At 52.1% G+C, this 56,920-nt stretch carries 56 protein-coding genes, 1 pseudogene and 1 other annotated feature (2 of these 58 cut by a window edge); of the genes and pseudogenes, 34 read left to right on the forward strand and 23 right to left on the reverse strand.

Features of this window, described 5'->3' with window-relative positions; genetic code table 11:
- The 15 genes in view from AC0IXH_RS05145 to AC0IXH_RS05215 are tightly spaced (at most 55 nt apart) and all read left to right on the forward strand, a layout consistent with a single transcriptional unit that may run on beyond the window.
- Nucleotides 1-189: the final stretch of an HK97 family phage prohead protease gene (locus AC0IXH_RS05145; RefSeq protein ID WP_471720092.1), read on the forward strand. Its footprint begins 492 nt before the window's first position; the window shows 189 of its 681 coding nt (coding positions 493-681); its start codon lies off the left edge, out of view; its stop codon occupies nt 187-189.
- A gap of 1 nt (nt 190) precedes the next feature.
- A complete protein-coding gene (locus AC0IXH_RS05150) occupies nt 191-1,348 on the forward strand; it encodes a phage major capsid protein (protein WP_471720093.1) in 1,158 nt (385 codons plus the stop codon).
- Between the two features lie 34 nt (nt 1,349-1,382).
- Nucleotides 1,383-1,712: a head-tail connector protein gene (locus AC0IXH_RS05155; protein WP_471720094.1), complete on the forward strand. Its 330-nt coding sequence runs from the start codon at nt 1,383-1,385 to the stop codon at nt 1,710-1,712.
- Nucleotides 1,712-2,053, forward strand: coding sequence for a phage head closure protein (locus AC0IXH_RS05160; RefSeq protein WP_471720095.1), 342 nt, complete (start codon nt 1,712-1,714; stop codon nt 2,051-2,053). Before AC0IXH_RS05155 ends, AC0IXH_RS05160 begins: the two co-directional genes overlap by 1 nt.
- Nucleotides 2,050-2,496: an HK97-gp10 family putative phage morphogenesis protein gene (locus AC0IXH_RS05165; RefSeq protein WP_471720096.1), complete on the forward strand. Its 447-nt coding sequence runs from the start codon at nt 2,050-2,052 to the stop codon at nt 2,494-2,496. The genes AC0IXH_RS05160 and AC0IXH_RS05165 overlap by 4 nt, the downstream gene beginning before the upstream one ends.
- A complete protein-coding gene (gene gp17, locus AC0IXH_RS05170) occupies nt 2,493-2,840 on the forward strand; it encodes a tail completion protein gp17 (protein WP_471720097.1) in 348 nt (115 codons plus the stop codon). The genes AC0IXH_RS05165 and gp17 overlap by 4 nt, the downstream gene beginning before the upstream one ends.
- Before the next feature lie 54 nt (nt 2,841-2,894).
- The gene (locus AC0IXH_RS05175; RefSeq protein WP_471720098.1) at nt 2,895-3,365 is read left to right on the forward strand and encodes a phage tail tube protein; all 471 of its coding nucleotides are present in this window, start codon (nt 2,895-2,897) and stop codon (nt 3,363-3,365) included.
- Nucleotides 3,366-3,420: 55 nt separating this feature from the next.
- Entirely contained in the window at nt 3,421-3,810 is a 390-nt protein-coding gene (locus tag AC0IXH_RS05180) for a phage tail assembly chaperone (RefSeq protein WP_471720099.1), read from the forward strand.
- Between the two features lie 23 nt (nt 3,811-3,833).
- The gene (locus AC0IXH_RS05185; RefSeq protein WP_471720100.1) at nt 3,834-4,097 is read left to right on the forward strand and encodes a phage tail assembly protein T; all 264 of its coding nucleotides are present in this window, start codon (nt 3,834-3,836) and stop codon (nt 4,095-4,097) included.
- A 34-nt stretch (nt 4,098-4,131) separates the two neighbouring features.
- Nucleotides 4,132-7,413, forward strand: a complete 3,282-nt coding sequence (locus AC0IXH_RS05190) for a phage tail tape measure protein (protein WP_471720101.1) — start codon at nt 4,132-4,134, stop codon at nt 7,411-7,413.
- Nucleotides 7,414-7,752, forward strand: a complete 339-nt coding sequence (locus AC0IXH_RS05195) for a phage tail protein (RefSeq protein WP_471720102.1) — start codon at nt 7,414-7,416, stop codon at nt 7,750-7,752.
- Between the two features lie 9 nt (nt 7,753-7,761).
- Entirely contained in the window at nt 7,762-8,514 is a 753-nt protein-coding gene (locus AC0IXH_RS05200; RefSeq protein ID WP_471720103.1) for a phage minor tail protein L, read from the forward strand.
- Nucleotide 8,515: 1 nt separating this feature from the next.
- The gene (locus tag AC0IXH_RS05205) at nt 8,516-9,238 is read left to right on the forward strand and encodes a C40 family peptidase (protein WP_471720104.1); all 723 of its coding nucleotides are present in this window, start codon (nt 8,516-8,518) and stop codon (nt 9,236-9,238) included.
- Between the two features lie 30 nt (nt 9,239-9,268).
- A complete protein-coding gene (locus AC0IXH_RS05210) occupies nt 9,269-9,637 on the forward strand; it encodes a hypothetical protein (protein ID WP_471720105.1) in 369 nt (122 codons plus the stop codon).
- A gap of 40 nt (nt 9,638-9,677) precedes the next feature.
- The gene (locus AC0IXH_RS05215; RefSeq protein ID WP_471720106.1) at nt 9,678-10,301 is read left to right on the forward strand and encodes a tail assembly protein; all 624 of its coding nucleotides are present in this window, start codon (nt 9,678-9,680) and stop codon (nt 10,299-10,301) included.
- A gap of 146 nt (nt 10,302-10,447) precedes the next feature.
- Here AC0IXH_RS05215 and AC0IXH_RS05220 read toward each other — a convergent pair whose 3' ends face one another.
- Nucleotides 10,448-10,978 carry a hypothetical protein gene (locus AC0IXH_RS05220; protein WP_471720107.1) on the reverse strand — a complete coding sequence of 177 codons (531 nt, stop codon included), beginning with the start codon at nt 10,976-10,978 and terminating at the stop codon, nt 10,448-10,450.
- A gap of 169 nt (nt 10,979-11,147) precedes the next feature.
- Here AC0IXH_RS05220 and AC0IXH_RS05225 point away from each other — a divergent pair, with 169 nt between their 5' ends.
- The 3 genes from AC0IXH_RS05225 to AC0IXH_RS05235 are packed head-to-tail and all read left to right on the forward strand — an operon-like array spanning nt 11,148 to nt 16,650.
- Complete coding sequence (locus tag AC0IXH_RS05225; RefSeq protein ID WP_471720108.1) at nt 11,148-14,342, forward strand: TipJ family phage tail tip protein; 3,195 nt, start codon at nt 11,148-11,150, stop codon at nt 14,340-14,342.
- Nucleotides 14,342-15,325, forward strand: a complete 984-nt coding sequence (locus AC0IXH_RS05230) for a DUF6453 family protein (protein WP_471720109.1) — start codon at nt 14,342-14,344, stop codon at nt 15,323-15,325. Before AC0IXH_RS05225 ends, AC0IXH_RS05230 begins: the two co-directional genes overlap by 1 nt.
- A 14-nt stretch (nt 15,326-15,339) precedes the next feature.
- Nucleotides 15,340-16,650, forward strand: coding sequence for a tail fiber domain-containing protein (locus tag AC0IXH_RS05235; RefSeq protein WP_471720110.1), 1,311 nt, complete (start codon nt 15,340-15,342; stop codon nt 16,648-16,650).
- Between the two features lie 44 nt (nt 16,651-16,694).
- On the opposite strand, the gene AC0IXH_RS05240 is transcribed toward AC0IXH_RS05235, so the two are convergent.
- The 4 genes from AC0IXH_RS05240 to AC0IXH_RS05255 all read right to left on the reverse strand — a co-directional run bounded on the left by AC0IXH_RS05240 (nt 16,695) and on the right by AC0IXH_RS05255 (nt 18,835).
- Nucleotides 16,695-16,955, reverse strand: coding sequence for a hypothetical protein (locus AC0IXH_RS05240; protein WP_471720111.1), 261 nt, complete (start codon nt 16,953-16,955; stop codon nt 16,695-16,697).
- A gap of 11 nt (nt 16,956-16,966) precedes the next feature.
- Nucleotides 16,967-17,212, reverse strand: coding sequence for a DinI-like family protein (locus tag AC0IXH_RS05245; protein WP_471720112.1), 246 nt, complete (start codon nt 17,210-17,212; stop codon nt 16,967-16,969).
- A gap of 281 nt (nt 17,213-17,493) precedes the next feature.
- Nucleotides 17,494-18,030: a septation protein A gene (locus tag AC0IXH_RS05250; RefSeq protein ID WP_013202405.1), complete on the reverse strand. Its 537-nt coding sequence runs from the start codon at nt 18,028-18,030 to the stop codon at nt 17,494-17,496.
- A 67-nt stretch (nt 18,031-18,097) separates the two neighbouring features.
- Nucleotides 18,098-18,835 carry a YciC family protein gene (locus AC0IXH_RS05255; RefSeq protein ID WP_471720113.1) on the reverse strand — a complete coding sequence of 246 codons (738 nt, stop codon included), beginning with the start codon at nt 18,833-18,835 and terminating at the stop codon, nt 18,098-18,100.
- Between the two features lie 339 nt (nt 18,836-19,174).
- Here AC0IXH_RS05255 and ompW point away from each other — a divergent pair, with 339 nt between their 5' ends.
- Nucleotides 19,175-19,807, forward strand: a complete 633-nt coding sequence (gene ompW / locus AC0IXH_RS05260) for an outer membrane protein OmpW (protein WP_013202403.1) — start codon at nt 19,175-19,177, stop codon at nt 19,805-19,807.
- 60 nt (nt 19,808-19,867) lie between these two features.
- On the opposite strand, the gene AC0IXH_RS05265 is transcribed toward ompW, so the two are convergent.
- The 6 genes and pseudogenes from AC0IXH_RS05265 to AC0IXH_RS05290 form a co-directional block, all read right to left on the reverse strand.
- A complete protein-coding gene (locus AC0IXH_RS05265; protein ID WP_013202402.1) occupies nt 19,868-20,182 on the reverse strand; it encodes a BON domain-containing protein in 315 nt (104 codons plus the stop codon).
- A gap of 157 nt (nt 20,183-20,339) precedes the next feature.
- Nucleotides 20,340-21,146, reverse strand: coding sequence for a tryptophan synthase subunit alpha (trpA, locus tag AC0IXH_RS05270; protein WP_013202401.1), 807 nt, complete (start codon nt 21,144-21,146; stop codon nt 20,340-20,342).
- Nucleotides 21,146-22,336 carry a tryptophan synthase subunit beta gene (trpB, locus tag AC0IXH_RS05275; protein ID WP_013202400.1) on the reverse strand — a complete coding sequence of 397 codons (1,191 nt, stop codon included), beginning with the start codon at nt 22,334-22,336 and terminating at the stop codon, nt 21,146-21,148. The genes trpA and trpB overlap by 1 nt, the downstream gene beginning before the upstream one ends.
- A 50-nt stretch (nt 22,337-22,386) precedes the next feature.
- Nucleotides 22,387-23,748 carry a bifunctional indole-3-glycerol-phosphate synthase TrpC/phosphoribosylanthranilate isomerase TrpF gene (trpCF, locus tag AC0IXH_RS05280; RefSeq protein ID WP_013202399.1) on the reverse strand — a complete coding sequence of 454 codons (1,362 nt, stop codon included), beginning with the start codon at nt 23,746-23,748 and terminating at the stop codon, nt 22,387-22,389.
- A 2-nt stretch (nt 23,749-23,750) separates the two neighbouring features.
- Nucleotides 23,751-25,343, reverse strand: a pseudogene (gene trpD, locus AC0IXH_RS05285) (bifunctional anthranilate synthase glutamate amidotransferase component TrpG/anthranilate phosphoribosyltransferase TrpD).
- A complete protein-coding gene (locus AC0IXH_RS05290) occupies nt 25,343-26,905 on the reverse strand; it encodes an anthranilate synthase component 1 (protein WP_265910628.1) in 1,563 nt (520 codons plus the stop codon). The pseudogene trpD and the gene AC0IXH_RS05290 overlap by 1 nt, the downstream one beginning before the upstream one ends.
- 25 nt (nt 26,906-26,930) lie before the next feature.
- Nucleotides 26,931-27,030: a sequence feature (Trp leader region), on the reverse strand.
- A gap of 122 nt (nt 27,031-27,152) precedes the next feature.
- On the opposite strand from AC0IXH_RS05290, the gene rnm reads away from it, so the two are divergent.
- Together rnm and AC0IXH_RS05300 are read left to right on the forward strand one after the other, a co-directional pair.
- Nucleotides 27,153-28,064 carry an RNase RNM gene (gene rnm, locus AC0IXH_RS05295; RefSeq protein WP_013202394.1) on the forward strand — a complete coding sequence of 304 codons (912 nt, stop codon included), beginning with the start codon at nt 27,153-27,155 and terminating at the stop codon, nt 28,062-28,064.
- 33 nt (nt 28,065-28,097) lie between these two features.
- Complete coding sequence (locus AC0IXH_RS05300) at nt 28,098-28,718, forward strand: L-threonylcarbamoyladenylate synthase (protein WP_013202393.1); 621 nt, start codon at nt 28,098-28,100, stop codon at nt 28,716-28,718.
- Between the two features lie 98 nt (nt 28,719-28,816).
- Here AC0IXH_RS05300 and AC0IXH_RS05305 read toward each other — a convergent pair whose 3' ends face one another.
- Nucleotides 28,817-29,431 (reverse strand): serine protease family protein, encoded by a 615-nt coding sequence (locus AC0IXH_RS05305; RefSeq protein WP_013202392.1) that lies wholly within the window; start codon nt 29,429-29,431, stop codon nt 28,817-28,819.
- A 927-nt stretch (nt 29,432-30,358) separates the two neighbouring features.
- Between AC0IXH_RS05305 and rluB the strand changes: the two genes are divergently transcribed.
- On the forward strand, nt 30,359-31,306 hold the full coding sequence (rluB, locus tag AC0IXH_RS05310; protein WP_013202391.1) for a 23S rRNA pseudouridine(2605) synthase RluB: 948 nt from the start codon (nt 30,359-30,361) through the stop codon (nt 31,304-31,306).
- A gap of 83 nt (nt 31,307-31,389) precedes the next feature.
- Here the strand turns inward: rluB and cobO are convergent, their stop codons facing one another.
- Both cobO and AC0IXH_RS05320 read right to left on the reverse strand, forming a co-directional pair.
- Nucleotides 31,390-31,980 (reverse strand): cob(I)yrinic acid a,c-diamide adenosyltransferase, encoded by a 591-nt coding sequence (gene cobO / locus AC0IXH_RS05315; RefSeq protein WP_346567442.1) that lies wholly within the window; start codon nt 31,978-31,980, stop codon nt 31,390-31,392.
- Nucleotides 31,980-32,741, reverse strand: a complete 762-nt coding sequence (locus AC0IXH_RS05320) for a YciK family oxidoreductase (RefSeq protein WP_346567440.1) — start codon at nt 32,739-32,741, stop codon at nt 31,980-31,982. Before AC0IXH_RS05320 ends, cobO begins: the two co-directional genes overlap by 1 nt.
- Before the next feature lie 217 nt (nt 32,742-32,958).
- On the opposite strand from AC0IXH_RS05320, the gene sohB reads away from it, so the two are divergent.
- Entirely contained in the window at nt 32,959-34,008 is a 1,050-nt protein-coding gene (sohB, locus tag AC0IXH_RS05325) for a protease SohB (protein WP_013202388.1), read from the forward strand.
- A 29-nt stretch (nt 34,009-34,037) separates the two neighbouring features.
- On the opposite strand, the gene AC0IXH_RS05330 is transcribed toward sohB, so the two are convergent.
- A complete protein-coding gene (locus AC0IXH_RS05330) occupies nt 34,038-34,283 on the reverse strand; it encodes a YciN family protein (RefSeq protein ID WP_013202387.1) in 246 nt (81 codons plus the stop codon).
- A gap of 408 nt (nt 34,284-34,691) precedes the next feature.
- Here AC0IXH_RS05330 and topA point away from each other — a divergent pair, with 408 nt between their 5' ends.
- The 4 genes from topA (at nt 34,692) to acnA (ending at nt 42,571) form a co-directional block, all read left to right on the forward strand.
- The gene (gene topA, locus AC0IXH_RS05335; RefSeq protein ID WP_013202386.1) at nt 34,692-37,376 is read left to right on the forward strand and encodes a type I DNA topoisomerase; all 2,685 of its coding nucleotides are present in this window, start codon (nt 34,692-34,694) and stop codon (nt 37,374-37,376) included.
- 209 nt (nt 37,377-37,585) lie between these two features.
- On the forward strand, nt 37,586-38,560 hold the full coding sequence (gene cysB / locus AC0IXH_RS05340) for an HTH-type transcriptional regulator CysB (protein WP_053142852.1): 975 nt from the start codon (nt 37,586-37,588) through the stop codon (nt 38,558-38,560).
- Between the two features lie 504 nt (nt 38,561-39,064).
- Nucleotides 39,065-39,223, forward strand: coding sequence for a YmiA family putative membrane protein (locus AC0IXH_RS05345; RefSeq protein ID WP_013202384.1), 159 nt, complete (start codon nt 39,065-39,067; stop codon nt 39,221-39,223).
- 663 nt (nt 39,224-39,886) lie between these two features.
- Nucleotides 39,887-42,571, forward strand: coding sequence for an aconitate hydratase AcnA (gene acnA, locus AC0IXH_RS05350; protein WP_471720114.1), 2,685 nt, complete (start codon nt 39,887-39,889; stop codon nt 42,569-42,571).
- 68 nt (nt 42,572-42,639) lie between these two features.
- Here the strand turns inward: acnA and ribA are convergent, their stop codons facing one another.
- Nucleotides 42,640-43,233: a GTP cyclohydrolase II gene (ribA, locus tag AC0IXH_RS05355; RefSeq protein ID WP_013202380.1), complete on the reverse strand. Its 594-nt coding sequence runs from the start codon at nt 43,231-43,233 to the stop codon at nt 42,640-42,642.
- Between the two features lie 230 nt (nt 43,234-43,463).
- On the opposite strand from ribA, the gene pgpB reads away from it, so the two are divergent.
- The 5 genes from pgpB to yciH all read left to right on the forward strand — a co-directional run bounded on the left by pgpB (nt 43,464) and on the right by yciH (nt 47,118).
- Nucleotides 43,464-44,225, forward strand: coding sequence for a phosphatidylglycerophosphatase B (pgpB, locus tag AC0IXH_RS05360; protein WP_471720115.1), 762 nt, complete (start codon nt 43,464-43,466; stop codon nt 44,223-44,225).
- A gap of 143 nt (nt 44,226-44,368) precedes the next feature.
- Entirely contained in the window at nt 44,369-44,677 is a 309-nt protein-coding gene (locus AC0IXH_RS05365) for a LapA family protein (protein ID WP_013202378.1), read from the forward strand.
- 6 nt (nt 44,678-44,683) lie between these two features.
- A complete protein-coding gene (lapB, locus tag AC0IXH_RS05370) occupies nt 44,684-45,853 on the forward strand; it encodes a lipopolysaccharide assembly protein LapB (RefSeq protein ID WP_471720116.1) in 1,170 nt (389 codons plus the stop codon).
- Nucleotides 45,854-46,075: 222 nt separating this feature from the next.
- Nucleotides 46,076-46,792 (forward strand): orotidine-5'-phosphate decarboxylase, encoded by a 717-nt coding sequence (gene pyrF / locus AC0IXH_RS05375; RefSeq protein ID WP_346567434.1) that lies wholly within the window; start codon nt 46,076-46,078, stop codon nt 46,790-46,792.
- Complete coding sequence (yciH, locus tag AC0IXH_RS05380; RefSeq protein WP_346567432.1) at nt 46,792-47,118, forward strand: stress response translation initiation inhibitor YciH; 327 nt, start codon at nt 46,792-46,794, stop codon at nt 47,116-47,118. The genes pyrF and yciH overlap by 1 nt, the downstream gene beginning before the upstream one ends.
- Before the next feature lie 117 nt (nt 47,119-47,235).
- Here yciH and osmB read toward each other — a convergent pair whose 3' ends face one another.
- From osmB to AC0IXH_RS05395, 3 genes are all read right to left on the reverse strand, one after another.
- Nucleotides 47,236-47,454, reverse strand: coding sequence for an osmotically-inducible lipoprotein OsmB (osmB, locus tag AC0IXH_RS05385; protein WP_013202374.1), 219 nt, complete (start codon nt 47,452-47,454; stop codon nt 47,236-47,238).
- A gap of 381 nt (nt 47,455-47,835) precedes the next feature.
- Nucleotides 47,836-48,210: a hypothetical protein gene (locus tag AC0IXH_RS05390; protein WP_013202373.1), complete on the reverse strand. Its 375-nt coding sequence runs from the start codon at nt 48,208-48,210 to the stop codon at nt 47,836-47,838.
- 37 nt (nt 48,211-48,247) lie between these two features.
- Nucleotides 48,248-49,225, reverse strand: coding sequence for a hypothetical protein (locus tag AC0IXH_RS05395; RefSeq protein WP_013202372.1), 978 nt, complete (start codon nt 49,223-49,225; stop codon nt 48,248-48,250).
- Nucleotides 49,226-49,704: 479 nt separating this feature from the next.
- Here AC0IXH_RS05395 and araD point away from each other — a divergent pair, with 479 nt between their 5' ends.
- Together araD and AC0IXH_RS05405 are read left to right on the forward strand one after the other, a co-directional pair.
- Nucleotides 49,705-50,406: an L-ribulose-5-phosphate 4-epimerase gene (gene araD, locus AC0IXH_RS05400; protein WP_013202371.1), complete on the forward strand. Its 702-nt coding sequence runs from the start codon at nt 49,705-49,707 to the stop codon at nt 50,404-50,406.
- A 199-nt stretch (nt 50,407-50,605) separates the two neighbouring features.
- Nucleotides 50,606-51,475 carry a crotonase/enoyl-CoA hydratase family protein gene (locus tag AC0IXH_RS05405; RefSeq protein WP_013202370.1) on the forward strand — a complete coding sequence of 290 codons (870 nt, stop codon included), beginning with the start codon at nt 50,606-50,608 and terminating at the stop codon, nt 51,473-51,475.
- Here the strand turns inward: AC0IXH_RS05405 and pdeR are convergent.
- The 4 genes from pdeR to AC0IXH_RS05425 form a co-directional block, all read right to left on the reverse strand.
- Complete coding sequence (gene pdeR, locus AC0IXH_RS05410) at nt 51,472-53,454, reverse strand: cyclic di-GMP phosphodiesterase (RefSeq protein WP_013202369.1); 1,983 nt, start codon at nt 53,452-53,454, stop codon at nt 51,472-51,474. The genes AC0IXH_RS05405 and pdeR overlap by 4 nt on opposite strands.
- A gap of 159 nt (nt 53,455-53,613) precedes the next feature.
- The gene (locus tag AC0IXH_RS05415) at nt 53,614-53,904 is read right to left on the reverse strand and encodes a YbdD/YjiX family protein (protein ID WP_428980695.1); all 291 of its coding nucleotides are present in this window, start codon (nt 53,902-53,904) and stop codon (nt 53,614-53,616) included.
- A complete protein-coding gene (locus AC0IXH_RS05420) occupies nt 53,897-55,963 on the reverse strand; it encodes a carbon starvation CstA family protein (protein ID WP_053142869.1) in 2,067 nt (688 codons plus the stop codon). The genes AC0IXH_RS05415 and AC0IXH_RS05420 overlap by 8 nt, the downstream gene beginning before the upstream one ends.
- Before the next feature lie 177 nt (nt 55,964-56,140).
- Nucleotides 56,141-56,920: the end of an exoribonuclease II gene (locus AC0IXH_RS05425; RefSeq protein WP_471720117.1), read on the reverse strand. 1,161 nt of this gene lie beyond the right edge of the window; only the last 780 of its 1,941 coding nucleotides appear in the window; its start codon lies beyond the right edge, outside the window; it ends in the stop codon at nt 56,141-56,143.

The raw sequence follows: 56,920 nt of genomic DNA on the forward strand, positions 1-56,920 counted from the left end.
GAATCTATTCGTGACATTGAGAACTGGCTGAGGGATTCAGTCGGCTTTTCCAAGTCACAGGCAGTGGGCATGGTTGCCCGGTTTAAGTCAGCAATTCGGAGCGAGTCCGAGGGCGGCGAAAACGAAGTTCAAATTACGGCTCTGTTAGAGAGCATTAAGTCTTTCCCCGCTAATTTAGGAATTAAATAACATGTCAGAACTTGCACAAATTCAGAAAGCCCTCGAAGACTCGCAGAAAACAATGCAGCAGCTCTTTGACGCGCAGAAAAAAGAGATCGAATCCACCGGTGTGATCTCCAAGCAGCTCCAGGAAGACCTGGCGAAAGTGAATGAAGAGATGCAGAAGTCAGGCTCTCGTCTGTTCGATCTCGAGCAAAAACTCTCTGCCGGTGCTGAAGACCCATCCCAGAAAAAGTCATTCTCTGAGCGTGCAGCTGAAGAACTGACCAAATCCTGGAACGGCAGCAAAGGTAGCTTCGATGCTAAAACCTTCAATAAATCGCTCGGCAGCGATGCAGCCTCAGCCGGTTCACTGATCCAGCCAATGCAGGTGCCGGGTATTATCGCTCCCGGCCTACGTCGTCTGACCATCCGTGATCTGCTGGCGCAGGGCCGCATCTCCAGTAATTCACTGGAATATGTCCGTGAAGAGCTGTTCACCAACAACGCGGCATCTGTGGCGGAAAAGGCGCTGAAGCCTGAGTCAGATATCACCTTCAGCAAGCAGACTGCCAACGTTAAGACCGTGGCACACTGGATTCAGGCATCTCGCCAGGTCATGGACGATGCGCCAATGCTCCAGTCCTACGTAAATAACCGCCTGATGTACGGTCTTGCTCTTGCTGAAGAGCGTCAGTTGCTGAACGGCGATGGTACTGGCGACGATTTGGAAGGTCTGAACCACGTGGCTACGGACTATGATGCTGCCCTGAACGCCACGGGTGATACGCGTGCAGATATCATCGCGCACGCTGTATTTCAGGTGACTGAGTCTGAGTTCAGCGCATCGGGCATCATCCTGAACCCGCGTGACTGGCACAGTATTGCACTGCTGAAAGACGGCGAAGGGCGCTACATCTTTGGTGGCCCACAGGCCTTTGCATCTAACGTGATGTGGGGACTGCCTGTAGTACCAACCAAAGCGCAGGCAGCTGGTACGTTTACGGTGGGTGGTTTTGACCTGGCTTCGCAGGTCTGGGATCGCATGGACGCCACGATTGAGGTGAGCCGCGAAGACCGCGACAACTTCGTGAAAAACATGCTGACCATTCTGTGTGAAGAGCGCCTGGCGCTGGCGCATTACCGGCCAACGGCAATCATCAAAGGCACCTTCGAGTCAGGTTCCTGATGAGGCGGGGCGGGGAAACCTGCCCCGATTTACTATGGCGATTGATGTGACAACCGTAGTGCCGATTGAGGAACTTCGCCAGCACATAGAATTTGATGCGACCGATCGTGACGCTGTGATTAAACGTTACGCTCAGGCAGCACTGGATTATTGCCTGATGTGGTGCGATGAACCGCGATGGAAAACAGCCAGCGACATCCCGTCCCCGGTGGTTTCTGCAATGCTTCTCGTTTTTGGTGACCTGTTTGAACACAGAACAAGTCAGACAGAAGTTCAACTCTATTCGAATAAAGCCGCCGAAAATCTGATGTTCAATCACCGGAACTGGCGCGGTACTGTCGATGAAGCTGAGGAAACATCCTGATGGAGCCTGGACGATTCAGACACAGAGTGACGCTGGAGAACTTTACCACCATAAAGCTTCCGTCAGGCCAGCCTAAAGACGAGTGGTTTAAAGTGGACTCGGGCATACCTGCTGAGGTTAAAGCAGTCAGCGGGCGTGAGTTGATGACATCTGGATCTGAAAAAGCAGAGGCAACTGTCAGAATCTGGATGCGATACCGGAGCGATGTCACTGCAGCCTCACGCTTCCTTTGTGAGTCTGGACCTTTCAAAGGCCTTGTCCTTGAAGTCTCGGGGACACCGATGCCAGACGCCCGATTATCGCGCCTTGAAATTCTCTGTAAGCAGGGAGTTAAATTGTGATCGATACAAAAATCGACTTTTCAGGGCTAATGGACCTTTCTGAAGACCTCAACGCCCTGAGCAAGGCAGAAAACCGAAAGGTTTTGCGTGATGCAACCCGCGCCGCAGCAACAATTTTCAAAGATGAGGCAGTAAAAAGGGCACCGGTCCTTACTGGCAAATTGAAAAGGAATATTGTTGTGATGACTCAGCGGGACAGGAACGGTGATATCTCATCCGGTGTTCATATTCGTGGGAGAAACCCCCGGACCGGCAACAGCGACAACAAAATGAAAGCCAGTAACCGTAACAACGCTTTTTACTGGCGTTTCGTCGAAATGGGCACATCAGAGATGCCGGCTATTCCGTTTATTCGTCCAGCATATGATGCTCGACAGGAAGAGGCGGCTAAAGCGGCGTTTGCGAGAGCAAATCTGGCAATTGATGAGGCGCTTTCAAAATGACCGAAGCGGATATTTATTCCCTGATTGGTAATTTATGTGACGGGCAGGTTTATCCGTACGTTGCACCACTGAATGCCGAAGGTGAGCCTGCTGTATCGCCACCATGGATAATCTTCACGATCGTCAGCGAGGTATTTGGAGATACGTTTTGTGGACCAGCGGAAGAGAATGATGCTTTGCAGGTAGATGTTTATGCCACATCAACCGATGAAGCGCGAACCATTCGCAAGCAGGCGCAGGAAGCGCTTAGCCCGCTGCAATTCACACAGCTGAACCGGTCAAATGGTTATGAGTCCGATACCGGGCTTTACCGCGCCACAATGGAAATCCAGAGCCAGCAATAAACCCAATCCTAACAATCACCGCCTGATGGCGGTTTTTTTATGCCCGGAGATCATATGTCGAGTAAATATGAAGTAACCAAGGGGATGACTATTGCCGTCTCCGATGCGCCAGTAACATCTGATGAATTCACGGCACCAGGCTTCCCTGATTCCGGCGTTGCCTGGCTTGAGGCTGCCTGCGCAACCAAAGAGATCACCTTCACCGGCGGTCAGAAAGGCGACATCGATGTCACCACACTTTGCTCCACCGAGCAGGAACAGACTAACGGTCTGGCGGCACCTGCTGAAATGAGCATCAGCCGTAACTGGGTGGGTGATGAAGAGGCACAGGAAGCATTGCAGACTGCCTATGACAATGACGAGCTTCGTGCCTTGCGCGTTAAGTTTGCATCAGGCAATGGCTTCTATGTCCTGGTTGAAGTCCGTCAAAGCTCATGGTCTGCTGCGACATCTTCTGTGGTTGGTGCGACTTATTCGCTCCGTGTTCGCGGTAAGCCGATCCGGATTCGCGAAACCACCTCTTAAGCGGCCCAGGCCGCTTTTTAAATGCCTTAATTTCCTTCCACTTGAGAACAAAACAATGACTAAAGCAGCATCATTGCGTGATCTGGCTCTGGCTCCTCAGGGTGCTTACCGAACTAAAACTGTGGCAGTGCCTGAGTGGGGCGATGTCAAAGTTACCCTTCGTGAACCTTCTGGCGAAGCCTGGGTTGATTTCCGCGCGCTCATTTCCCCTGAGCTACCGGAAGGCGAAGAAGCGCCAAAGTTATCGGCCACTGAGACGTTTATCCGAAACCGTGATGCCGATGTGATCCTCTTCATTGATGTCCTGCTGGATGACGCTGGCAATTCCGTTTTCTCTCAGGAAGACAAAAAGCTTGTGTCAGAAATCTACGGGCCGGTGCATGCCCGCCTGCTTCAGCAGGCATTAAGTCTTGGACTGACTCAGGAAGCCGCTGAAGCAAAGTAAAAGAGCCGCTGACCTTCTTTCTGATGTCTCTTGCGCTCCGTCTGGGGCGCACTGTTCATGAACTCCGACAAAGCCTGACCGCCAGTGAATTAAAACTGTGGATTGCCTATGACCGGCTGAGCCCTATTGGAGACTGGCGGGGTGATGTTCAGTCTGCTCAGGTGGCGACTGCCGTGCTCAATTCGCAGGGCGGGAAGTTTTCTCTCGATGACACGCTTCTCAAGTGGGGCCAGTCAGAAGAAAAAGAAGAAATTAGCGGCCTGGAAGAGTGGATTTCCGGACTTTGATACCCGCGCAGGCGGGGGTGTATATGGGTGAAATATGGCAACGCTGCGCGAACTTATTATCAAAATATCGGCAAACTCGAGCTCGTTTCAGTCTGAGATTGCCCGCGCCTCCCGTATGGGGGCCGATTATTACAAAACCATGGAGCAGGGCGGTAAGAAGGCTGCAGCGGCCACACGGGAAACACAGCGCTCTCTGGGTGAGTTGAACAGCCAGCTGGCTACCGTCAAATCATCAGCAGCTGGCCTTGCCGGTGCATGGGCAGGTGCATTTGCAACGCATCAGCTTATTGAGTTTGCTGACACCTGGAACCAGATGAATGGCCGCCTGAAACTGGCGTCCTCTTCCACTGACGATTACACCGCTTCACAGCGCGTACTGATGGAGATCAGCCAGCGCACCGGCACGTCTCTTCAGGCGAACACAAATCTCTACAGCCGAATTGCGCAATCGATGCGATCTGCTGGCTTTGCATCTGCAGACGTTGCGAAGGTCACTGAGACGGTCGCTACATCACTTAAGCTGTCTGGTGCCAGCACAGAAGAGGCCAGTTCGGTAATCACGCAGTTAAGTCAGGCTCTCGCTTCGGGTGTTCTTCGTGGTGAGGAATTCAACTCCATCATGGAAAATGGTGGCAGGTTAGTTAAGTTGCTGGCTGACGGATTGGGTACGACCGTTGGCGGGTTGCGTAACATGGCTAATAACGGCCAGCTGACCACCGATAAGATTGTTCCACTGCTGACGAATGTGCAGGTTCTGCGCAAAGAGTTTGAGACACTGCCGGCATCTATTAGTGGATCTGCGCAGAAGGTGCAAAATGCTTTCCTTGCCTGGGTAGGTGGGGCCAATGATGCTGTTGGTGCCTCTTCAAGCCTGTCCGGCGTTCTCGATGGCCTCGCAAAAAATATTGATACCGTAGCAAACGTTACGGGCGTTCTGGTTGGGCTGGGGATTGCCCGGTACTTTGGCAATATGGTCGGTAGCGTAGCCAGTTCGACCACTGCGATCATCTCTAACACGGCTGCAGAAGTTGCTCTGGCGCAGGCTCAAGTTCGTGGTGCCCAGGTTAGCGTGGCCGCAGGCCGTGAAGCCGTATATCGTGCCCAACAGGCTAAGGCAGCAGCCACCTCCATCGAAGCCCAAATCATTGCTGAGCGTAAACTTTCAGCAGCGCAGGCCTCACTGAATAACGCCATTAGCGGCCGCTCTGCTGCAATGACTAACCTCACGTCAACCGCTTCCGCAATGTCACGGATTGGTAGCGGGGTGTTGGGGCTCTTGGGCGGCTGGCCGGGTGTGATCATTGCTTCCGGTGTGGCGATGTATGGCCTTTACCAGAATACTCAGCAGGCACATAAAGAGGCCGTTAGTTTTGCCAGCAACCTCGATGAGATTAACGGCAAGCTTCAGACGATGTCTGTTCTGGGGCTCAAATCAACAGCGGCCGACGCCCGCTCATCTCTGGACGCCCAGAAGAAAGACCTGGCCGATCTGGATACTCAGATCGCTAAGGTGCAGGACAGCCTGAAAGGGCTGGACCAGATTCAGAAGGACTATGACGCTCACCCAACGTTGACGCGCATTAATACCTTTATGAATCAGGCGGACATAACCGCCAAAAACATCGATTTAACGGACCAGCTGAACAAACTGGAGTATCAACGTGAGCAGGCTGCTTCAAAAGTCGCAGATACTCAGAAGCTCGTAAATGATGCCAGTGATTTAGCCACCAAAAAGGCCGTAGAGCAGGCTGGAGCCGTTTCAATCCTGAAGGGTGCCTATGACCTTCTGAACCGGTCAATGACGGCTACGGCTGGCGCTACGCCTCCACAATATGCTGGTCCTGTCGTGTCAACTGCGAAAGCCACTCCTCAGCAATCAACCGCTGTGGAAAAGTCTCGCCGTGAAAACGAAATGGCGAGCATGACCGGCCTTCAAAAGCTCCATCAGCAACACGTTTATGAAGCAGAAGACCTCAAGCTAAGCGGCGCTCTGTATACCACCTACATTTATAACAAAGACCAGGCTGCGAAAAAGGATGCGGCTGCAGCTCAGGCCAAAAAGGATGGCACCTCCGCTACCAACGCTCTGAACAAATCGGAGAGAGAGGCGGCGGCCACCGCTGAGCAATACAGCAGGAAAATGGCGGATCTGAGCGTAGCCATTGAGGTGCAGAAGGTACGAGCTACCGAAGGCGAAAAAGCATCAGAGCTTTATGCAGCATCGCATCAGGCGGGAACGAAGTGGACCGACGAGCAGCGCAAGGCAATCAGGGCATCCTCTGAAGAGCTGGCGAAGTGGAATCAGAAAGCCGATGAGAACGTCAGAAAGCAGCGTGAGCAGACTGATGCCCTCAAGGACCTGACTGATGCTGCCCGCAAATATCGCGATGAGGCAACGCTGACCACGGCCACATCCGGGATGAGCGATCGCCAACGGTCACGCTTTGACGACCAGCAGCAGGTTGAGCGCGTATTTGATAAGACGGATAAGGGCTCAGCCGCAGTAGCGCAGAGACAGGAGGCCCTGGATGCACTGGATAAAAAGTATCAGGCTATTTCTGCATCAGAAGCTGACTGGATGTCAGGCGTGTCGCGTGGTTATAACAGCTGGCTTGAGAACTTAAACAATGTCTCAGGGAGTGTTTCACAGGGCGTACAGACGACATTAGACCGCGCATTTTCAAACATGGCCACAATGCTCGTCAGTAGTAAAGCTGACTGGAAATCTTGGGGCATCTCAACGCTGGAGATGATTTCGAAAGTAGCTCTTCAGATGGCGCTGGTTAATACGATCGGAAGTAGCACATCAACGCTTAGCACCGTCTTAGGTGCGGCTGTCAGTGTTGGTGGTGCCGCTGCTGGCGGCGCTTCCTCAGCGAGTACAAACAACTCCTTCTCAAGTGGCTCATACAGCGGATTAGCGCTGAATGCCAAAGGGGGTGTTTACGATTCTTCTGATCTAAGTTCTTACAGCAATAGCGTTGTCCATAGCCCTACCCGGTTTGCCTTTGCTAAGGGGGCTGGTTTGATGGGTGAGGCTGGCCCGGAAGCGATTATGCCTCTTACCAGAGCAGCGGATGGTTCATTAGGCGTCAGGTCAGTATCGGATGGGGCATCGACTATGTCTGGCAGCGGTGTCGCTCCTCAGGTTTATATCCAGATTGATGGCAGTGGCAACTCTAATACTCAGTCGAGTTCAGGATACGAACAGTTTGGAAGTGAGATAGGTCGGATGGTTGAGCAGAAGTACCTTGAGATGAGGAACAAAGACCTCAGGCCCGGCGGGGCGTTCTATAAAACGATGAAGGGAAGATAAATGGCAATAGAAACCTTTTCATGGTGCCCACGAATTAATGCTGAAGGTGAGGTTAATTACAGGACCAGAACCGGGCAGCAGGGTGATGGTTACGAGCAGGTAGTCGGTGATGGTATCAACACGAAACTGATGAGTTTTGATCTTTCATTTGTGGGTGATGAGGCTTATATATCGGCGATCGCCACCTTCCTCGACCTACATGCCGGCACTAAATCTTTCCAGTGGAAGCCGCCTCTCTATCCTCTCGGGCTCTACAGATGCGCCGGTCATAAGCCAGTTGCATTAGGTGGGGGGAAATACTCACTCACCGCCACATTCAAACAGTCGTTCAGCGTGTAAGGAATTGATATGGGCATTAATGCCGACCTGCAGAAGCTTCAGCCAGGAAGCAAAATCAGGTTGTATGAAGTGGACGGGATTAAATTTGGTCTTGATGTCCTTAGATTCCACAATGAGGGCATAGCCTTTACAGAAGCCGAACTGAGGGCTGCCAATGGTGATGAGTCAAAATTACCGGAGAAAGCAATCTGGTGGCAGGGAGCAAAATATACCCCATGGGGGGTCGCAATTGAAGGCCTTGAGGTTTCCAGCGAAGGTGCATCTGCTCAACCTAAGCTGACAGTATCAAACACAGACGGGTCGATCTCCGCGCTGTGTAATTTTTATAAGGATATGCGACAGGCAAAGGTAACGGTGCATGACACCTTTGTGCATTACCTTGATGCTAAAAACTTCCCCGGTGGTAACCCTACCGCTGACCCCGATGAAGAGAAAAAGCATGTCTATTTTATTGACCGCAAGTCGAACGAAGACGATGAAGCCGTTGAGTTTGAGCTTGCCAGCCCGGCAGATTTACGTGGGGTAAAAATACCCACTCGCCAAATTCACTCTATGTGTACGTGGTGTTCGCGTGGTTGGTACCGGACAGGGAAAGGCTGCGACTATGCAGGGACAAACTATTTTGATGAGCGCGGTAATCAGGTAGACGATCCGAGCCGGGATAAATGCGGGGGTCTGGTCAGCGACTGTAAAAAACGGTTTGGCGAGAACGAAGAGCTTTCCTTCGGTGGCTTCCCAGGCTCATCACTTATCAGGGGGTAACATGCGGCAGAAAACGATTAAAGATATTCTGGCTCATGCCGAGGCTGAGTACCCGAAAGAATGTTGCGGTGTAGTTGCTCAGAAGTCTCGCGTAGAGAAATACTTTCCCTGCCTTAATATCGCTGATAACGCGACCGAGCAGTTCAAAATGGACCCAGAAGGATATGCAGCAGCGGAGGATTGGGGGACAGTCACCGCGATTGTTCACAGCCATCCTGATGCGACTACTCAGCCCAGTGAGCTGGATAAAGCTCAGTGTGACATGCTTGAGATTCCATGGCATATCGTGAGCTGGCCGGAGGGTGATTTAAGAACCATTCAGCCAAGAGGTGAGGTTCCCCTTATAGGGCGTCAGTTCGTGCTTGGTCATACTGACTGCTGGGGGCTGGTAATGAGCTATTTCCGGCAGACGCATGGTATCGAACTTATAGATTACAGAGTCGATTACCCGTGGTGGGAAAGTGGCAGTGAAAATTTCTATCAGGATAACTGGTTTGAGTGTGGCTTCAGAGAATTCGACGGTCCACCTGAGCCGGGTGACATGGTGATGATGCAGATATCCGCTAATTGCTGGAATCATGCCGGGATCATACTGGAGGGAAACATGTTACTTCATCATCTATACGGCAAGCTCAGTAACAGAGAGCCATATGGTGGGTGGTGGAGAGACCGGACAATGAAAATCGTGCGGCATAAAGATTTAATTTCAGCTCAGAACCTGTAACATCACCTTACTTTCGAACAGGAGAATGTGATGAAAAGGTTTTTACCATTACTCGTGTGTGCCGTAACTTTGTCTGGCTGTGCTGTAACGCCGACAGAAATGAGAAATTCAAAACCGTATGAAACATTTATCTCTAAAAAATCCCCGGAAGAATTATCGAAATGCGTGGCTAATGGTATTGAAGGGCGAAGCTATTGGGGTGTTTCACCTCGCGTGCTTTTCAGGCCAATTGATGCCGGCGTGAGCATTTCCACCGAGGGTAATATTGAGCTGATTGACTTTGTTAGTGCATCAAATGTCACTAACGTTGATTTCTATTCTGCTTTTACTCATACGTGGATTGGGCCAAACCAAGGCCGACTTGACGATGATGTTAGAGACATAAATAAATGCTTATAAAATGACCCGCCTTGAGCGGGTTTTTTAATGGAGATGATAAATGTCAGATAAGAAAACAATAAAGCTTTATGGTCCATTAAAGAAATTTACCGAAAAAGGTGATGGGATAATTGAGCTTATCGTATCATCTCCAAAAGAGGCAATTAAAGCGCTCACGGTGATCCTCCCTGGATTCGAACGTTTTATGATTGAATCCAAAAGCAGGGGGCTCACATTTGCTATTTTTAAAGGAAAAAAGAATATCGGTAAAGATGATCTCAGCATCCAATCTGGTGATAAAGAGATAAGGATCGTCCCGATGGTAATCGGCAGCAAGCGAGCTGGAATGTTCCAAACCGTGTTGGGCGTTGTGATAATTGCAGTCGCAGCTTACGCATCAGCCGGGACTTCATTGGGAATGGGGGCTGGTTTTGCCGCTTCCGGCGCATGGGGTACAGCCACCCTTGCAGGTGCTTCAATGGTAATCGGCGGCGTAGCCCAGATGATGGCCCCACAGCAAACCGGATTGCGTATGAGAGAGGATGCTGACAATAAGCCCTCCTATGCGTTCGGTGGTCCGGTTAACACCACGGCTCAGGGTAATCCAGTCGGCCTGCTTTACGGGCAGCGTGAGATTGGCGGCGCGGTGATTTCAGCAGGGATTTTCACAGAAGACCAACAGTAAGCCGAAAGCAAAGGTGAGCAACATGATTGATTGGAGTTGCACGAGCGACCAGAGGTTAATGGAGGGAAATGTCGACATCATCCCTCCAGCCGAGTTAGTAGAACCATTAGAGTGCAAATCAGCTAAGAGTAGTGAAATTGGATCTGTTAAATGGGTTTCTCTTTATCAGTCGGTGTGTTTTTCGAATGAAAAATCACGCTTCTCATTATCGCCTCAGCTTCTCGCAGATTGCCAGACTTGAAAGAATCATTCAGACGTGGCGTTAAGTGGGTTAAATGATTTGTGTATCCTTTCTTTGTTGGAATAGAAATGCCAATATCATAACCTTTCGATATCAAGTTAAATGCTTCTGATAAAAATTCTTTACTCCAAAATCGTGAATATCCCGTATTACTTGTTGCCTGAAATATTAGCCTTTTACCGTCAAGACGGATAAGCACTCCTGAGCGGTCTGGTCTCCACGTATCCTGTAGGTGAGGAAGTTCCAACCATCCACAGCTCCAGTTTCGACAACCCTGAGGTCTTTGCTCGTAAATATTACAGCCTCCGCCAACTTTGATATGTTCACATGGCACGTCCGGCATTTTCTTTAAGCCCTCATATTCGATGCGTAGTGATACGCAGCAAACAGAGCATTGGCCGCAGCTTTTAGCTGCAGGCTGAGTAATTTCTGACATTTTTTTCTCACATTGAGGATCAGCCTTCCCTTATTTCGTATACGTCCATGCCCCAAACACGGACGGGCTGAATACTCAACATAACCTTAAGTGTCTATCAGCAACATCCTGATATTCGATCAGTACTAACTGTGGCCGCCATCGTGTGGCCTTTTTTTATGGGCGCAATATGGCAACCAAATCGATTGTAGGCAAGAAAGGCGGCAGCAGCGGCGGCCATACACCCGTTGAATCACCGGACAGTATCCAGTCCATTGCCAAGGCAAAAGTACTGATTGCTCTGGGTGAGGGTGAGTTTCAATGGGGAATTGATGGCCAGTCAGTGTACCTGGATGGCACGCCAGTCGTTGGGCCGGGCGGTGGTTCAAATTTCTCTGGCGTGGTCTATGACTACCGAACCGGCACACAATCGCAGTCATATATCCAGGGCTTACCGAGTGTTGAAAATGAAACATCTATCAGCACTGAGCTGAGAAGTGGCAGCCCATGGACTCGTTCAATTACAAATAACCAGCTTTCAGCTGTCAGGATCCGATTGGGCTGGCCGGCGCTGCAGGAACAAAAAACCAACGGCGATGTTGGCGGTTACAGAATTGAATACGTCATTGAGCTATCCACGAACGGTGGTTCCTATCAGACCGTTGTGAACGGTGTGATTGACGACAAAACCACGTCGTTATATGAGCGTTCCCATCGTATTAACCTGCCAGCAGCAACCTCAGGCTGGACTGTCAGGGTGCGACGCATTACGCCTAATGCAGACAGCTCACGCATTGCAGACACGATGAACGTTGAGGCAATCTCAGAAGTCATTGATGCCAAGCTTCGTTATCCGAACACTGCTCTGCTTTATATCGAGTTTGATGCGAAGCAATTCCCTAATCGAATTCCTCAGATTTCCTGCAAGCCTAAAGGGCGCGTGGTGCGCGTTCCTGACAACTACAACCCTGATACCCGCGCTTATACCGGGACTTGGGTTGGTGGTTTCAAGTGGGCGTGGACCAATAATCCGGCCTGGGTTTTCTACGACATCGTTCTGTCGGATATGTTCGGACTGGGCAATCGCATTGATTCAACTCAAATTGATAAATGGGAATTGTACCGGATTGCCCAGTATTGCGATCAGATGGTCCCTGATGGTCGGGGGGGCTCAGGAACAGAGCCAAGGCACATGTGTGATGTTTATATTCAGTCCCGTGAAGATGCCTGGACCGTGCTGACTGATATCGCCTCTATTTTTCGTGCATCAACATACTGGTGGCAGGGGCAGATGTATTCCTTCGCTGATATGCCACGTGATTTAGGCCTGGTATTCAATCAGGCAAATATCATCGGTAAATTTTCCCGTCAGTCTGGCAGTGAAAGAGACGTCAACACTATTGCGATGGTGGCGTGGTCAGATCCGAGCAATCACTATGGAGATGCAACTGAGCCAGTATTCATTAACGACCTGGTAAACAGGTTTGGTGCTAACCAGATAGACCTTACAGCGATCGGATGCACCCGTCAGTCCGAGGCCCATCGCAAGGGGCTTTGGACTCTCTATACCAACAGCGACGACAATCTTCATGCTTTCAATGTGGGGCTGGAGGGACAAATTCCTCTACCTGGTCACATCATCGGAGTGGCTAACAATTACTTTGCAGGGAGGACTATTGGCGGTCGGGTTAGCGCTGTTAGCGGCAGGAATATCACTCTCGATCGCATCCCCAGCACCAAAGTTAGTGACCGTCTCATTCTTAATCTGCCATCAGGTGAATCTCAGGCCAGGACGATACAGGTGATAAATGGGAGGGTGATCACCGTCACCACGGGCTACAGCGAAGTTCCTCTCGCTGAGACTGCGTGGGCTATTGAAGCCGATGATCTGTTTATCCAGCAGTGCAGAGTTGTTGGCATTAAGGATAACAACGACAACACCTTTTCAATTTCAGCAATCGTCCATGATCCGGATAAGTATGACCGTATCGATACCGGTGCACGCATTGAAGACCGGCCGATTAGTGTTATTCCTCCCAGCGTACAGCCGCCGCCGACCGGTGTTGCTATTGACAGTTTCACACAGGTTAACCAGGGCATTGCGATCACCACTATGCGCGCCAACTGGAACGCAGTCGAAAACGCCATCGCTTATGAGGCTGAATGGCGCAGGGACAGTAGCAACTGGGTGGCCACAGCAAGAACGTCAGCATTAGGCTTTGATGTCCCCAATATTTATGCCGGGCGTTACCTTGTTCGGGTCAGGGCAGTTAATGCCAGCGACGTTTCGTCACAGTGGGCGTATTCAGCTGAAACATATCTGAAAGGTAAGGAGGGAAAACCGCCTATGCCGGTAGGATTCCGGGCTGATCCGGTAGTGTTTGGGATACTGCTTTCATGGGGTTTCCCGGATGGGGCTGAGGACACCCTGAAGACAGAGATTCATTACAGCCTCACCTCCGATGGCGGCAATGAAATGCTTCTGGCTGATGTGCCTTATCCTTCGCGAATGATGCAGCAAATGGGGCTCAGAGCTGGGCAGGAATTCTGGTATCGGGCCCGGCTTGTGGACAAAACGGGTAATGAAGGTGACTGGACAGACTGGATACACGGCGAGTCCAGTACGGATGTGGACGATATCATCGGTGACCTTGAAGATAAAATTAAGGAATCTGCTGCATGGGCCGCTATTGGCGAACGTATTGACACCAACACGGACGCTATCTGGGAAAATGCCGTAGCCAACGATGCTGACATTTACCGTCGTAGGGTCGAGGCGGGGAAAGCCAGAGCTGAAATTCTGGAAGTAAGGACTGTTCTTGCTGACGAGCAACAGGCGTTTGCAGAATTTCGCCAAATTGTCACTGCAAGATTTGGTGAAAATGAAGCAGCTATTGAAACTAAGGCTACGACGCAGTTTAAAGCTGATGGTTCTGGTTCGGCAATTTTCAGCGTTAACGCCGGGATAACCTTCAACGGAACATACTACTCAGCAGGTATGGCAATTGGTGTGGAAACTTCGGATTCAGGTGTCAAATCTCAGGTGCTTTTCCAGGCTGATCGATTCGCACTGATGAGTGTGGCAAATGGCAATGCTTATTCACCATTTGTTATCGATGGTGGGCAGGTATTCATGCGAGATACCTTCATTAAAAATGGGACCATCACCAATGCGAAGATTGCTGATGCCGCGATTACTAACGCCAAAATATCAGGAGATATTCAGTCTGATAATTACAGCGCTAATAACGGATGGAATATTAGCAAGTCAAATAACACCATGACATTCAGGTCCAGTTCGAGTGGAGCATTTATGGATGCGTCAGGGTTCGGTGTTAAAAACAGCAGTGGGGTTACTATGGTTAAACTGGGGGCCAGGCCGTAATGTCAGATATCGGATGCTGGATAACTAATGATAACGGGCAGACTTATTACAACCTCAATGCGGGAGGGGGAAGGGCAATAACTTTTCTCCAGCGTATAAGAGCTGCGCCTGATGCAACATCATATTCCTTCACGATAAGTAACAAGGCTGCGAACAGCTCTCTCTTTGTCATCCCTATAACTGGTGGGAAGGTATATCAGGGCGGCGTATCAGCGGTCCCTCGCGGTGTTGGAGTTTCAGGGATTGGCATAAACGGTAATCAGGTAACGATTAATTTCAGCAACACCAAGCTCGAGGGGCAGAGTTCCATTGATGGCGACCCCTGGTTCTACTTTGATGTTTATCAGAGCTTAGATGCCGGGGACAATTTCGGGCTTTACTTCCTCAATGATCTTACCAGCTTCACAGCCCTCAGCGATGTGTTTAGTGCCGGGCTTTGCGTTTACCGTACAACAGTGAACGTTAACGGTGAATGGGCAGTACCAACAAACATTGAGGGTTATGGAAACTGTTGTGTCTGCGGGAGTTGGGACCACCCCAGTGCGGTCGTGGAGTTCGACAACAACAGGAAGGTTGTGACGGTTACAGGTGGGCCCATCACGCTTAATATAGCCGTTTTCTCGAATGGATTTAATCTGCGCGTGCCAGATTATGGGCTGTTCATTTATAACAGTGCCGGCGTCTGCACGTTCAACTCCCTATATATTCCATTCTTCATAAAGGGTTCATTGAATCTCAGCGAAAACTGGCAGGCAACGGGAGTAGCAAAACCAATGGTTCCACTCTGCGTTACTGGCATTGGCTATTCAACCATCAGCGGAAGCATAATTCAGATTTTCAATAAGGGTGTGATGATGTCAGGCCAGAGCATCCGGTCAGCCAGAGGTAAAAATACCTCGCAATATAATCTTGGTAGCTATGGAATAACATTCCCCGGTTCAAATATCCCTATGACCTTTCTTGATGGAAGTCAGTATTTTTAATTTCAGGAGTCAGCATGGCTACATCCGTATGGTACAGAGCGGGGACCATCTCGATCCCGGCGAACAGCAAAGTTGTGACAGGCACTGGAACAAAATGGGCAGACAGTAAACAGGGTATTGGTGCAGGCCAAATTCTTCTGGTGCCGGGAGCCGGAAGCGTACAAATGTACGAAATAGTGAGCGTTGACAGCGATACGCAGATCACTTTGAATAATGCCCTGGTTGGTGCTGCAATCTCATCAAGTAATTATGCTATCCCTGTAGGGATCACTGGTGTTAAAGATACACTGGTCCTTCAGACAGTTGCTCGTTTGTCATATTATCAGTCTCAGATGGACGGCTGGCAGCAGATTATGACCGGCACAGGAAACATTACACTGATCGCCCCTGATGGAACCAGTGTCACTATCAGTAGCTTTAAAAAGCTCACGGATGATACGGCCAGTAAAGCCGGCAAAGGTGCCAACACCGATATAACATCCTTGGGAAATATCAGTGGTAGCATAGCGCTTAAGCGCGGTGGGTCGTTAAGCTACGAAAACCCGTCTGATGCGTCGCAACAGTTGGGGTTTTTAAGCTATGACTATGCCAACGGTACATTATTGCTGGGGAACTCGTTCACCCCGGTCAAGATAAAAGCATCCTCCGCTGTGCAATTCAGGACAACGGACGCAGCGGTTAGTAATACCGTAAACCCGGCCTGGGTGTCGCTCTCAGCAGGTAACATAGTAGCTAATGCATTTGTACAGACCAGCGGCGGCTTGATGTACGGCGGCCAGCTCACTTCCAGCTTGCAGATAAACGGCTCAGGTGGACGATCTGCAATCATGCAGTATTACCTCAATAGTGGCGTGGACGAGAATATTTTGTTCACATTACTTATCGGCGGTACCAGTACGAACTTCCGCATGAACAACGCTGGCTACGGTGTAGCGCCTACGGGGTGGATAGCCTCCTCAGATTCTAGGATCAAGGACAATAAAGTAATTATTGAAAACCCCTTGGAAAAGATGCGGAAGATTAGGGGTTATACATGGTCAAGGCTGGACAACGACTCCAAGGGCATAGGTTTCCTCGCTCAAGAAATCCAGTCGGTTTTTCCCGACAATGTTATGCATCTCGGTGACACCACTTTGAAGGACGGTACGGTTGTAAAGGATACCCTAGCCCCTGATAGTACTGGTGTCGCAGCTGGCCTGCATCATGAAGCCATTTTAGCTTTGATGGATAAAGTTGAGGAACTTGAAAGCGCCGTACAGTCTCGCGATGCTGCACTTGAAGAAATACAGAAGCGCCTTAAAGCCCTCGATGGGCTGGACGCTTAAAAAGGCTGCTTCAGCTGATCTTTGCCCGGTCCGCCGGGCAGCTATCAATCAACGAAAATTGAGCTTGGATGCTCAATGCCCGCATCAATATTATCTACAGCCTGCTGTAACTCAGCTATCAGTCGCCTGGCATCGTCAAGCTTTATGCATACGGCTGAATCGGGATAATCTTCAGGCGTACACCACTCTGCCAGTGGATCGCGATAACGACTATGCAAAACCATAAATCCCCCGATCGCGCACTGTACTACCCGAAAATCTGCCAGTTCCGGCATCTTACCTATATTCGATTTCTCTTCACTCATGGCACCCTCGCTCAATCTTCGTTAACCAGCCACATATCAGCCTCTTCGAACATATCCTCAAGCAACGTCTGAACCCTGGCTTTATCGTGCTTGCTCGCATCTGTGTTAATGCTGCTGTTGGTCATCATCGGCTTAACCTTCACCTCAGCGCCGGGGAAGATGCGATGCACGCGCCTTTCCAGCTCGTCACGGATCAGCTGATTGGCATTGGGTATGCTGGAAACATTGCGCTTGTCATAGATGAGTTCAACGAACATTTTATACCTCGATAGATGCTGGTTGGATATACAGTAATTTATCAATGTAATGATGGCTTGTAAATCTGAGGATGCTTCAGTTCATCACATACATGGGGAAGGCGTGGGGTGGGAGTTCAAGAAAGATATAGTGGCACCCGGAGAAGAAACTTAAAAAAAGCAGCCGGGTAGGGCTGCCTAGATCATGGATTCAATGTGTACATAAATGTGTACACATAGATCGAATAAACATGAAGTAATGAGGTTATATTACTGTTACGTAATGGTTTTTTATCTCCCCATTACTTTTCTTCTTGTGGCATCAGACGATAAATATACAGACCGCTGACGACGGTAAAGAGCAGGGTGAGTCCGGTCAGACCGAACACTTTAAAATTAACCCAAAACTCCTGAGATAACCAAAACGCCACGTAGATATTTGCCAGACCGCAGGCGAAGAAGAAAATCGCCCAGGCAATATTCAGTTTTTTCCAGGCGAAAGACGGCAGGGTCAGCTCTTTACCCAACATGCTCTGGATCAACGGCTGCTTCATCCAGAACTGGCTGAACAGCAACGCAACGGCAAATAACGTGTAGATCACGGTCACTTTCCACTTGATGAACTCATCGTTATGGAACACCAGCGTCAGGGTGCCAAACACGGCAACCAGCACGAAAGTGATAATGGTCATTTTTTCCAGCTTGCGATACAGCACCCAACTGATGACTAAGGTCAGCGCGGTAGCGGCGATTAAGGCGCCTGAGGCGACAAAAATATCGTACAGCTTATAGAAGATGAAAAAGACCACGAGTGGAAGGAAATCGAGTAACTGCTTCATAAAGGCTTCCGGATACCAGGCTTAGAAATTACGTAGCGACTGCGAGCCCTGAAGCTCGCAGCGGCCATTAACGTAATAGCATATACAGGCGATAGAGGTAAATGATCAGTATCGCTGAGACAAGGTTACTGAGCGCGTTCAGTAACACCGAGGCGACATTGGCCGGCAGGATGGTCATTGAAGAGGCGAGGAACAGCACCACCACTTTAGCCAGCAGCCAGACGGCAATCGCCGGAGCAACCACCTTCATCTGGCTCCATACCAGACGGGTACTGGTCCGCATGGCGGCAAAGATACCGACCTTCTCTGTTGACAGGATCACCGGTGCCAGCGACAGCACCACGGCCAGAATTAGTCCGGGTACAACCAGCGCCATAAACCCAAGCTGAATAATCAGCGTCATCAGGAACACCAGCAGCAGCAAGCGTGGCAGCGTCGGCGCAGAGGCACCAATCGCACGCAGTGCACTGACGCGCTGACCGGCTGACACCATCGGCAGCAGGCTGAGCATACCGCCGAGCAGCAAAGTGTTGCCTACCAGCGAGGCAAAGGTGCCGGCCGCAGAGGCTTTCAGCAGGACGCGTTGCTGATCGGGCGACATATTTTGCACCATTTCGATCAGGCTCATGCCAGAACCATTGTCACCGTCGGTCAGGATCGATAACTGATCGGCGCCAGGCGTGAGCGCATGACCAATCAGCACGGTAATAAAAGAGGTGAGCAGTGCCATCAGAATGATGGTAACCAGTTGATGGCGGAAAAAATTCCCCGTGTCACGGTATAACGAACCTGCCGTGAATGACATGTAGACTCCTTGAACAGCCGATTATTGCGATCCGGCGATTGTACATGGTCTGCGGGCAACCTGGCACCCTGACTTACATAACTTTCGATTAAAGAAGGTATTAGCGGTCAGTAAAGCGCATTTTTCAGCGCACTCCAATTTACCGTGATTTGACCCGCAGAGGGGAAAGACTGGCGACGCGGTGTTGAATAAAGCCAGAAAATTGATCTAAATCAACTCTATGTTTTTTAAGGACTTTGAAAGAATTGATTTGGGTGATCTTTGCAAAAATTAACGTAAAACTGTCGCCAATAAAAACAACGATTGCGCGATAGCGTATTTTTTTGCAAAGGAGTGGATATGAAAGTGAAAGCGTTGGTTCTGGCGGTGGTGGCATTACTGCCCGTGGCGGCTTCTGCTCATCAGGCAGGGGATTTCTTTATGCGTGCAGGCTCTGCCACGGTTCGACCTACCGGTGGATCGGATAACGTGCTTGGCCTCGGAGAATTCGACGTCAGTAATAATACCCAGCTTGGGTTGACGTTTACCTATATGGCGACCGACAACATTGGTATTGAACTGCTTGGCGCGACGCCGTTCCGCCATAAGGTCGGCCTGGGTGCTACCGGGACGCTGGCTACCGTTCATCAGCTGCCGCCAACGCTGATGGCACAATGGTATTTCATGGGCAATACCAGCAAAGTACAGCCGTATATGGGCATCGGTGTTAACTACACTATGTTCTATGATAACGATTTCAACCAGACAGGTCGTGACGCAGGATTAAGTAATCTGAGCGTGAAAAACTCGTGGGGACTCGCCGGTCAGGTGGGCCTGGATTATCAGCTGACCCCGGACTGGATGCTGAATGCGTCGGTGTGGTACATGGACATCGACACCAAAGTCGGCTTTGATTCCCCTGCCGGCCATCAGAGCATCGATACGCGCATCAACCCGGTGGTGTTCTTCTTCGGTGCGGGCTACCGTTTCTAATCTGCTGCTCAAAATGAAAAAAGGCGCTAATCAGCGCCTTTTGTTTTCAGCAGACAAAAATTACTTAATCTGCATATTGTTGGTTACAGCGGTAACGCCTTTAACAGTACGGGTCACCTGCACCGCACGGTTAGCTGCTGCTGAGCTGGAAACGAAGCCGCTCAGCTGTACGCGACCCTTAAAGGTTTCTACGTTGATCTCAGTAGATTTCAGGTCTTTAGCATTAAGCAGTTCGGATTTCACTTTAGTGGTAATCACGGTGTCATCGAGGTAACCGCCGGTGCCTTCTTTCGTTGGCGTAGGCGCACAGGCGCTGACTGTGATAGCGACAACAGCCGCAATAACCATACCCGTCAGGACTTTAAACAACTTCATTGTAATCTCCCTGTCATTCAATATTTGGCTTAAGCCGTGTGTACAGAATCGCTCTGTCTCAGAAGCTTAGCCAGAGTCCGGAATATTTCCAGCGCAGGATGTAATAAAGAGTGAAAAAATAATGCCTTACCCGGACGGATAAGGCATTTAAGGCAAATTAACGCGTGGCCGCTTTCAGCGAGCTGACGAAAGCCTTCAGTTCAGCCAGCATCACCGGTGGGTTGGCATGGTTTTTCTCGATGATCTTCACCACGGCAGAACCCGAGATAGCACCGGCGGCACCGGCCTGCAGCGCCTCTGTGACCTGGCCTGGCTCAGAGATACCAAAGCCCTGAATGGGAGGAGCGGCATGATACTCGTGCAGTTTATCCACCAGATGCTGCAGCGAATGGCTGACGCCACGGCTTTCCGTGCCGGTTACGCCCGCACGGGACAGCAGGTAGGTGTAGCCACGGCCATGAGAAGCAATCTCACGCAGCAGGTCATCACTGGCGTTAGGCGGACAGATAAAGATCGGTGCTACGTTGTGACGCATGGCTGACTGACGGAACGGAGCAGACTCTTCAATCGGCACGTCGGCGACCAGCACCGAATCCACACCCACTTCTTCGCAACGCGCATAGAAGTTATCGATGCCGTTGGAGAACACCAGGTTGGCGTACATCAACAGACCAATCGGGATCTCCGGATATTTCTGGCGAATGGTTTTCAGCATTTCAAAGCATTGTGACGGTGTCACGCCGGCCGCGAAGGCACGCAGGGCTGCACCTTGAATCGTGGGTCCATCCGCCAGCGGATCCGAGAATGGGATGCCTAACTCCAGCGCATCTGCGCCGCCTTCTACCAGCGCATCAATGATCTGCAGGGAGAGTTCCGGCGTGGGATCGCCCAGCGTCACGAAAGGGACAAACGCACCTTCTTTCTTCTCAGCAAGGCGTTTAAAAAGCAGGTCGTAACGCTCCATTAAATTTCTCCCTTAGCGGTCAGAATGTCATGAACGGTGAAGATATCTTTATCGCCGCGTCCGGAAAGATTTACCACCAGAAGCTGTTCTTTCTCTGGCGCGTCACGCATCATTTTCAAGGCGTGGGCAAGGGCGTGGGAAGATTCCAGCGCCGGGATGATACCTTCGCTGCGACAGAGGATTTTAAAGGCATCCATCGCTTCATCATCGGTAATCGAAACATATTCCGCACGACCAATGCTGTTCAGATAGGCGTGCTGCGGGCCGACTGAAGGGAAGTCGAGGCCTGCAGAAATGGAGTAGGACTCTTCAATCTGTCCATCCTCGGTCTGCATCATTGGCGACTTCATGCCAAAGTAGATGCCCACGCGGCCATGTTTTAACGGCGCGCCGTGCTCACCAGACTCAATACCGTGACCGGCTGGCTCGACACCAATCAAGCCGACCGACGCGTCATCGATGAAATCAGCAAACATTCCGATAGCGTTCGAGCCGCCACCGACACAGGCGATCACCGCATCCGGCAGGCGACCTTCGCGATCGAGGATCTGCGCTTTAGTCTCTTCACCAATCATGCGCTGGAATTCGCGAACGATAGTGGGGAACGGGTGCGGGCCTGCAGCGGTGCCAAGCATATAGTGTGCGGTATCATAGCTGCCGGACCAGTCGCGCAGCGCCTCATTACAGGCATCTTTCAGCGTTGACGAACCGCTGTGTACCGGGATCACTTCTGCACCCATCAGACGCATTCTGAAGACGTTAGGCGACTGACGTTCGATGTCCTTGGCGCCCATATAAATGCGGCATTTCAGACCAAGTAACGCACTGGCTAAGGCGGAAGCAACGCCGTGCTGTCCGGCGCCGGTCTCCGCGATGATTTCGGTTTTGCCCATGCGCTTGGCCAGCAACGCCTGTCCCAACACCTGGTTGGTCTTGTGCGCGCCACCGTGCAGCAAATCTTCACGTTTCAGGTATAAACGGGTTTTGGTGCCCGCGGTAAGGTTCTTACACAGCGTCAGCGCGGTAGGGCGACCGGCATAGTTTTTCAGCAGGTCGGTAAATTCAGCCTGAAATTCCGGGTCGCGCTGGGCGCTGACAAAGGCTTCTTCCAGCTGATTCAGGGCTGGCATCAGGATTTGCGGCACATACATGCCGCCAAACTCACCAAAATAGGGATTTAATAAGGTCATTTCGCTTCTCTTATCGTTACAGGGGCCGCAGTTTGTCGCCGCCCCAACGGTCAGTACGCCTTCAGGGTATGGAACACCGAGGCAATCTTCGAGGCATCTTTAATTCCAGGGGCACTTTCCACCCCGGAATTGAAATCAAGACCGGCACAGCCGAGCTGGGCGGCTTCAACACAGTTGTCTGCACCCAGACCACCGGCAAGCAGCACATTGTTCAGCGATTCGCCCTGCAGCAGGGACCAGTCAAAGCGTTTGCCGCTGCCGCCGTTACCGTTATCCAACACGTAACGATCGATGTGTGGCCAGTCACGGGCAGGGAGCGATTCTTTGATGCTGAAGGCTTTCCAGATCTTCACCGTTTCAGGCAGTTCGGCGCGCAAGGCGGCAACAAACGTCTGGTCTTCATCGCCGTGCAGTTGCACCGCCTGCAGGTTAAGCGCATTAGCATAAGTGACAATGTCACTGACGGTGTTATTACGGAACACGCCAACGTACTTCAGCGGTGCGCCAGCCATGACCAGACGGGCCTGCTCAACATCAACCTGACGAGGAGAACCTTCGGCGAAGATCAGCCCACCGTAAATGGCTCCGGCTTCATGCGCGCTGCGGGCATCTTCTTCACGCGTCAACCCACAGACCTTGTTGTCACCGAGCATCACCCTGCGAATCGCAGCAGAGAGGTCGTCTTCGGACATCAGGGCAGAGCCAATCAGGAAGCCGTTAGCAAAGTGGCTAAGGTCGCGCACCTGAGAATAACGGTTAATACCGGATTCACTGATCACCGTAACGCCATGCGCCACTTTAGGCGCGAGGCGACGCGTGCGGTCCAGATCGATCGACAGGTCGCGCAAATCGCGGTTGTTGATGCCGATGACTTTTGCGCCTAATGCGGTAGCGCGTTCAAGCTCTTCATCACTGATCACTTCCGTCAGCACGCCCATATTCAGGCTGTGGGCCACGGCCGCTAGCTGGCGGTACTGGTCATCATTCAATACTGAAAGCATCAGTAAGATGGCATCTGCCTGATAGAAACGTGCCAGGTACACCTGATACGGATCGATCATAAAGTCTTTGCACAGTACCGGTTGGGTGATCGCGGCACTGACGATTGGCAGGAAATCAAAACTTCCCTGGAAATATTTCTCGTCGGTCAGTACTGAAACCGCAGACGCGTAGTGCTTGTAGATCCCGGCGATGGTCGCAGGATCAAAGTCTTCGCGGATCAGCCCTTTGGACGGCGAGGCTTTTTTGCATTCAAGAATGAAAACGGTCCTGGCGCCCTGCAGCGCATGGTAAAAGCTGCGGGTGGACGGTTTGACGTCATTTTGAAAGGAGGACAGCGGCTGCTGTTGCTGGCGTTCGCTCAACCAGACCGCTTTGTCCTGCACAATTTTATTCAGTACGGTTTCCTGCATGATTATCCTCTTGCTGCCAGAGCGACAACGCGCTCGTAAGCCTGACCACTCCGTATGGTGCGCAGCGCGTGCTGAGCATTCTCACGTAAATCTTCATGACCAAAAATTTTCAATAGCAGAGCGACGTTAGCGGCAACCGCTTCTTCGTGCGCGCGCTCGCCTTTACCCTGGAGTAATCGGGTCAGAATGTCACGGTTTTCTTCCGGCGTTCCGCCTGCCAGCGCCTCCTGCGGATAGCTGTTCAGACCAAAGTCTTCTGGCGTCAGCTGGTAGCTGGTAATTTCGCCTTCGCGCAGTTCTGCAACGTGGGTTGCGCTGTGCAACGCCACTTCATCCATGCCGCCGCCGTGAACCACCGCAGCACGCTGATAGCCTAACACTTTCAATGTCTGCGCAATCGGCAGCACCAGCTCAGGGCTGTAAACGCCAATCACCGCCAGCGGCGGACGCGCCGGGTTAATCAGCGGACCAAGCACGTTGAATATTGTGCGGGTCTTTAACTGCTGGCGAACCGGCATCGCATGGCGGAAGCCGGTGTGATACTGCGGCGCGAACAGGAAGCAGACATTCAGGTCATCCAGCGCCTGGCGAGCCTGCTCAGCCGGCAGATCCAGACTGATGCCGAAAGCGGCCAGCAAATCAGAGGAACCAGATTTGCTGGAGACGCTGCGGTTACCGTGCTTGGCGACTTTCAGGCCGCAGGCCGCGGCCACAAAGGCGCTGGCGGTCGAAATATTGATGCTGTTGCTGCCGTCACCACCGGTACCGACGATATCGGCAAAGGCATACTCCGGGCGCGGGAAGGGTTTCGCATCTTCCAGCAGTGCGGTTGCGGCACCGGCAATTTCTTCCGGACGTTCGCCGCGGACTTTCATCGCAATCAGCGCGGCGGCCAACTGAGTGGGTTCCAGCTGTCCGGTAATAATGGCTGAAAACAGCTGGTGGCTTTCCGCCTGCGTCAGGGTGTTGGCCTGGTAAAGTTTTTCAAGAATAGCGTTCATCAGTGTCTCCTTGTTTTACGCCAGCGCCCAGGCGAGTGTTTGTTCCAGCAAAATTGCGCCTTGCGTGGTGAGAATGGATTCCGGATGGAACTGGAAGCCACAAACCCGGTCCTTATCGTGACGAACGGCCATCACCATGCCATTAAAGGTGGCGTTAACCGTCAGCTCTTCAGGCACGTTGCTGCCGACCAGCGAGTGATAGCGGGCGACGGGCAGTGGGTTGGTCAACCCGGCAAACATGCCGCAATCGTCATGCGCAATCGCCGACGCCTTACCGTGCAGGATTTCGCCTGCCTGGCCCACATGGCCGCCGTAAGCCTCCACAATCGCCTGGTGGCCTAAGCAAATGCCGATAATCGGCAGGCGGCCGCGCAGGCGGGTCAGCATTTCTGGCATGCAGCCCGCTTCAGACGGCGCGCCAGGGCCCGGTGACAGCATCAGCACCGGATTTTCCATGCTCTGCAGGCGTTCAATCAGCGTATCTGCAGGCACGTTGTTCCGATAAATCACCACGTTATGGCCAAAGGCACGTAACTGGTCGACGAGGTTGTAAGTAAACGAGTCAATATTGTCGAGCAGCAGAATATCGGCCATCAGAAAATCTCCTTGCAGTGATGTGCGGTTGCGATAGCGCGCAACACTGCGCGAGCTTTATTGCGGCTCTCATCGGCTTCAGCCTGAGGCACAGAGTCCAGAACCACGCCGGCGCCAGCCTGAACCGTTGCCACGCCGTCTTCCACATAGGCTGAACGGATAACAATACAGGTATCCAGATCGCCGCTGGCGGTGAAGTAGCCCACCGCGCCACCGTAGCTACCGCGACGGGTGCCTTCCGCGCCGGCAATGAGCTGCATCGCACGTACTTTCGGCGCGCCGCTCAGCGTGCCCATATTCATGCAGGCGCTGTAAGCGTGCAGCACATCCAGATCTTCACGCAGGGTTCCCACCACGCGTGACACCAGATGCATCACAAACGAGTAGCGGTCGACTTTGGTCAGGTCGGCAACGTAGCGGCTGCCGGGTTCGCAAATGCGGGCCAGGTCGTTACGCGCCAGGTCAACCAGCATCAGATGCTCAGCCAGCTCTTTATGGTCAGTCCGCATTTCCAGCTCGATGCGGCTGTCCAGATCGCGGTTCAGGGAACCATCCGCATGGCGACCGCGTGGGCGCGTACCGGCAATAGGATAGATTTCAATCTGACGGCTGATGGCATCATATTTCAGCGAGCTTTCTGGTGACGCGCCGAACAGACTGAAGTCCTGATCCTGCATAAAGAACATATAAGGACTTGGGTTGCTGTTTTTCAGCGTGTCATAAGCGGCCAGCGGAGAAGGGCAAGGCAGCGAGAAGCGGCGGGAAGGCACCACCTGGAAAATTTCACCGATGCGGATAGCGTCCTGCATCTGGCGAACCACTGCGCAATACTCTTCATCACTCTGGTTGACGCTCAGCGCCATCTCTTCAACCTGCTGAACCGGCAGCGGGTGAGCAGGTTGCAACATCTGAGCGTGTAACTGTTCGATACGGCTTTGCAGACGTAAGAACTCGGTTGGGGCAGGCGTAAACAAAGAAGCCTGCAGGCGCGCCGTCTGGTTTTGATGGTCAATCACCAGCAGGGTTTCGGCCAGATAGAAGCAGTAATCCGGGCAGCGTTGCTGGTTCTCCAGCGCCGGCAGGTCTTCAAAACTGGCGACCAGGTCATAGGCGAACAGACCGCCTAACAGCACAGCTTTGCGCTCTTCTGCCGGGCTGTTAACCAGCTGCGGGATCAGGCGCAGCGCATCAAACACCGAGGTGGCTTTCAGGCGGGAATCTTCATCCTGCACTTCGGTGTTGGCCGGGAAGGTCAGTTCGCGCCCATCGGGGCGGACGGTGCTGATGACCGAAGCCGGCAGTGCGGCATCAAGCAAAGGCAGGATGGCGCGGCCATTCTCTGAAAGCGCCTGAACGGTCACGCTGTTTCCCAGCGCCTTGATGCGCAGCGCGCTGTCGACGATCAGCAGGCTTTGCAGATTTTTTTTGCTGTCGATGTCAGCAGACTCAAGCAGCAGCGTAGCCGGGCGCGCACCACACAACTGATGAAACACGGCGGCCGGATCCTCGCGATAAGGTGCGTTGCCGGTAATCAACTTCACTGTAGGTTTGGCATTTTGCATGAGGTCTGTTCTCTACATTTTACTAAAAAAAAGGCCCGCTTTTGGCGGGCCTGGGTATCTGCACAACGTCTGGTTGCGTGCATGACTCCTTCGCCCATTCAGGGAGAAGTGCGCCACCAACCAGTCATCATCGTCTGTGTCATAGTCATGATTGCGATACCCTTTCATGTGAACTTGCGTACTAGTTAACTGGTTCGCGGTAAAAAAGTCAATACTCTTTTTCCCCGCGCAGATAATTCTGGGTATCATGCTGCGACATTTATCCGCCAACGCCGGAGCCGTTTTGACCGATCCAACCCCGCTGAATCCCTACCCAATTTATGATCTACACAGCCACACCCGTGCTTCCGATGGGCTGCTTACGCCTGAAGAGCTGGTATTGCGGGCGGTAGAGCATCGCGTTGGCGTGCTGGCAATTACCGACCACGACACCATTGACGGTGTGCAGCCCGCGCGTGAGGCGATTGCTAAGCATCAGCTGCCACTGAAGTTAATGGCCGGGGTGGAAGTCTCGACGCTGTGGGAAAACCACGAGATTCATATTGTCGGCCTGGGCGTCGATTGCGCCAGCCCGATCCTGACCGAATTTCTACAGCAGCAAACCGAACGCCGCATGGCGAGAGCCGAACTGATTGCTGAGCGTTTAGAGAAAGCACATATCCCCGATGCGCTGGCCGGCGCGCTGGCGCTGGCAGAAGGTGGCGCCATCACCCGTGGACACTTTGCCCGCTTCCTGATTGCGCAGGGCAAGGCCGATAATATGGCGCAGGTTTTCAAAAACTACCTGGCCCGCGGCAAAACCGGTTACGCTCCGCCACAGTGGTGTACAATTAAACAAGCCATTGATGCCATTCATCATTCTGGCGGGCGCACCGTACTGGCCCATCCAGGTCGATACGGGCTTTCTGCCAAGTGGCTGAAGCGACTGATCGCTCACTTCAGTGAAGAGGGCGGCGATGCGATGGAAGTGGCTCAGTGTCAGCAGGCGCCGAACGAGCGCACGCAGCTGGCACGTTATGCACAGGATTATCAACTCGCGGCCTCGCAAGGCTCTGATTTCCATCAGCCTTGCCCGTGGATCGAGTTGGGAAAAAAATTATGGCTTCCGGGTGGCGTCGAAGCAGTCTGGCTTCGCTTCCCGGAAATCGCACCCGAGTGATCTCTCTGCGGTGCGTCAGATAAGAGGTTAGTTATGAGTCAATTTTTCTATATTCATCCGGAAAACCCGCAGCCAAGACTGATTAAGCAGGCCGTTGAGTTACTGAATAAAGGCAGCGTGATTGTCTACCCGACGGATTCGGGGTATGCGCTGGGATGTAAGCTGGAAGATAAAAGTGCGATGGAACGGATTTGTAAGATCAGGAAGCTGGATGGTAACCACAACTTCACGCTGGTTTGCCGCGATCTGTCTGAATTATCGACCTATGCGCATGTAGACAATACCGCTTTCAGACTGATCAAAAACAATACGCCAGGCAACTACACCTTCATTCTGAAGGCGACCAAAGAGGTGCCACGCCGTTTAATGAATGACAAGCGTAAGACGATTGGACTGCGTGTACCGTCGAATCCGATTGCGCTGGCGCTGCTGGAAGCACTGAATGAGCCGATGATGTCGACGTCGTTGATGTTACCCGGTAATGACTTTACCGAGTCGGATCCGGAAGCCATTCAGGACAGCATTGGTAAGCTGGTGGATTTGATTATTCACGGCGGCTATCTCGGGCAGCACCCCACCACGGTGATCGACCTTACCGAAAATACGCCAGAAGTTGTGCGTGAGGGTGTCGGCGACGTCCAGCCGTTCTTATAATATTAGCGGGCTCACCAAAGGAATTATTCTTCGGTGGGCCCGGATTTAATAAGCTTCATTTAATCGTCCGTTAAATGTGTGAATCCATCTTATTTGCGTTAAGTCGTCGACTTGGTCAGCCAGTCCTTAAAGTCTTCATACGGAATATAAAGCGAGACATCCTTAAGAGGAACTGCTGAATTCTTGTGGCGTTTTATCTCTTTGGTGAAGCCAACGATCACACCGCCAATGGTGTCATCGTGATTATAAACGGCACCGCCTGACATCCCTTTTACCACGCCCGCATTCGAAACCATCGCCACGCATGGGCGTTTATTCCATTCATTACGAATACCAGTCAGGGCCAGATTTACCCCAGACGATTCCACCGGCATGGCGCTAATAAAGCTGTAGCCGTACATCTTTACCGGGTCGCCAATTTCGCCATTACGGAATTTGGGTAAGGATTTAAGATCGTTCTTATGATAAATAATCGCGAGGTCGCAATAGGGATGGTAGGCCTTTACTTTTTCTACAGAAAGCTTCGCCACGTGGGCCGCGGTGAGACTGTACTCAGGGGTGATGGGGATGCTGGTGCCAAGCGCGCCGATGCCCAGGATGGTGGGGATCCCGGTAAAGTTCATATCGACACGTTTCATGGCTTCACTGCTGTACTCATATTTACCGACAGAGCAGCCGGTCAGCATTAGCACAGCTAATGCCGGAAGGGTCATTATAGTTTTCATGATGATCACACTTAGTCGGACACGTCAGTAAATCCCTGGTGAAGATAGATGACGTGTAATGCCGATGCTGACACAAGTTCAGCGTATTTTTTTGAGGAGTCGGGCTCCTCTTTTATTAATAAACTAGCAATAAGTCTTATGTTTTAAATTTTACGTACTTAAACTAAATTATAATATTTATTTAACAATCCAGTTAATTCATTACCGAATTGCTTGAGTGAATTCTACACAAACTTATTAATGCCGCAAATATAATAAATGCACGGCAGAGTTAAAAATAGGGATGATCAAGATTTAACTCAACCTTCTATATAATTGGTCTGAATATTTTGATTTAACCTGACTTATATCAAGGTGCATTTTAATTACGACAGAACAATCTGCTATTGTTGCATTTAAAAGTGGTGTTAACAGCTATCGATACTTTTAAAGCTGGTTGAGTCAGCTACATGATGGTCTATTTGGCTTTATCTTCATGCGAAAACGAGCGCTGGCGGGCGTTAAGGCTTAATGACAAGGATCATTATTATCGGCGAAATCCATCTAATATTATTTAACAGGTTAGTAACATTGGTTATTTTTTCCAATGAAATCATTAGCGTGACAGCGGGTTTGTGGCAAGCCTCTGTTAAGTCAGACAAATGAGTCTGTCCGGCGGTAATGGCTGATTGCGTTGTCGCCGCGACGGTAAAACGGCCTGTTTCGTTGCGGTGAAACTGATGTATCTGCGAGGGTGTTGAAACACGCGCATACCGTTATCAATAGAAGTCAACTTAGTGTAGAATGCGCTTCCCCTGAAAAAGGGCAGAGGATCGGTGGTGTGCATCGCGCAGGGCGCGGCACAGCAACCTCTGCTGCTGTCACGGGCCACTTGAATAGCATGACGCCTGGGAAGGCGACACAGAGGTTAGCGCCATGAGCGAAAAATTACAGAAAGTATTAGCACGCGCCGGACACGGTTCCCGCCGCGAAATTGAAACCATGATTTCTGCCGGACGCGTCAGCGTGGACGGCAAACTCGCCACGCTGGGTGACCGCGTGGACTCCAGCCCTTCTATTAAGATCCGCGTTGATGGCCATCTGGTCTCCGTAGCAGAATCCACCGCAGAAGTTTGTCGTGTACTGGCGTACTACAAGCCAGAAGGCGAGCTTTGCACGCGTAACGATCCTGAAGGGCGTCCTACCGTATTTGACCGTTTACCCAAACTGCGCGGCGCGCGCTGGATTGCCGTTGGCCGTCTGGATGTGAACACCTGCGGTCTGCTGCTGTTTACCACTGATGGTGAACTGGCCAACCGTCTGATGCACCCAAGCCGTGAAGTTGAAAGGGAATATGCCGTGCGCGTATTCGGCGCCATTGATGATGATAAAATCCGTCAGCTGAGCCGTGGCGTTCAGCTGGAAGATGGCCCGGCCTCTTTCAAAACCCTGAAATTCACCGGCGGTGAAGGCATCAACCAGTGGTACACCGTGACCCTGACCGAAGGCCGTAACCGCGAAGTGCGTCGTCTGTGGGAATCCGTCGGCGTGCAGGTTAGCCGTCTGATCCGTACCCGTTACGGCGACATCCAGTTACCGAAAGGCTTGCCACGTGGCGGCTGGACTGAGCTGGAGCTGGCTCCAACCAACTATCTGCGTGAACTGGTCGACTTGCCGCCAGAAATCACCAGTAAAGTTGCGGTAGAAAAAGATCGCCGTCGCACCAAAGCCAACCAGATCCGCCGTGCGGTTAAGCGCCACTCGCAGGTTGCGCCGGGTAGCCGTCGCCCTTCGGGCAAAGCATCCGGTAAAGCGGCTGCGGCTAAACCCGCAGGCAAATCTTCAGCGCGTACCTCAGGCAAACCGTCCGCTAAACGGGGTTAAACGCCGGTAACCTGACCTGAAGAAAAAACCCCCTGATGTTTTGCATCAGGGGGTTTTTTATTTGCTAACAGGCGCGACACTCGCTACCAGTCGATGCCTTGCTGAGCCTGAATGCCGGCATCAAAAGCATGCCTCGTCGGTCGCATCTCGGTAATGGTATCTGCAAGGTCCAGAATGTCCCGGTGACAGCCTCTGCCGGTGATAATTACGCTTTGATGGGCAGGGCGATTAGTCAGCGCGGTGAGGACTTCTTCCAGCGGCAGGTAATCAAAACTGACCATATAGGTCAGCTCATCCAGCACCACCAAATCCAACGTCTCATCTTGCAGCATGCGCTTGCCGTGCTGCCAGACCTGCAAACAGGCTGCTGTATCGGTTTCGCGGTTCTGGGTGTCCCAGGTAAAGCCAGTGGCCATCACCTGAAACTCGACGCCATGCGGCTCCAGCAGATTCCGCTCGCCGTTAGGCCATTCACCTTTAATGAACTGGATCACACCGGCGCGTTTCTGGTGGCCAACCGCACGTGTGGCGGTGCCAAATGCTGCAGTGGTTTTGCCTTTGCCGTTTCCGGTAAAGACCATCAAAATGCCGCGCACTTCCGTCGCTGAGGCGATACGCGCATCGACTTTCTCTTTCAACTTTTGCTGACGCTGCTGGTGCCGATCATCTGCCATTATTCGGCCGCTCCGGGTTTACGTCCGGGTTGCGCATCGTAGCTGATCCCGGTTTTACGCTTGCTGTCATCGCCCATCAGGAACAGATACAGCGGCATGATATCAGCCGGCGTTTTCAGCTTGTTGGCATCTTCTTCCGGGAAGGCACTGGCGCGCATTTTAGTGCGCGTGCCGCCAGGATTGATGCAGTTAACCCGCAAATGTTTGCTGTCATATTCATCAGCCAGCACCTGCATCATGCCTTCAGTGGCGAATTTCGACACGGAGTAAGCTCCCCAACCGGCGCGGCCCTGGCGTCCCACGCTGGACGTGGTAAACACCAGCGAGGCGCAAGGGGATTTAAGCAGCAACGGCAGCAGCGCCTGGGTCAGAAAGAAAGTGGCATCAATGTTGACGCGCATCACCTGCTGCCAGACCTGAGGATCCTGCTTTTCCATGGACACAATATCGCCCAGCAGACCGGCATTGTGCAGCACACCATCTAGGCGCGGCACATGTTGCGCCACCTCTGCGGCCAACTGCTGGCAACGCGCGGGAGAAGCCTGCTCTAAATCCAGAATAAACCACTGCGGTGCCGGTTTACCGGTCGCCGCAATGTCATCGGCCACGGCCTGCAGTTTCTCTTCATTACGGCCCAGGAGGACGACCTCAGCACCATAACGTGCATAGGTCACGGCGGCCTCGCGGCCAATTCCATCGCTGGCTCCGGTGACCAGAATGATTCGGCCAGTGAGCAGGTTGTCTTTAGGTTGATAGTACACGTTGAATTCCTCTGGCGGTGGTGATGGATCGCGCTGGCAGCTTCGCTGCTAAGCCATTGCCCGCAATAGATAATGTGCTTTATGCCCTAAATTGGTGAGCAGTTCAATCTTCAATAAGGGTAAAAGCGTGCGGCAGGAAGGGGATTCGGGCGACTCCTGGCCGTGACTCGGCTACAATAGCTGCTGATCTAATACGATGTTAAATAAGGCGGAATGAGTGGATTTACTCTCTTATTATGGGCTTTTTCTGGCCAAAACGGTCACCGTAGTGGTTGCTATCGCAGCAATTGCCATTCTGATCACTAACCTGGCGATGCGCAAGCGTGCACAGGGCGGGCAGTTAAAGCTGACTCACCTGGGTGAAAACTACCAGGAAATGAAAGATGACATGATGCTGGCAAAAATGAAGCATCAGGATCAAAAACTGTGGCACAAAGAGCAAAAGAAGAAGGATAAACAGGAAGCAAAAGCCGCCAAACAACGGGCGAAGCAGGGCCTGAAAAGCGAGAGTACTAAGCCTACGCTGTACGTGCTGGATTTCAAAGGCAGCATGGATGCCCATGAAGTCAGCTCGCTGCGTGAAGAAGTCTCTGCCGTAATGGCGGTGGCGAAACCGCAGGACGAAGTGCTGCTGCGTCTGGAAAGCCCGGGCGGCGTTGTACATGGTTACGGTCTGGCGTCTTCACAGCTTCAGCGCCTGCGGGATAAAGGTATTCGCCTGACCGTCGCCGTAGACAAAGTTGCCGCCAGCGGTGGTTATATGATGGCGTGTGTGGCCGATCGTATCGTTGCGGCGCCATTCTCCATTGTCGGTTCGATTGGGGTGGTGGCGCAAATCCCTAACTTCAATCGCTTACTGAAGCGCAATGAAATTGATGTAGAGCTGCACACGGCTGGCGAGTACAAGCGCACGCTGACGTTGTTTGGTGAGAACACGGAACAGGGGCGTGAGAAATTCCGTGAAGATCTGAATGAAACGCATCTGCTGTTCAAACAGTTTGTGCATCAGATGCGTCCTTCACTGGATATCGACAGCGTTGCCACCGGCGAACACTGGTTCGGTACTCAGGCACTTGAGAAAGGGCTGGTTGATGCCATCGGCACCAGTGATGATTTGATTATCGATCAGATGGCCAATCATGAGGTGATTTCCGTTCGGTTCACCCGTCGTAAGAAAATGATCGACCGTTTTACCCAGAGTGCCGCCGGTAGCGCAGAACGTCTGCTGCTGCGTCTCTGGCAGCGTGGTGAAAAACCCCTGCTGTAAAAGACACTGCGCCCGCTCAGCGGGCGCGGTTACGCGATCCGGTACAGGGGAGATAGCTCAACCGCCAGATACTTGAACACGTTAAACACCACCGTACTTTTCTCGCCAGGTAATCCCTGTTCATCTAAAAAGTAGTCGCCGCGAAATATCAGCACGTCCCCTTTCTGTTCCACATCGGTCGCCACTAATCCTGGGAAGACATCCTTATGCCCGGCAATCAGCTCATTGGCAATCACCAGCAGGGCGGGACGATCTATCGTCTGGGTCTGATTCACGTTTTCTCTCCTTTATAGTAGGCGTGTGCGTAAGAGTATATTACGTCCGCGCTTAACAATTCCACAGGCTTTATAGGTGTATGCGCCAGCCGACTCTTTTTAGCCGACTTTCTGGCGTAAATCGCGGGCAGATGCTAATTAAGTTGCGTATCGAATTTTATCAGGTACAGTGTGGGCGTTTCGGGTTCCGGGCGTAAAACTAGCTTTACGCAATGTTTGAAATGCACAGAACAGGTTGTAAAAAGTGTCGTTAATCAGCAGGTTGGCTTCTTAAGCAGGGAGCATCAACAGAGCAGAAAGCGTCGGGTTGAAAATTATTTCCCCGGTCGCCATATCGTTAACGCGTCTCGCTTGCTCTGGCAAACGGCACATTTTACTCTCGGATGTTTTAATCAGGTAAAGGTAAATATGGGCAAAGCTCTCGTAATAGTTGAGTCCCCGGCAAAAGCCAAAACGATCAATAAATATCTTGGAAATGACTACGTGGTGAAGTCCAGCGTCGGTCATATACGGGATTTGCCGACCAGTGGATCAACAGTTAAAAAGAGCGCTGACTCTACAACCAGTAAACCAGCAAAAAAAGTCAAAAAGGACGAGAAAGCGGCGCTTGTCAGCCGCATGGGCGTCGATCCTTTTCATGGTTGGGAAGCGGATTACCAAATCCTTCCTGGCAAAGAGAAAGTGGTTGCAGAGCTGAAGGCTCTGGCCGAAAACGCTGACCACATCTATCTCGCAACGGACCTTGACCGCGAAGGGGAAGCCATTGCCTGGCACCTGCGGGAAGTGATCGGTGGCGATGACTCACGCTTCAGCCGCGTGGTGTTTAACGAAATCACCAAGAATGCGATTCGTCAGGCGTTTGAAAAGCCGGGCGAACTGAATATTGACCGTGTGAATGCGCAACAGGCACGCCGGTTTATGGACCGCGTAGTGGGCTATATGGTTTCCCCGCTGCTGTGGAAAAAAATTGCCCGTGGACTGTCTGCTGGCCGCGTCCAGTCTGTGGCCGTGCGTCTGGTGGTTGAGCGTGAGCGCGAAATTAAAGCGTTCACCCCAGAAGAATACTGGGAACTGCACGCCGACCTGAACACGCCGAAAGGCACCGGTCTGCCGATGGAAGTCACGCATCAGCATGACAAGCCATTCCGCCCGGTCAACGGCGAGCAGACCCATGCTGCGGTTAGCCTGCTGGAAAAAGCCCGCTATGTGGTGGCCGATCGTGAAGATAAGCCGACCAGCAGCAAGCCAGGCGCGCCGTTTATCACCTCCACGCTGCAACAGGCGGCAAGTACCCGTTTGGGTTACGGCGTGAAGAAAACCATGATGATGGCACAGCGTTTGTATGAAGCGGGTCACATCACTTACATGCGTACTGACTCAACGAATTTGAGCCAGGATGCGGTTAGCATGGTTCGCGGCTACATTGAAACTGAGTTTGGCGCGAAGTACCTGCCGAAAGCCGCCAATGTGTACAGCAGCAAAGAAAACTCGCAGGAAGCGCACGAAGCGATTCGTCCTTCTGATGTGGCTATTCAGTCCGAGCAGTTGAAGGATATGGAAGCCGATGCGCAGAAATTATATCAGCTGATCTGGCGCCAGTTTGTCGCCTGTCAGATGATGCCAGCGCAGTATGACTCCACCACGCTGACCGTGGCGGCTGGAGACTTCAAACTGAAGGCCAAAGGCCGTACGCTGCGTTTTGATGGCTGGACGGCGGTGATGCCTGCGCTGCGTAAAGGCGATGAAGACCGGACCTTACCACCGGTTGAAGTGGGCGAAGAGCTGAAGCTGCAACAGCTGAAGCCAAGTCAGCACTTCACCAAGCCACCGGCTCGCTTCAGCGAAGCGTCGCTGGTGCGCGAGCTGGAAAAACGCGGTATCGGTCGTCCTTCTACCTATGCGTCGATTATCTCGACCATTCAGGATCGTGGTTACGTCCGCGTTGAGAGCCGTCGTTTCTATGCGGAGAAAATGGGTGAAATCGTTACCGATCGTCTGGAAGCTAACTTCCGCGAGCTGATGAACTACGATTTTACCGCGCATATGGAAGACAACCTCGATAAGGTTGCGAATAACGAAGCGCAGTGGAAAGGCGTGCTGGATCAGTTCTTTGCTGACTTCAGCCAGCAGCTGGAAAAAGCGGATAAGGATCCTGAAGAGGGTGGCATGCAGCCGAACCAGATGATCCTGACCTCGATTGACTGCCCGACCTGTAACCGCAAAATGGGTATCCGTACCGCAAGTACCGGTGTGTTCCTCGGTTGTTCAGGTTATGCATTACCACCAAAAGAGCGTTGTAAGCAGACCATCAACTTAATCCCTGAGAATGAAGTGCTGAATATTCTTGAGGGTGATGATGCTGAAACCAACGCGCTGCGTGCCCGTCATCGTTGCCAGAAGTGTGGCACTGCGATGGACAGCTACCTGATCGACAACCAGCGTAAGCTGCACGTCTGTGGTAACAACCCAGGCTGTGATGGTTATGAGATCGAACAGGGTGAATTCCGCATCAAGGGCTACGATGGCCCGATTGTTGAGTGCGAAAAATGTGGTTCTGAAATGCACCTGAAAATGGGACGTTTCGGTAAGTACATGGCCTGTACCAACGAGGAATGCAAAAACACCCGTAAGATCCTGCGTAATGGCGATGTTGCGCCACCGAAAGAAGATCCGGTGCCGTTGCCAGAGCTGACCTGTGAGAAGTCAGATGCGTATTTCGTGCTGCGTGACGGTGCTGCTGGCGTGTTCCTGGCCGCCAACACCTTCCCGAAATCACGCGAAACACGTGCGCCGCTGGTGGAAGAGCTGCAACGCTTCCGCGATCGTCTGCCTGAAAAACTGAGCTATCTGGCCGATGCGCCGGTCAGCGATGAAGAAGGCAACAAAGCGGTCGTGCGTTTCAGCCGTAAAACCAAACAGCAGTACGTCAGTACCGAGAAAGACGGTAAGGCGACGGGTTGGTCAGCGTTTTACGTTGATGGCAAATGGGAAGTCGCCAGCAAAGCGACCGCGACCAAAGCCGCTCCGGTTAAAGCTGCCGCCAATAAAGCCACGGCCACCAAAGCCACTGCGAAAAAAGCGGCGAAGAAGTAATCTGATGGGCCAGCGCCAGCTGGCCCTTTCTTCCTCCACTGCGCCTTGCTGAGCTATACATCTCCCCTGATTTTGTTATAGTTGTTATAGAGATCCCTTTCCTTATTATAAAATCGCATTAGACCGGACTCCCCACTGCTGCAGCGATGTTTTCACCGCTTTCTGCATGGACTTCGGCGCGTAGCTTCAAACCTCAGATGGAATGAAAAATGAAATTGCAGCAGCTGCGTTACATTGTTGAAGTGGTCAATCACAACCTGAACGTCTCCTCCACCGCAGAAGGGCTCTACACCTCTCAACCGGGCATCAGTAAGCAGGTGCGCATGCTGGAGGATGAGCTGGGGATCCAGATTTTTGCACGCAGTGGCAAACACCTGACTCAGGTGACGCCGGCAGGGCAAGAAATTATCCGTATCGCCCGTGAAGTGCTGTCTAAAGTCGATGCCATTAAGTCTGTCGCCGGTGAGCATACCTGGCCTGATAAAGGTTCGCTGTATGTAGCCACCACGCACACCCAGGCACGCTATGCGCTGCCTAACGTGATTAAAGGTTTTATTGAACGCTATCCTCGCGTGTCGCTGCATATGCATCAGGGCTCGCCAACGCAGATTGCTGAAGCCGTTTCTAAAGGCAACGCGGACTTTGCGATTGCCACAGAAGCGCTGCATTTGTACGACGATTTAATCATGCTCCCTTGCTATCACTGGAACCGGGCGATAGTCGTTACCCCCGATCATCCGCTGGCGGGTAAGGCCAAAGTATCGATTGAAGAACTTGCAGAATACCCATTAGTCACCTATACGTTCGGATTTACGGGCCGTTCAGAACTGGACACTGCCTTTAACCGTGCAGGGCTGACGCCACGGATAGTCTTTACTGCCACCGATGCGGATGTGATTAAAACCTATGTACGCCTGGGACTGGGGGTTGGGGTGATTGCGAGCATGGCGGTCGATCCGGTTTCCGATCCTGACCTGGTAAGGATTGAAGCAACTGATGTATTTAGCTTCAGTACGACCAAAATTGGTTTCCGCCGCAGCACCTTCCTGCGCAGCTATATGTATGACTTTATCCAACGCTTCGCACCGCACCTGACGCGCGATGTGGTTGATACTGCAGTAGGTTTACGCTCCAATGAAGACATTGAAGCGATGTTTAAAGACATTAAACTTCCTGCAAGATAATTTCCCCCGTGAATATTAGTGTTATGTCAAGGGCCGCTCATGCGGCCCTTTTTATTTCAATGGACCTTTAAATTGCTCTTAACGATTAACCCTTTTTATTCTTTTTACGTAAATGAAACATGTATCACATGTTTTCTGATTGTTATTCGTTAAATGAGAATTGGTACACACTTTTGGTCGACGGACTTTGCGTCTGTCTAGGATGATTCTCATACTCTTGTTATAGAACAGCGGAGAAGGGCGGTTCTTAAGGGAAGGTAAAGAAAACTCTAGTTTTAAATGGATCTGAAAGCTGATGAGATCAATGTTATTTGGGTTAAGGCGTAATTAATTGACTTAAGTTTGATTAATCACAAAGGATATAGTTTTTCTTGTTTGATAAATGCCATTAATCGTTTTGTTCAATAAAAATTACTGGATTTCGCTCAGAATAATGTTTAGGATTCATCCTAATTTCTGATTGGTTCAAACAATCGTTTTCAATGAGAGTGATTATCAAAAACTATGAACACTAAATTAACAGTACAACCCGTTTTCGGTCATAAGACCATGAAAGTTCAGCGTAGCGCTAACATGAAACGCAAAGCCTGGCTGGCAGTATTCGCTGGTTCAGCGGTGTTTTGGATTGCAGCTGCATTCATGATTTGGCGTGTGTGGGGTTAACTATGCATCTTCAGACTTGCAATCAGAAGTCACAGCAAACCAGCAAGATGAAAGAGCGCTTTTGCAAAGGCAAATCTTCCGATGAAGTCATTGTTCCAGAGTCATGGGGCCTGAGTGAATTGCAGCGCAGTTTTATAGATTCAATGATCGACAAGAAAACCAAATAATAATAAGCGTCTAATTCTTTCTTCGGCCAGTTGGCTGAAAATTATAATACAAATAGTTACCTACGTTGCAATTGGCCACCTAATCTGGCCGGGCACTTTACTGCCTGAATGATGGGAAAACCATCAAAAAAACGGTGAAATCATTCGCATTTAGCAATGGTTTATATGAAGTACGTTTTTAAGGTCGCAGAGACCTGGGGAGTGCAAATGAATTTAACTCAAATGACCTGGTTCAGTACCTGGACTTTTTCCGCCTTATTATGGACAAGCGCCGTCTGGGCAGGATTATTGATGCATCTTTAATGCATACATAAACAAACGAATTTATATAGAAACGCCTCACTGGCTAGTACAGTGGGGCGTTTTTGTTTTTACCGGTTGTTTCCAATGTTGTCGTTTCGTGTTGTTATCAAAACGTTACCTTTCGTTTGTACTATCTTTAAATCAGACCCTGTAATAACTCAGGTTATGATTTGAGTTGAAAAAAGGAGGAGTAATGTCGTCGACCCTACATAATAAAGCCAGGACAACACTGGATGTTAAAGGCCAACGTTATAGCTACTACAGTTTGCCCCGCGTCGCGGAGCAACTGGGTGACCTGACACGTTTGCCTAAATCCCTGAAAGTCCTGATGGAAAACCTGCTTCGTTGGCAGGATGAAGACTCAGTCACTGAAGCCGATATCGTGGCGCTGGCCGGCTGGCTAAAACAGGCGCATGCCGATCGTGAAATTGCTTATCGTCCGGCGCGGGTGCTGATGCAGGACTTTACCGGCGTGCCGGCAGTCGTCGATCTGGCGGCGATGCGCGAAGCGGTTAAACGGCTGGGTGGCGATGTCGCCAAAGTGAATCCGTTATCGCCCGTCGATCTGGTAATTGACCACTCGGTCACCGTGGATCGCTTTGGTGACGATGATGCGTTTGAAGAAAACGTTCGGCTGGAGATGGAACGTAACCATGAGCGTTACGTTTTCTTGCGCTGGGGGCAGAAAGCCTTCAATAAATTTAGCGTGGTTCCGCCAGGCACCGGAATATGCCATCAGGTCAATCTGGAGTATCTCGGCAAAGCGGTATGGCATGAACAGCAAGATGGTGAAGAGCTTGCTTATCCAGATACCCTGGTGGGGACCGATTCCCACACCACAATGATCAATGCGCTGGGCGTTCTCGGTTGGGGCGTCGGTGGGATTGAGGCCGAAGCCGCAATGCTCGGCCAGCCGGTCTCGATGCTGATCCCGGACGTGGTCGGCTTTAAGCTTACCGGCAAACTTAAACCCGGCATCACCGCCACTGACTTAGTGCTGACCGTTACGCAAATGCTGCGTAAACATGGGGTGGTAGGCAAATTCGTCGAGTTTTATGGCGACGGGCTGGACGACCTCCCGCTGGCTGACCGCGCGACCATTGCCAATATGGCGCCAGAATACGGTGCAACCTGTGGCTTCTTCCCGGTGGATGCGGTTACGCTGGGATATATGACCCTGACAGGCAGAAGTAGCGAACAGGTCTCGCTGGTTGAAGCCTATGCCAAAGCTCAGGGAATGTGGCGCAATCCTGGCGATGAACCGGTGTTCACCAGCTCGCTGGCGTTGGACATGAATGAAGTTGAAGCCAGTCTGGCCGGACCGAAACGTCCTCAGGATCGTGTGGCGCTGGGCGATGTGCCTAAAGCCTTCCAGGCCAGTAACGAGCTTGAAGTCAATCAGTCGCAGAAACAGCACAAGGCTATTACCTATACCGACAGCAAAACCGGCCTGCAGCAAACGCTGAAAGACGGTGCTGTGGTTATCTCCGCCATCACCTCCTGTACCAATACCTCTAACCCAAGCGTATTAATGGCCGCCGGATTACTGGCGAAGAAAGCCGTTTCGCTGGGCCTGAAACGTCAGCCCTGGGCGAAAGCGTCCCTTGCGCCAGGTTCCAAAGTGGTTTCGGATTATCTCGCGACCGCAGGCTTAACAACCTATCTGGATCAGCTGGGATTTAACCTTGTGGGCTATGGCTGTACCACCTGTATTGGTAACTCAGGCCCGCTGCCTGACGAAGTTGAAACCGCCATTAAACAAGGCGACTTGACCGTTGGCGCCGTATTGTCCGGCAACCGTAACTTCGAAGGTCGTATTCACCCTTATGTGAAAACGAACTGGCTGGCATCACCGCCATTAGTGGTGGCCTATGCGCTCGCCGGCAACATGAATATCAACCTGCAACAGGATCCCATCGGGCAAGATAAGGCCGGTAATCCGGTCTACCTGAAAGATATCTGGCCTTCGCCGGAAGAGATTGCCGAAGCTGTGCAGTTGGTGTCGACCGATATGTTCCATAAAGAATACGCCGAGGTGTTTGAAGGCACGCCAGAATGGCAGCAAATCAAAGTCAGCGAAGCCGCGACCTATGACTGGGATGAAGGATCGACCTATATTCGCCTGTCACCGTTCTTTGATCATATGGGCAAAGTGCCCGATCCGGTTAAAGACATTAAAGGAGCGCGGATTCTGGCAATGCTGGGCGATTCGGTGACCACTGACCACATCTCTCCTGCGGGCAGTATCAAAGCGGAAAGTCCGGCAGGGCGCTATTTACTCGATCATGGCGTAGAACGTAACGACTTCAACTCCTACGGTTCGCGTCGTGGTAACCATGAAGTGATGATGCGCGGGACCTTCGCGAACATACGTATTCGCAACGAAATGGTACCGGGTGTGGAAGGTGGCGTAACGCGATTTGTGCCGGGTGACGAGCAGTTAGCCATTTACGATGCGGCGATGAAGTATCAGCAGCAGGGTACGCCTCTGGCCGTCATCGCGGGTAAGGAGTACGGATCCGGCTCAAGTCGTGACTGGGCCGCTAAAGGACCGCGTTTGTTGGGTGTACGCGTGGTGATCTCTGAATCCTTCGAACGTATCCACCGATCCAACCTGATCGGTATGGGGATCCTGCCGCTGGAATTCCCGCAGGGCGTAACCCGTAAAACGTTGGGATTAACCGGCGACGAATGGATTGACGTGGAAAATCTGACGCAGCTTAAGCCTGGTGGGACGGTGAACGTGACGCTGACCTATGCTGATGGCCGCAAGGAAGTGCTGGAAACCCGCTGCCGCATCGATACCGGCAATGAACTGACCTATTACAAAAACGATGGCATTTTGCACTATGTTATCCGTAATATGCTGGACGCGTAGTCATCAAAAGCAATCTGAAATGAAAAAGGGCCGATCTCAGTCGGCCCTTTTTTTGTGCTAATCGCGGCTCAGTCTTTTGACAGCAGATGGCCCATTTTGGCCGCCTTGGTATCCAGATAGTGCGCGTTTTCGGGATTACGCCCGACGATCAGCGGGACGCGTTCAACGATGTTGATCCCGGCTTCGCTGAGGATCTCAACTTTACGCGGATTATTGGTTAGCAGACGCACCTCGTTCACGCCTAACAGCTTGAACATATCGGCGCACAGGGTGAAGTCGCGTTCATCAGCGGCAAAGCCAAGCTGGTGGTTAGCTTCAACCGTGTCATAGCCTTTATCCTGCAAGGCATAGGCGCGGATCTTGTTAAGCAAACCAATATTGCGTCCTTCCTGACGATGGTAGAGCAGCACGCCCCGTCCTTCTTCGGCGATGTGGTTCAGCGCAGCTTCAAGCTGGAAGCCACAGTCACAACGCAGGCTGAACAGCGCATCGCCGGTCAGACATTCGGAATGTACGCGAGCAAGTACCGCATCGCTGTTGGTAATATCTCCATAAACCAGTGCCACATGATCGTGACCGGTTGCCAGTTCTTCAAAACCAACCATCAGGAAATCTCCCCATGGCGTGGGCAGTTTGGCTTCTGCTACCCGTTTAAGCTGCATGTGACTCTCCAGAACCATCAAGTGTTGCGCTATCATCATGGTAGCGCGCTGTCAGCAAACTGACACAATTCATAACGCTTATTTTGCCACAATCAGGGCGAAGGCGGTTAACGAGTTAGAGCGATTGTAGTGATACCGCACAATTATCACCTTGTCAGTCAGTATGTTATTATTTTTTATCATAAACTTATCTTGTTTTGATCAAACACCCGGTCCGGTAAAGGATGACTATGAGAGAAATTGCGCTTCGCACCACATTGGGTGCACTAATATTGCTTATTATGCCAGCAGCCGTCTGGCTATCGGGTTGGCACTGGCAACCGGTTGAAATGGGCATCGGTTATAAAATGCTGTTCTGGTTAACCGAAACGGTGACCAGCCCGTGGGGAACGCTGACCAGCGCGGTGCTGTGCGGCTGGTTTTTATGGTGCCTGCGTTTTCGTTTCAAACCGGCATTCCTGTTGCTGGTGATTGTGATTTCGGCCATTCTGGTCGGGCAGTATGCCAAGAGCTTTATAAAGGAGCAGGTGCAGGAGCCTCGTCCTTATGTTCTGTGGCTTGAACACAGTAATGGGCTTGATGAAAAAACGTTCTACGAGCAGAAACGCCCGGAACGCAGCACGCTGGTGCGCAATGCGCTGATCAACAATACGCAGCTACCTGACTGGTTAAAGCAACATTGGGAATTTGAGACCGGTTATGCGTTTCCCTCAGGCCATACGATGTTTGCCGCCAGCTGGGCATTGCTGGGGATTGGGCTGCTCTGGCCGCGTCGCCGCATCGTCACGGTGGTGATATTAGTGGCGTGGGCCGTCGGTGTGATGGGCAGTCGACTGGTGCTGGGCATGCATTGGCCACAGGATTTGATTACCGCCACCGCGATCAGCTGGGCCCTGGTTACCCTGGCAACCTGGCTGGTGCAGCGCTATTGCGGACCGTTGACCGTGCCGCCGCAGGAAGAGCAGGAGATCGAGCAGCGCGATGCGGAGTGATTGAATTTCTGGCTTTTGTCCCCATAACTGAGGGATGTGCAGGAATTTTTCATGGTCTCCGCGTTTCCAGACGCATCGGACAAGCAACAGCGCTTTTTTTTTGGCATAATTCATCTGGTTAACACCAGACTATGGGATGGACTGTGAAATATTTGCTGATTTTTTTACTGGTATTGGTGATCTTTATCATCTCTATTACGCTTGGGGCGCACAACGATCAGGTTGTTTCATTCAACTACCTGTTAGCGCAGGGAGAATACCGCGTATCCACGCTGCTGGCCGTACTGTTTGCCGCCGGATTCTTACTTGGTTGGGCTATTTGCGGTCTCTTCTGGCTGCGCGTACGTGTTTCACTGGGCCACACTCAGCGTAAATTAAAACGCCTTCAGCAACAGCTGGGGCAGGCAGAAGAGACCGTGACAGTGTCACAAGTCCCTGCCGTTAAGGAATAATCTCTTATGTTGGAACTGTTGTTTCTGTTATTACCTGTTGCCGCCGCCTACGGCTGGTATATGGGGCGCCGTAGCGCGCAACAGGACAAGCAACAGGAAGCAAGCCGACTGTCACGCGATTATGTGGCGGGCGTTAACTTCCTGCTCTCCAATCAGCAGGACAAAGCGGTCGATCTGTTCCTTGATATGCTGAAAGAGGACAGTGGCACCGTTGAAGCGCACCTGACGTTAGGCAACCTTTTCCGCTCGCGTGGCGAAGTTGACCGCGCTATCCGTATCCACCAGGCATTAATGGAAAGTGCCTCACTCACTTACGATCAGCGCCTGTTAGCGGTACAACAGCTGGGCCGCGACTATATGGCCGCCGGCTTTTACGATCGTGCAGAAGAGATGTTCAGCCAGCTGGTGGATGAAACGGATTTCCGCGTGGGTGCCTTACAACAGCTGTTGATCATCCATCAGGCAACCAGCGACTGGCCTAAAGCGATTGAAGTGGCCGAGCGACTGGTGAAGCTGGGCAAAGATAAGCAGCGGATGGAAATTGCGCATTTCTATTGCGAACTGGCCTTGCAGGCAATGGGCAGTGACGATCTCGATCGCGCAATGGGCCTGCTGCGGAAGGGTGAGTCAGCCGACCGGCAGAGCGCACGCGTGTCAATCATGACGGGCCGTATCCATATGGCCAAAGGCGAGTATGCCAAAGCCGTTGGCCACCTGCAGCGCGTGCTTGAGCAGGATAAAGAGCTGGTCAGTGAAACGCTGGAAATGCTGGAAACCTGTTATCAGCAGCTCGATCAGCCGAATGCCTGGGCAGAGTACCTTAAGCGTTGCGTGGAAGAGAACACCGGAGCGGCAGCAGAGCTGTACCTGTCTGATGTGATTGAACATGACGAGGGCGGGGAAGTGGCTCAGCTGTATATCAATCGTCAGCTTCAGCGCCATCCGACGATGCGGGTGTTCCATCGTTTGATGGATTATCACCTGCATGAAGCGGAAGATGGCAGGGCGAAAGAGAGCCTGATGGTGCTGCGTGACATGGTAGGCGAGCAAATCCGCACCAAGCCCCGTTATCGCTGCCACAAATGTGGCTTCACCGCCCATGCACTTTACTGGCATTGTCCTTCATGCCGTGCCTGGTCTTCGGTAAAACCTATTCGCGGTCTCGACGGCCAGTAACCCGTAATTGGGTCACTGGCCTGTTTTACACCCCAACTTTAGTTACAACATACTAAATAATATTATTAATAAGATACCTGTGACATCGGCGTTGTTTGCTGTCTGACAGGGCAGGCTGACGAAAACTGACGCGCCAACCTGTGATTTTGCCGGTGTCGCAGGTAGAATGCTTGCCGTTTATCTCTTGTGCCAAAGGCGCATCACTCTTAAGAGGGCTCTTCTATGCAATCACTTTCGGTCACCGGTTCCCCCATTCTGGTCGCGCTGGATTATAACGATCGCGCTGCCGCTATGGCTTTTGTGGATCGAATTGACCCACAGAGCTGCCGGTTGAAAGTAGGCAAAGAGATGTTCACCCTTTTCGGACCTGAGCTGGTGAAAGACCTGCACACGCGGGGTTTTGACGTCTTCCTCGACCTGAAATTCCACGACATCCCTAATACTACCGCACACGCCGTTGCGGCGGCCGCAGAGCTGGGTGTCTGGATGGTCAATGTCCACGCCAGCGGCGGAGCGCGGATGATGACCGCCGCGCGTGAGGCGCTTCTGCCTTTTGGCAAAGATGCGCCGCAGCTGATTGCCGTCACCGTGCTGACCAGCATGGAGGCTTCAGACCTGAAAGATATTGGTATCGATGCGTCCCCGGCAGACCATGCCGAGCGTTTAGCGCGTCTGACCCAGCAGTGCGGGCTGGACGGTGTGGTGTGCTCAGCGCATGAAGCGGTTCGCTTTAAACAGGCTTTTGGATCAGACTTCAAGCTGGTGACGCCGGGCATTCGACCTGCAGGCAGCGACGCGGGCGACCAGCGTCGGATCATGACACCACAACAGGCGCAGCAGGCTGGCGTGGATTATATGGTGATCGGGCGTCCAATTACCCAATCGGCCGATCCGCAAGCCACGCTGAAAACCATTCTTGCATCATTACAGGAGGCATAATGGCAGATAATAACAGCCGCCTCGTTTACTCGACGGATTCAGGCCGTATTGATGAGCCGAAGCAGGAAGTCCAGCGGCCTAAGGGCGACGGCATCGTGCGTCTGCAACGGCAAACCAGCGGCAGAAAGGGCAAGGGTGTTTGCCTGATTACTGGGCTGGAGATGAATGATGCAGAAATCGAAAAGCTGGCGGCGGAATTGAAGAAAAAATGTGGCTGCGGCGGCTCGGTGAAAGAGGGCGTGATTGAAATACAGGGCGACAAGCGCGACCTGTTAAAAACGCTACTCGAAGCGAAGGGTTTGAAGGTGAAGCTGGCAGGAGGCTGAAGCGACATCGCTGCAGCAATCTCAACTGAGGCCGATCATCGGAAGCCATAATAAAGGCCGCGAATTTCGCGGCCTTTTGCTGTAGATGCATTGCATAGTCTGAATTTATTATGGTTATTATTTGCTGATTTGGTGGCCGATAATACCACCAACAGCGGCACCACCCACGGTACCCAGTCCGCTACCGTTGGACAGAATATTTCCGCCAATAGCACCAGCACCAGCACCAATTGCCGTATTACGATCGCGTTTAGACCAGTTCGAGCATGCGCTCAGTGAAAGCACCAGAGTTGCGGCTAACACGCCAGCGGTAATACGTTTTGCGGTCATTGACATCATCAATTCTCCTTAATGTCTTTTACAGAGATATCTTTCTCAGTATAGCGTCTGCTTTGCGTTGAAGGCCCAATCCGGGCATATTTATGAGTGGTTTATCTCACTTAAAGGAAATTAACCGCTATAAAAAATGCTGTGCATAGCCCGCAGTTGGAACGCAATTAATCGCTGACAACAGAGCGGATATAGATAGAAGTCTAACTATAACCTCGGGTCCTATTGCCTTTCTGTATTGTATTCACCGCTGATCATCTTCACAGGTAAAAAATCCTAAATGCTTAGACATTTCTGGTCCTAAAACGCATTCCCCTGAACCATCCAGTTTCCGCCATCAAATCGCGCACCCCGTTCCCTGAGATGCATGGCCACTGAAACACTCTGTTAGCGATCGTTTCGTTGCGCTAACCGGGCATGTTTAACGACCTCATCAACCACCGTCAGCGTCAATACCCGATCGCCCTGATACCAGCGTCCGTTCTGCGGCTTCCAGCCCTCTGCCAGCAGACGTTCGGCAGTGTCACTGATTGGCTGCCCGATCATCGCATCAATCTCTTCAGGTTGCGTTTGCCGTGAGGCGTTCTGCGCCTTGGTTTTATGGATATCGCAGCTCACGCCATCGGTCATCTGCGTACAGCCGCTTGCCTCGAGTTGAGCGCGATATTTAGCACTAATGGCATAGGCTGGCCCGGCAGACATTGCGGTAATGGCCAGGATCAACAGCGCGCGGGAAAGGTAACGGCTTGGGATGTGGGTCATTCTGTACCTCGGTTTATTGCATTCAGTTAATCAGCAATCAGAGACCATGCGCACGGCCATTAGGGCTGTTATGCGCTGATGCCTGGGCATTCTCTGCGCCACGACCCTGATGGCCAATGCTGCCTTTGTTATGGCCCGCTTTGTCGTGGCGGTTACCGGTGTGGCTAATCTGGAAGGCTGAGACGTAAGGAACCGCCACCTGTACGCCGGGCATCGTCGCAGCAAGTTGCGCGGCGGTTGTTACCTGCGTAACGCCGTTGATCGTTACTGAAACCTGCGTTGACGGGTTTAGGGTTGATGCCGCGACGTTGATAGTTGGCACGCGCTGGTTAACTGCAACAGGTGCAACCGGCGTTTTTTGTAATAGTGTCATATAGACATTGATGCGGGTTGGCGTTCGCTGTGGTACCGACTGAGGCACGGCCTGCGGTACTAAAGGCTGCAATTGCGCGATCGGCGTTTGTTGCTGGATCTGCGGAGTAGTCTGCGGCACGGCCTGCGGTACTGAAGGCTGCAATTGAGCGATCGGCGTTTGTTGTTGGATCTGCGGAGTAGTCTGCGGCACCGCTTGCATAACAGCGGGCTGCAACTGAGGCACTGGCGTCCGCTGTGGGGCTTGCGGCACGGCCTGTGGCACGGCCTGCGCAACGGATGGCTGCAACTGAGCAACTGGTGTTTTTTGTTGTATCTGTGGCGTGGCCTGCGGAATTGCCTGCGGAACATTCATCCGCTGTGGTACTGATTGCACCATTGCAACAGGAGTTTTCTGCGGTGTGCGTTGTGGTGAAATCTGCGGCACCTGTGGCTGTTTTGATGGAACTGCGTCAGGAGTTGCGTAGCCTACGCTCTGGGTATTTTTAGCATTGATGTATGAATTGCCAAAATTGTTGTTAATTGAATCAGACAACGCGCCACCTGTTAAACCAGTGAGTGATGGTGATTCTGGTGCCGCAACAGCAGCAAAGGTTGAAACAGTGGCAACAGCCAGGGCGAGCATTTTGATACTGGTTTTCATTTTCAGGTATTCCGTAATTTGGGTTTGTGCGCATTCATGACGGCCAGATTCCCCATTTGACGGTGATAACAGGGCATCAACATCTAACCGAAACTTATTTCACTGCCCGGAAAAAGCCCCCTGATACCTGCCAGGCATTCAGGGGGAAAGCTCACCAGGAATGAAAACGATGGAAACAATGTCGGAATGGAATCGACATGCCATTTCTCGTCGGTGCGCAAATTACGCCGTTTAGGATTGGTTTAAGTTGATATAAATCAATCGCGAGTGGAAACGATTACACTCGTAAAGTAATGTCTTATTTTGTAAAGAGAAAAATGTTTACGCACTGTTTTTGATTATTCGTGCGCAGAGGGGATCCCTGTTGTTCACGCATTTACTGGCCTACAGCGAGTTCCTGCCGGGCATCCAGCGAATAGCTCCATACCCAGTCCGTAAGTCGCGGGGGAAAATGGAGAAAATGGGGCTGGAGAAGAAAAATGTTAGAACAGTTAAAACAACAGGTACTGGAAGCCAATCTGGCGCTGCCAAAACACGGTCTGGTGGTCTTTACCTGGGGTAACGTCAGTGCGCTGGATCGCGACAGTGGGCTGATGGTGATTAAACCGTCGGGTGTCAGCTATGACGTTATGCAGCGTGACGATATGGTGGTGGTTAACGTCGCCACGGGGGAGGTGGTTGAAGGCAACAAACGACCTTCGTCTGATACGGATACCCATCGCGCACTTTATCAGGCCTGGCCTGAGGTAGGCAGTATCGTCCATACCCATTCCCGCCATGCGACGATCTGGGCCCAGTCTGGCCGGGATATTCCTGCCTGGGGAACCACCCATGCGGATGATTTCTATGGCGCCATTCCCTGCACCCGACAAATGACGCCTGAAGAGATTCAGACGCGATACGAGTGGGAAACCGGGCAAGTGATTATCGAAACCTTCCAGCAGCGTGAAATCGATCCGCTGGCGGTTCCTGCGGTGCTGGTGAATTCGCATGGGCCATTCTGTTGGGGCAAAACAGCAGATGAGGCCGTTCACTCAGCCGTGGTGTTGGAAGAAGTGGCCTACATGGGGATCTTCAGTCAGCAACTCACGGCCAACCTGCCTGCCATCCAGCAACCACTGCTGGATAATCACTATTTGCGTAAGCACGGCACTAACGCCTGGTATGGTCAGAAAAAATAATTTTATCAGGCCCGTTAACGTAATTCAGGCAAACGTTTTGTCTGAATTACGGTCTGGCAATATTTAGCACTATTTTTCGCTTGACTGCTCATCCTTCCCACCTGTTTTATCTTAAAAATCAAAACCAGATTTTGTGATTACCCGCTCTGGATTACGCTGGAACCGCGCTTAAGCGCTCCCATAACCAGAGGATAAGATAATGACAGTAATTAATCAGACTACATGCAGGTTGTTTAGCGAAGTTGGACAAACCACACAGCTCTCCGCGTACTACGAGGAAGGGCGTCGCACCATGTGGATGTTACTTCGCGCGCAACCGCGTCCAAGCTTCAATCACGAGCTGATCGAAGAGATCATGAACCTCAGTTATGCCGCTCAGCGTTCTGGCTTACCCATCGACTTTTGGGTGACCGGTTCGCTGGTTCCGACGATGTTTAACGCCGGTGGCGATCTGCGGTTCTTTGTTGAATCGATTAAAAATGGACGGCGTGAAGCACTGAGGGCGTATGCCCGGGCCTGCGTGGACTGCATTCATGCCGCAGCACGCGGCTTTGATACCGGCGCAGTCAGTATTGCTATGATTGAAGGCAGCGCTTTGGGTGGTGGCTTCGAGGCTGCATTGGCCCACCACTTTATCCTGGCGCAAAACACCGCCCGCATGGGCTTCCCGGAAATTGCGTTCAACCTGTTTCCTGGCATGGGGGGCTATTCACTGGTCGCCCGTCGTTCAGGGATGAAACTGGCGGAAGAGCTGATCTGTGAAGGGGAGTCACATACCGCCGAATGGTTTGAACAACGTGGACTGGTCGATAAGCTGTTCCAGCCGGGTGATGGTTACCAGGCGACGCGTACGTTTATCGACACCATGAAGCCAAAACTGAACGGCGTGAAGGCGATGCTCAAAGCGCGTCAGCGTGTGTTACAGCTGACGCGCGCAGAGCTGATGGATATCACGGAAGACTGGGTAGACTTCGCGTTCACCATTGAACCGAAGGATATTGCCTATATGGAACGTCTGGTACAGTTGCAGAACCGTCACAGTGCGCAGGTTTTACGTAAAGTCGGCTAAGCATTAGTCCGGTTCGCCAGCCAGTGCTCGATATCGTCGGCGGGCATGGGTCTGGCATATAAATAACCCTGGCGGGTATCCACACCACTCGCCAGGACAAAGGCCTCTTCCTCTTTGGTTTCGATCCCTTCAGCAATAACCTGCAAATCCAGCGCCTTCGCCACCGCCACAATCGCCTTAACTAACGACTGCGATACCGGCTGATCGTTTACGTTGCGGACAAAACTCTGGTCGAGCTTAATTGCGTCAATGGGCACGCGAGCCAGCTGTGAAAGCGAGGAATATCCGGTACCGAAGTCGTCCAGATGCACCTCTGCGCCCAGCTGCTGGAACTGCAACATCAACGCCAGCGCCTTTTCTTCATTCTCGATCAGGCAACTTTCAGTCAGTTCAATATCAATCGGGCAGCGCGACAGATTCAACTGCTCCAGCGCCAGTTTCAGATCGGTATAAATACTCTGATCGGTCAGCTGACGGGCGGAGACATTCACCGCCACGCGTAAATCGATGCCTTTCTCCCGCCAGCGAACGACCTGTTCAAGCGCAGTCAGCATCACCCAGCGACCGAGCGGCACAATTAATCCCGACTCTTCGGCATAAGAGATAAAATCGCCTGGCGGCACCAGACCACGTTCCGGCGAAAGCCAGCGCACCAGCGCCTCCACGCTTTTCACCTCGCCATTTCCGTCAACTTTTGGCTGATAATGGATAATCAGCTGATTCTGATCCAGCGCTTTGCGCAGGTTGGTATCCAGCCACAGATATTCAAATACCCGTTGGTTCATTTCGGCAGAGAAGATGCAGAATTTACCACGACCATTTTCTTTGGCTGTATACATGGCGGTGTCAGCATTGCGCATCAGGCTTTCTTTATCTTCGCCGTGCTGCGGGCTGACCGCGATGCCAATGGAGCAACCTGAATAGACTTCAATCAGGCCGATACGGAACGGCTGTTTCAGACGATCGAGGATGCGTGATGCCATCGCTTCCAGCGAAGCCTGACTGGCGGCGGTGGCCAGCACGATGAATTCATCACCGCCCAGACGTGCCAGGGTCTGATCTTTATCCAGACAGCTTAAAATCGCCAGCGAGACCGCCTGCAATAGCTGATCGCCAAACATGTGCCCGTAGGCATCGTTGACCTTCTTAAAGTTGTCGAGGTCGAGATAGACGATGCCAATCTGCTGCTCAACACGCTGTTCCAGCGCCTCAGCGATAGCGTGGTTAATCGCATTGCGGTTTGGCAGTCCGGTAATGGTGTCGGTATTCGCCAGCACGCGCAGGCGCTCCTGAGCGCGACGTTCTTCAGTAATGTCTGTCCCCGAGCAGATCAGGTAGATCTCATTTTTCCCGCTGCCGCTGTGGACAAATTTATTGCGGAACAGGAACAGGCGCTGGCCCTTTTTGGTTTTGATCCAGCGTTCAACTTCGTAAGAGCTGCCATCGCGGAAAAAGCCGCTGATATTACGGCGGGAAGACGAGGCTTCCTGCTTGGTCATAAACAGCTGGAACACATTACGGCCAATCACTTCCTGTTCTTTCAGGCCGGTATATTCTTCGCTCAATCGATTAAAGCGCTGAATGTTGCCGCGCTGATCGACAATGACGATCACCGAATTGGCTTCCGAAACCACCTGTTCGGCAAATGAGAGTCCCAGTACCAGATCGCGAGCCACGGCGGAGGTATCTCCCCACGCGGACGCGCTGCCGGCCCATGAGGTTTGATTAACTCTTCTGCCGACCAGATGCATAGAAAGAGGCTCACCGTAGAGGGACAGTGTCAGGTTAACGCTGGACGTAATTACCGTCATGCTGCGGATCAGGCTGGCCTGTGGGCCAGTTAGCGCCACGGCGATATGTGTACTTGCCTGTTCATCCTCAGCAAAAAGGAGTGCATCGCTGTCTGCCATTAAACGCCAATGAGGGCTGGTGGTACCAAAATAGGTATAAAGTAATGATTGCCCCGGTTCATCGGTCATCTGGTGTCTCCTTGAGGGATGCAATGAAGGCTGTATCTTCTTATTTTAGCAACAGTATTCGGCAACCAGTATAATCTCAAGGTGTATCTCAGATATATTTTTCCAGCAGAAATTAACGGGGAGAAGAAAATGCCCCGATCTGACGATCGGGGGCGTGGATTAGCAGGGGCATTTGCCTAACTTCCCGGCTTTACTCGGGAAGCGGGCATCAAGACAGTAGCGATGAAATTCTTTCTCTGTCATAGGTTTAGTCTGAGGATGCTGCAGATTCATGTGCCGAAGATAACCAGGGTAATCCTGTACGCCCACCATCAGGCGGAAGGTTTGCGCCACACGTGACATAAGAAGGCGTAACGTTAATTTCTCTGGTGATTTTGTGCTATTCATCGCCAGGCAGCGATAAATGATCATAGAACGTCGTTTAGGTATCGCAAAAATAGCATCAGACATGGCGAGCCTCACTGCGTAAGGAAACGGCGGTTTCGTGGGTAGTCGGTGTTGCGCTGTTCAGCGCGCGACGGATCACGAAGAAGGCAGAAATCAACATCGTCACCGCCACCAGCATAAAGAAGGCGCAGAGCGCGGCATTGATTTGATTGCTGAAGACGATGGTTTGCATATCTGCCACGGATTTGGCCGGGGCAATAATGATGCCGTTATCGATCCCTTTAGAGAACTTATTGGCCTGCGCCAGGAAACCAATGCTCGGCTTCTCATGGAAAATCTTCTGCCAGCCCGCGGTCATCGAGGTGATAAACAGCCAGACGGTCGGCAGGATGGTCACCCAGGCATAACGCTGCTTCTTCATTTTGAACAACACCACGGTGCCGAGGATCAAAGCCATCGACGCCAGCATCTGGTTACCGATGCCGAACAGCGGCCACAGCGTGTTGATGCCGCCCAGCGGATCGACCACGCCCTGATAAACGAAGAAACCCCAGCCGGCCACCGCCACCGTGGTGCCGGCCATATTGCCTAACCAGGAACGGTTGTTGGCCATTGAAGGCACCACCACGCCGACCAAATCCTGCACCATAAAACGACAGGCGCGCGTGCCGGCATCGACCGCGGTAAGAATAAACAGCGCTTCGAACAGGATTGCGAAGTGATACCAGAACGCCATCATCACCCGGCTGTTAAACACCTCGGTAATGATATGCGCCATGCCTACCGCGAAGGTTGGCGCACCGCCGGCACGGGAGAGGATAGTGCTTTCGCCGACGTCCCGGGCAATGCCGGTCAGCATTTCAGGCGTCACCACAAAGCCCCAGCTGTTGATCGCCTGCGAGGCGGTTTCCACCGTGGTGCCAATTAATGCGGCGGGGGAGTTCATCGCGAAGTACACGCCAGGTTCAATCACCGAGGCGCAAATCAACGCCATGATGGCCACGAACGACTCCATCAGCATCGCGCCGTAGCCGATAAAACGAATATGGCTCTCACGCTCAATCAGCTTCGGCGTGGTCCCGCTGGAAACCAGCGCATGGAACCCGGAGATCGCGCCGCAGGCGATGGTGATAAACAGGAACGGGAACAAGGCACCGGAAAACACCGGGCCGCTACCGTCGATAAAGCGGGTTACCGCCGGCATTTTCATTTCCGGCATGGCAAACAGAATCCCAACCGCGAGGCCCGCAATAACGCCTATTTTCAGGAAGGTAGACAGATAATCACGCGGCGCCAGTAACAGCCACACCGGCAGAACCGAAGCAATAAAGCCGTAAATAACCAGCACCCAGGTCAGGGTCGTGCCTTTCAGCGTGAAGAACGGTCCCCAGTAGGGATGTTGCGCGATATCACCGCCATAGATAATCGCTGCCATCATCAGCACAAAGCCAATCAGTGACACTTCCGCGATTTTTCCGGGGCGAATAAAACGCATATAAATGCCCATAAACAGCGCAATCGGGATGGTTGCCGCGATGGTGAACAATCCCCACGGACTGTTTGCCAGCGCCTTAACCACCACCAGCGCGAGGGCGGAAAGAATAATGATCATCACGCCCAACGCCCCGAGCATGGTGACCACACCGGCAAAGGCACCGAGCTCCTGTTTAGCCATTTCACCGAGTGAGCGTCCGTCTCTGCGGGTCGAAATAAACAGGATCAGGAAGTCCTGCACCGCACCGGCCATCATCACGCCCACCAGGATCCAGATGGTGCCGGGCAGAAAGCCCATCTGCGCGGCGAGGATCGGCCCAACCAGCGGACCGGCACCGGCGATGGCGGCAAAATGGTGGCCGAACAGCACCCATTTATTGGTGGGAACATAATCCAGACCATCGTTATTACGTTCCGCCGGTGTGCGGCGACGATCGTCTAACTCAAAGATATTTTTAGCGATAAACAGGCTGTAAAAACGGTAAGCAATGCTGTAGCACGCGATGGAAGCCACCACCAACCACAATGCATTAACATGTTCGCCACGGCTGAGCGCCAGCATAGCAAACGCCCCGGCTCCGATTAACGCCACCGCGGACCAGGTGACGCCGGTTTTGACGTTTTTCATCACATTACTCCTTGCAGGATCCATAAGAAGGTCTGAACAAGAACTTAAAGTAATGTAATTGTTTGTTAATGAAAGCGAAGGCAGGGAGAAGTGTGAGGCGAGAAGCTTTTTTTCTGTTGCGGAGGAGGGGAAGAGATGTCAGGTGGGATAACGGACGCTATCCCACCTGAAAAGCCGTTAGGCTACCGGGCGTGCAACCACGCTGCGGTTTTCCATACGGACTTCAGCAATGGTCACTTCGATCAAATCGGTCACGCGGTAAGCCACTTCACCTTTGATCTGCACGGTGCCATTTTCCTGGCTGCATACCAGCTCATCACGCACGGCGTGGATGAACGGTGCCGGGATAAAGGCAACCGCGCCGTTCGCCGTCAGACGGACGCGCATACCGCCGCGAGAAACGTCGATGACTTCTGCACCGAAACGCTGGTCGGTGCCCGCCGCGCTCTGCAGGAAGCGCGAGTACAGCCAGTCACCAACGTCACGTTCCGCCATGCGGTTCTGACGGCGACGTTCGCCCATCTTCACCGTGATGTCATCATTTGGACGGCGGGCTTCTTCCCCTTTGATCATCGCTTTCAGCAGGCGATGGTTGATCATATCGCCATACTTACGGATCGGTGAAGTCCAGGTGGCATACGCCTCCAGACCCAGGCCAAAGTGCGGGCCCGGCTCGGTGCTGACTTCAGCAAACGACTGGAAACGACGGATGCGGCTGTCCAGGAACTGTGTCGGTTGTGAATCCAGCTCGCGGCGCAGTTCGCGGAAACCTGACAGGGTGGCGATCGCCAGCGGATCCACTTTCAGGCCGTGGTTTTCCAGCATGGTGGCCGCCAGTTCCGCTTTCTCGGCATCAAAGCCCAGATGGATGTTGTAGATGCCGAAGCCCAGTTTCTCACGCAGCACGGTGCCGGCACAGATATTGGCGGTGATCATCGCTTCTTCCACAATGCGGTT

It is taken from the genome of Erwinia sp. AC075, from assembly GCF_979253995.1.

Excerpts from the sequence above, each read along its gene's own strand:
- AC0IXH_RS05150 (WP_471720093.1), top strand. The coding sequence starts at position 191 with ATGTCAGAACTTGCACAAATTCAGAAAGCCCTCGAAGACTCGCAGAAA.
- AC0IXH_RS05155 (WP_471720094.1), top strand. The coding sequence starts at position 1,383 with ATGGCGATTGATGTGACAACCGTAGTGCCGATTGAGGAACTTCGCCAG.
- AC0IXH_RS05160 (WP_471720095.1), top strand. The coding sequence starts at position 1,712 with ATGGAGCCTGGACGATTCAGACACAGAGTGACGCTGGAGAACTTTACC.
- gp17 (WP_471720097.1), top strand. The coding sequence starts at position 2,493 with ATGACCGAAGCGGATATTTATTCCCTGATTGGTAATTTATGTGACGGG.
- AC0IXH_RS05175 (WP_471720098.1), top strand. The coding sequence starts at position 2,895 with ATGTCGAGTAAATATGAAGTAACCAAGGGGATGACTATTGCCGTCTCC.
- AC0IXH_RS05180 (WP_471720099.1), top strand. The coding sequence starts at position 3,421 with ATGACTAAAGCAGCATCATTGCGTGATCTGGCTCTGGCTCCTCAGGGT.
- AC0IXH_RS05185 (WP_471720100.1), top strand. The coding sequence starts at position 3,834 with ATGTCTCTTGCGCTCCGTCTGGGGCGCACTGTTCATGAACTCCGACAA.
- AC0IXH_RS05190 (WP_471720101.1), top strand. The coding sequence starts at position 4,132 with ATGGCAACGCTGCGCGAACTTATTATCAAAATATCGGCAAACTCGAGC.
- AC0IXH_RS05195 (WP_471720102.1), top strand. The coding sequence starts at position 7,414 with ATGGCAATAGAAACCTTTTCATGGTGCCCACGAATTAATGCTGAAGGT.
- AC0IXH_RS05200 (WP_471720103.1), top strand. The coding sequence starts at position 7,762 with ATGGGCATTAATGCCGACCTGCAGAAGCTTCAGCCAGGAAGCAAAATC.
- AC0IXH_RS05205 (WP_471720104.1), top strand. The coding sequence starts at position 8,516 with ATGCGGCAGAAAACGATTAAAGATATTCTGGCTCATGCCGAGGCTGAG.
- AC0IXH_RS05210 (WP_471720105.1), top strand. The coding sequence starts at position 9,269 with ATGAAAAGGTTTTTACCATTACTCGTGTGTGCCGTAACTTTGTCTGGC.
- AC0IXH_RS05215 (WP_471720106.1), top strand. The coding sequence starts at position 9,678 with ATGTCAGATAAGAAAACAATAAAGCTTTATGGTCCATTAAAGAAATTT.
- AC0IXH_RS05220 (WP_471720107.1), bottom strand. The coding sequence starts at position 10,978 with ATGTCAGAAATTACTCAGCCTGCAGCTAAAAGCTGCGGCCAATGCTCT.
- AC0IXH_RS05225 (WP_471720108.1), top strand. The coding sequence starts at position 11,148 with ATGGCAACCAAATCGATTGTAGGCAAGAAAGGCGGCAGCAGCGGCGGC.
- AC0IXH_RS05230 (WP_471720109.1), top strand. The coding sequence starts at position 14,342 with ATGTCAGATATCGGATGCTGGATAACTAATGATAACGGGCAGACTTAT.
- AC0IXH_RS05235 (WP_471720110.1), top strand. The coding sequence starts at position 15,340 with ATGGCTACATCCGTATGGTACAGAGCGGGGACCATCTCGATCCCGGCG.
- AC0IXH_RS05240 (WP_471720111.1), bottom strand. The coding sequence starts at position 16,955 with ATGAGTGAAGAGAAATCGAATATAGGTAAGATGCCGGAACTGGCAGAT.
- AC0IXH_RS05245 (WP_471720112.1), bottom strand. The coding sequence starts at position 17,212 with ATGTTCGTTGAACTCATCTATGACAAGCGCAATGTTTCCAGCATACCC.
- AC0IXH_RS05250 (WP_013202405.1), bottom strand. The coding sequence starts at position 18,030 with ATGAAGCAGTTACTCGATTTCCTTCCACTCGTGGTCTTTTTCATCTTC.
- AC0IXH_RS05255 (WP_471720113.1), bottom strand. The coding sequence starts at position 18,835 with ATGTCATTCACGGCAGGTTCGTTATACCGTGACACGGGGAATTTTTTC.
- ompW (WP_013202403.1), top strand. The coding sequence starts at position 19,175 with ATGAAAGTGAAAGCGTTGGTTCTGGCGGTGGTGGCATTACTGCCCGTG.
- AC0IXH_RS05265 (WP_013202402.1), bottom strand. The coding sequence starts at position 20,182 with ATGAAGTTGTTTAAAGTCCTGACGGGTATGGTTATTGCGGCTGTTGTC.
- trpA (WP_013202401.1), bottom strand. The coding sequence starts at position 21,146 with ATGGAGCGTTACGACCTGCTTTTTAAACGCCTTGCTGAGAAGAAAGAA.
- trpB (WP_013202400.1), bottom strand. The coding sequence starts at position 22,336 with ATGACCTTATTAAATCCCTATTTTGGTGAGTTTGGCGGCATGTATGTG.
- trpCF (WP_013202399.1), bottom strand. The coding sequence starts at position 23,748 with ATGCAGGAAACCGTACTGAATAAAATTGTGCAGGACAAAGCGGTCTGG.
- AC0IXH_RS05290 (WP_265910628.1), bottom strand. The coding sequence starts at position 26,905 with ATGCAAAATGCCAAACCTACAGTGAAGTTGATTACCGGCAACGCACCT.
- rnm (WP_013202394.1), top strand. The coding sequence starts at position 27,153 with ATGCTGCGACATTTATCCGCCAACGCCGGAGCCGTTTTGACCGATCCA.
- AC0IXH_RS05300 (WP_013202393.1), top strand. The coding sequence starts at position 28,098 with ATGAGTCAATTTTTCTATATTCATCCGGAAAACCCGCAGCCAAGACTG.
- AC0IXH_RS05305 (WP_013202392.1), bottom strand. The coding sequence starts at position 29,431 with ATGACCCTTCCGGCATTAGCTGTGCTAATGCTGACCGGCTGCTCTGTC.
- rluB (WP_013202391.1), top strand. The coding sequence starts at position 30,359 with ATGAGCGAAAAATTACAGAAAGTATTAGCACGCGCCGGACACGGTTCC.
- cobO (WP_346567442.1), bottom strand. The coding sequence starts at position 31,980 with ATGGCAGATGATCGGCACCAGCAGCGTCAGCAAAAGTTGAAAGAGAAA.
- topA (WP_013202386.1), top strand. The coding sequence starts at position 34,692 with ATGGGCAAAGCTCTCGTAATAGTTGAGTCCCCGGCAAAAGCCAAAACG.
- cysB (WP_053142852.1), top strand. The coding sequence starts at position 37,586 with ATGAAATTGCAGCAGCTGCGTTACATTGTTGAAGTGGTCAATCACAAC.
- AC0IXH_RS05345 (WP_013202384.1), top strand. The coding sequence starts at position 39,065 with ATGAACACTAAATTAACAGTACAACCCGTTTTCGGTCATAAGACCATG.
- acnA (WP_471720114.1), top strand. The coding sequence starts at position 39,887 with ATGTCGTCGACCCTACATAATAAAGCCAGGACAACACTGGATGTTAAA.
- ribA (WP_013202380.1), bottom strand. The coding sequence starts at position 43,233 with ATGCAGCTTAAACGGGTAGCAGAAGCCAAACTGCCCACGCCATGGGGA.
- pgpB (WP_471720115.1), top strand. The coding sequence starts at position 43,464 with ATGAGAGAAATTGCGCTTCGCACCACATTGGGTGCACTAATATTGCTT.
- lapB (WP_471720116.1), top strand. The coding sequence starts at position 44,684 with ATGTTGGAACTGTTGTTTCTGTTATTACCTGTTGCCGCCGCCTACGGC.
- pyrF (WP_346567434.1), top strand. The coding sequence starts at position 46,076 with ATGCAATCACTTTCGGTCACCGGTTCCCCCATTCTGGTCGCGCTGGAT.
- yciH (WP_346567432.1), top strand. The coding sequence starts at position 46,792 with ATGGCAGATAATAACAGCCGCCTCGTTTACTCGACGGATTCAGGCCGT.
- osmB (WP_013202374.1), bottom strand. The coding sequence starts at position 47,454 with ATGTCAATGACCGCAAAACGTATTACCGCTGGCGTGTTAGCCGCAACT.
- AC0IXH_RS05390 (WP_013202373.1), bottom strand. The coding sequence starts at position 48,210 with ATGACCCACATCCCAAGCCGTTACCTTTCCCGCGCGCTGTTGATCCTG.
- AC0IXH_RS05395 (WP_013202372.1), bottom strand. The coding sequence starts at position 49,225 with ATGAAAACCAGTATCAAAATGCTCGCCCTGGCTGTTGCCACTGTTTCA.
- araD (WP_013202371.1), top strand. The coding sequence starts at position 49,705 with ATGTTAGAACAGTTAAAACAACAGGTACTGGAAGCCAATCTGGCGCTG.
- AC0IXH_RS05405 (WP_013202370.1), top strand. The coding sequence starts at position 50,606 with ATGACAGTAATTAATCAGACTACATGCAGGTTGTTTAGCGAAGTTGGA.
- pdeR (WP_013202369.1), bottom strand. The coding sequence starts at position 53,454 with ATGACCGATGAACCGGGGCAATCATTACTTTATACCTATTTTGGTACC.
- AC0IXH_RS05415 (WP_428980695.1), bottom strand. The coding sequence starts at position 53,904 with ATGTCTGATGCTATTTTTGCGATACCTAAACGACGTTCTATGATCATT.
- AC0IXH_RS05420 (WP_053142869.1), bottom strand. The coding sequence starts at position 55,963 with ATGAAAAACGTCAAAACCGGCGTCACCTGGTCCGCGGTGGCGTTAATC.